This window comes from Streptomyces sp. NPDC026659 (assembly GCF_040638245.1).
Lineage (GTDB): Bacteria > Actinomycetota > Actinomycetes > Streptomycetales > Streptomycetaceae > Streptomyces.
This window is the reverse complement of record NZ_JBEZXY010000005.1, coordinates 1-57,671: the sequence shown is the minus strand read 5'-3', so window position 1 is coordinate 57,671 and position 57,671 is coordinate 1. Positions and strand designations below refer to the sequence as shown.

Here is a 57,671-nt window from a genome sequence, read left to right as displayed (position 1 = left end):
CCAGCAGCCGCGCATAGCGTGCGTGGCCGGGACCCGCCGCCTCCGAGGTGAAGTCCACCGACAGTCCGCCGCCGATGTCGACGGTGTCGATCTGCCGCCGCCCCGCCCGCGCGTTCACCTCCTCCGCGAGCGCGTACGCCTCCGCCACGCCCCGCGCGAGCAGCGGCAGCGGGATGCCCTGCGAGCCGGTGTGGGTGTGCAGCCGGGTCAGCCACGGCCGGTCCAGGAACGCCCGGACGACCCACTCCCGGGCCCCCTCGTCGCGCAGGCCCACGCCGAACTTGGAGGTCGCCGTCGCCGTCGAGGTCGCCCCGATGGAGCCCGCGCCGAGCTGCGGATTGACCCGGACGCCGAGCGGGGAACGGGTCGGCGCGGCCCGCACCAGCGCGTCCAGGCGGTCCAGCTCCTGCGGGCTGTCCGCGTTCACGGCGACACCGAGCGCCAGCGCCTCGCGCAGCTCGCCGGTGGTCTTGGCGGGGGAGTCCAGCACCGTGCGGGACGCGGGGATCCCGGCCGCGCGGACCAGCGCCAGTTCGCCGGGGCTCGCCGCCTCGGCGCCCAGGCCCTCCGCGTCCAGCAGGCTCAGCACCGGCACCAGCGGGGCGGCCTTCACAGCGAAGGCGTGCAGCACGGGGGTGCCCGGCGGCACCGCGGCGTCGAACGCGGCGCGCAGGGCGGCCGCCGAGGCGCGGATGCCGGTGACGTCCAGGAGGGCGACGAGCGGGGTGTCCGGGCCGAGGAGGCCCTGCGCCACGGCGGCGCGGACGGCGGTGTCGCGGCGGGCGGCGCGGGTCCGCGCGCCGTCGTCCTCGGGGTGGATGCGGTCCGGGAGATCCTGCTCGATGCCGTGCTCGATGCCGTGCTCGATGCCCTGCTTCACGGGGTGCCCCTCCTGCCGTCCTCGCTTCTGCCGTCGCTTCCAGCCAAACATCCGCGACGCGCGGACGCGGCCGCCCCACGCTATTGACTAGTCCTATTCACGACTGGAGGATGTGAATAGCCTTAGCTACAGGAGGAGCAGACGATGCCAGGACCCCGCCCCGTACGAGCACCGCGCGGCACGGAACTGAGCGCGCTGGGCTGGCAGCAGGAGGCCGCCCTGCGGATGCTCCAGAACAACCTCGACCCCGAGGTCGCCGAGCACCCCGACAAGCTCGTCGTCTACGGCGGCACGGGCAAGGCCGCCCGCGACTGGCGCTCCTTCGACGCCATGGTCCGCACGCTGCGCACCCTCAAGCAGGACGAGACCATGCTGGTCCAGTCCGGCCGCCCGGTCGGCGTCATGCAGACCCACGAGTGGGCCCCGCGCGTCCTCATCGCCAACTCCAACCTCGTCGGCGACTGGGCCAACTGGGAGGAGTTCCGCCGCCTGGAGGCCCTCGGCCTCACCATGTACGGCCAGATGACCGCCGGTTCCTGGATCTACATCGGCACCCAGGGCATCCTCCAGGGCACCTACGAGACCTTCGCCGCCGTCGCCGCGAAGAAGTTCGGCGGCACGCTCGCGGGCACCATCACCCTGACCGCGGGACTCGGCGGCATGGGCGGCGCCCAGCCGCTCGCCGTCACCATGAACGACGGCGTGGCGATCTGCATCGACGTCGACCCCCGCGCCATCGAGCGCCGCATCGAGCACAAGTACCTCGATGTGAAGGCCGACAGCCTGGAGCACGCCCTCCAGCTCGCCACCGAGGCCCGCGACGCCCGCCGCCCGCTCTCCATCGGCGTCCTCGGCAACGCGGCCGAGCTGGTCCCGCAGCTCCTCGCCATGAGCGCCCCGATCGACATCGTCACCGACCAGACCTCCGCGCACGACCCGCTGGCGTACCTCCCGGTCGGCGTCGACTTCGAGGACATGGCCGATGCCGCCGCGAAGGACCCGGCCGGGTTCACCACCCGGGCCCGCGAGTCCATGGCCCGGCACGTCGAGGCGATGGTCGGCTTCATGGACGCGGGCGCCGAGGTCTTCGACTACGGCAACTCCATCCGCGGCGAGGCCCGACTCGCCGGATACGACCGCGCCTTCGCCTTCCCCGGCTTCGTCCCCGCCTACATCCGGCCGCTCTTCTGCGAGGGCAAGGGCCCCTTCCGCTGGGCCGCCCTCTCCGGCGACCCGGCCGACATCGCCAAGACCGACAAGGCGATGCTGGAGCTGTTCCCCGAGAACGAGTCCCTCGCCCGCTGGATCAAGATGGCAGGCGAGCGGGTCCACTTCCAGGGGCTGCCCGCGCGGATCTGCTGGCTCGGCTACGGGGAGCGGGACAAGGCGGGGGAGCGGTTCAACGACATGGTGGCGAGCGGCGAGCTTGCCGCTCCGCTGGCCATCGGCCGCGACCACCTCGACTGCGGGTCCGTCGCCTCTCCCTACCGGGAGACCGAGGCGATGCTGGACGGCTCCGACGCGATCGCCGACTGGCCGTTGCTGAACGCGATGGTGAATGTGGCTTCCGGGGCGTCGTGGGTTTCCATCCACCATGGTGGCGGGGTTGGCATGGGGCGGTCGATCCATGCCGGGCAGGTGACCGTGGCGGACGGTACGGCGCTGGCGGGGGAGAAGATCCGGCGGGTTCTCACCAACGACCCCGGCATGGGTGTCATCCGGCATGTGGACGCGGGGTACGACATCGCGGAGTCCGTTGCCGAGGAGCGGGGTGTGCGGGTGCCTATGCGTGAGGGTGACGGGGCGTGAGGCAGGGCGGGGCTTCGCCTGGTCCTGCTGTGGGCAGTCGTTCCGCAGGGCGGAACGGGTGGGCACAGCCGGTGGGCGGCAGCGGTGCCGGGTCCTCCTTCCAGCAGATGTGGCGTGAGCTGCTCCCCATCGGGCGCAGCTCCGCCTCCGGCGGCTACCGGCGCTACGCCTGGACCGGCGCCGACGCCGACTGCCGGGCCTGGTTCAAGGAGCAGGCCGAAGCTCGCGGGCTGGCCTACGAGGTCGACAGGAACGGAAATCAGTGGGCCTGGCTCGGTGATCCCGCCGCCGGGGACGCCGTCGTCACCGGGTCGCATCTCGACTCCGTGCCCGACGGCGGGGCCTTCGACGGGCCGCTCGGGGTGGTGTCCTCCTTCGCCGCGCTCGATGAACTCCGGGCGCGAGGAGTCTCGTTGGACCGCCCCCTCGGCATCGTCAACTTCGGGGACGAGGAGGGGGCGCGGTTCGGGCTGGCCTGTGTGGGATCGCGGCTCAGCAGTGGGCAGTTGACCGTGGAGCAGGCCCACCGGCTCACCGACGGGGACGGTGTCACGCTGCCCCAGGCCATGGAGGCCGCCGGATACGACCCCGAGGCCATCGGGGCCGATCCCGAACGCCTCGCCCGCATCGGCGCCTTCGTCGAGCTGCACGTCGAGCAGGGCCGCGCGCTGGACCTGTCCGGCGACCAGGTCGGCGTCGCCAGTTCCATCTGGCCGCACGGGCGCTGGCGCTTCGACTTCCGGGGCGAGGCGAATCACGCGGGGACGACACGGCTCGCCGACCGGCGGGACCCGATGCCGGCCTACGCCGAGACCGTGCTCGCCGCGCGACGGGCCGCCGAACTCGCCGGTGCCGTCGCCACGTTCGGCAAGGTCGCCGTCGAGCCCAACGGGGTCAACGCCATCCCCTCCCTGGTGCGCGGGTGGCTCGACTCCCGGGCCGACGGGCAGGAGACCCTGGACACGGTCGTCACCGAGATCGAGCGGGCCGCCCGGGAGCACGCGCACGCGCACGGGATCGACCTGGAGGTCGTACGGGAGTCGTTCACGCCCGTCGTGGAGTTCGACCACGTGCTGCGGGATGAACTCGCCCGGATCCTGGGCCGGGAGGCCGAGTTGAAGGTGCCCGTGCTCGGTACCGGGGCCGGGCACGACGCCGGGATTCTCGCGACGAGCGTGCCGACCGCCATGCTGTTCGTGCGCAACCCCACCGGTGTCTCGCACTCCCCGGCCGAGTTCGCGGCCGAGGACGACTGCGTGGCCGGGGTGCGCGCGCTCGCCGACGTACTGGAAGGACTGGCCCGCAGGTGACCAAGGGGACCTATTGGCTGGAGCACGCCTGGCTCGGTGACTACGTCGAGCCTGGCGTGACCGTCGAGGTGGCGGACGGCCGCATCACCGCCGTCCGCACCGGTACGGACACCCCGCCGCCCGGCGCCGAGGTCCTGCGGGGCCTCACCCTGCCGGGGCTGGCCAACGCCCACAGCCACGCCTTCCACCGCGCCCTGCGCGGCACCGTCCAGGTCGGGTCCGGCACCTTCTGGACCTGGCGCGAGGTGATGTACTCCGTCGCGGACCGGCTGACCCCGGAGACGTACCACGCACTGGCCCGCGCGGTGTACGCCGAGATGGCCCTCGCCGGCATCACCTGTGTCGGCGAGTTCCACTATCTGCACCACGACCGGGGCGGCACCCGCTACGCCGACCCCAACGCCATGGGCGAGGCACTGATCGCGGCCGCCGCCGAGGCAGGCATCCGGATCACCCTCCTCGACACCGCCTATCTCTCCTCCGGCTTCGGCGAGCCGCCCACCGCCCACCAGCTCCGCTTCTCCGACGGCAGCGCGGACGCCTGGGCCGAACGCTGTTCAGTTCTCAAGGAACGGGATCACGCGCGGATCGGAGCGGCCGTCCACTCCGTACGGGCCGTGCCCGCCGAGGGGCTGGCCACCGTCGCCCGCTGGGCCGAGGAACGGCGGGCCCCGCTGCATGTGCACCTCTCGGAGCAGACCGCCGAGAACGACGCGTGCCTCGCCGCCCACGGCGTCACCCCGACCCGGCTGCTCGCGGACCACGGCGTGCTCGGGCCGCGCACCACCGGTGTGCACAACACCCACCTCACCGACGAGGACATCGCGCTCCTCGGCGGCTCCGGCACCGGCACCTGCATGTGCCCGACCACCGAACGCGACCTGGCGGACGGCATCGGCCCCGCCGTCGCCCTCCAGCGCGCGGGCTCACCGCTCTCCCTCGGCTCCGACAGCCACGCCGTCATCGACCTGCTCGAAGAGGCGCGCGCCATGGAGCTGGACGAGCGGCTGCGCACCCGCACCCGGGGCCACTGGACCGCCGCCGCGCTGCTGCGCGCCGCCACCGAGGACGGTCACGCCGCGCTCGGCTGGCCGGAGGCGGGCGCCATCGAACCCGGACGCGCGGCCGACCTCACGACCATCGCGCTCGACTCGGTCAGGACGGCCGGACCACCGCCCCGGCTCGGCGCCGAGACGGCCGTATTCGCGGCGAGCGCGGCGGACGTACGGCACACGGTCGTGGGCGGGCGGCACGTCGTACGCGACGGGGCGCACCTGCTCGTACCCGATGCGCCGCGCGCGCTCGCCGACGCGATCGCGGCCCTGAGCGGCTGACCCCCACCGGCACCCACGAGGACACCATGAGCAGCAGCACCGCCATCACCAACATCGCCACGCTGGTCACCAACGACCCCTCCCTCGGCGACGGGACTCCCCTCGGACTCATCACGGACGCGGCCCTGGTCATCGACGGCGAACGCGTCGTGTGGGCCGGTGAGTCGAGCAAAGCACCCGCCACTGACAATCGCGTCGACGCCGGTGGAAAGGCGGTCCTGCCGGGGTTCGTGGACTCCCACTCGCACCTGGTGTTCGCCGGGGACCGCACGGCCGAGTTCAACGCCCGCATGTCCGGCCGCTCCTACACGGCGGGCGGCATCCGCACCACCGTCGCGGCCACCCGCGCCGCGAGCGACGCGGAACTGGAGGCGGGCCTCACGCGGTATCTCGCCGAGGCGCTGCGCCAGGGCACGACCACGATGGAGACCAAGTCGGGCTACGGCCTGACCGTCGAGGACGAGGCCCGCGCCCTGCGCCTCGCGGCCCGGCACACCGACGAGGTGACGTACCTCGGCGCGCACATCGTCGCGCCGGAGCTGGCCGGTGACCCGGCCGCGTACGTCGCCCTGGTGACCGGCGAGATGCTGGACTCCTGCGCCCCGCACGCCCGTTGGATCGACGTGTTCTGCGAGAAGGGCGCCTTCGACGGCGACCAGGCCCGCGCGATCCTCACCGCGGGCCGGGCCAAGGGCCTGCACCCGCGCATCCACGCCAACCAGCTGTCCCACGGCCCCGGCGTCCAGCTGGCCGTCGAGCTGGACGCGGCCAGCGCCGACCACTGCACGCACCTGACCGACGCCGACGTGGACGCGCTCGCCCACAGCGACACGGTCGCCACGCTGCTGCCCGGCGCCGAGTTCTCCACCCGCGCCGAATGGCCGGACGCCAGGCGGCTGTTGGACGCGGGCGTCACGGTCGCGCTGTCCACGGACTGCAACCCCGGCTCGTCCTTCACCTCGTCCGTGCCGTTCTGTGTGGCGCTGGCCGTACGGGACATGGGCATGACCCCCGACGAGGCGGTCTGGTCCGCCACGGCGGGTGGCGCGGCGGCCCTGCGCCGCACCGACATCGGCCGCCTCGGCCCCGGCGCCCGCGCCGACCTGATCCTCCTGGACGCGCCCAGCCACGTCCACCTGGCCTACCGCCCCGGCGTTCCGCTGGTCGGCGAGGTGTGGCGGAACGGCGTCCGGGTGGCCTGACCGGCCCGGTGCCCTCCGCGCGCGGGCCCCGTCCTCGTCAGCGGGCCCCCGCCCGCCACCGCTGCCCCAGGCCGCCGTCCAGGGGCCGCAGTTCCACCCCGCCACCGCCGTCGGGGACCACGGCCGTCTCGATGGCGATCTCCGGCCTGATGGTGCCGTCCGGGTCGACCGTGAAGCGGAGGTTCTGGCCGTTGCCGCCGTTGACCGAGTCGCAGGTCCAGATGCCCACGCCCCGGTCGGTGTCGCCCCGGCTGTCCAGGCAGAAATCGGAGTCGGCGGCCGAGCGGACGACCCCCAGGTCGCTGTCGACGCTCCAGCGCTGGTCGGGTGAGGACGTGCAGGGGGCGGTGATGACGTCGGTGCCCTTGTCGAAGTCGCCGTCGCGTACCTCCAGGCACGTGCCGGTGGCCAGATTCACCACCTGGGCGCGGGCGGCGCCCGGGGGCGGGGGCGGGGGCGTGCGGGAGGGGCTGGGCGCGTCGTGGGTCGGCCGGGGCGTCGGAGGGTGCGAAGTCCTGTGCGGGGAAGGGGACTTTGCCGTGCGGGACGGGGTGGGAGAGACGACGGGCGAGGGGGAGAACGTCGTCGTGACCGTCACCTGCGGGGGCGCGGGCGCCGCCACCGGCTGTCCGGGGGAGTCCTCCGCGCGTACGAGCAGGTACACCAGGAGCGAGACGAGGGCCGCGCCCAGGGCCACCGAGGCCGGCAGACGGCGGCGCCGCGGCGGCCGGTTCCGGCGGGGTGCGGTCCCTTCGGGTGCCGGGGCCGGTGCGGGGCCGCCTCGGTGGGCGTATGCCGTGCCGCCCCAGGGGAGCAGCCCCTCCGCGAGGGCCTGCCGGGGGGTGTCCCGCAGTGCGCTCAGGTCCTCGAACGCGGCCGTGCAGCAAGGGCACCGGGCCTTGTGTGCGTCCAGGTCGACGCTGCGGCGGGGCCCCTCCGGCCGTACCGCCTCCTCGATCAGCCGGCGGAAGTCGGCGCAGCGCGGGTCGTCGGACGCGGCCAGCCGGTGTCGCAGACACGCCTGGGCCAGCGCCTTCAGGGCTTGCGGGGTGCCGTGGGCGACATCGGCGGGGCGGAGTCCGAGGTAGGCGGCGGTCCGCTCCTGGGGCTCCTCCTCCAGGACGCCGTACCAGACGAGGCCCTGGTCGCGGGAGGGCAGGGACTGGAACGCCGGGAGCAGGGGCGGGGTCGGACCGTCGGGCGCGGCACCGGAGTTGAGCACCAGCAGCAGGCCGGGGTCGAGGCCCGCCGCCCGCTCGTCACGGGCCCAGGAGGCCGTGGCCCGGCCCGTCAGGAGCAGCAGGTGGTGGCGCAGCGGCACGTTCGGCTCGATGCCGCGCGCCGTGTCCCGGGCGGCCGCGGTGAGGACCTCCGCCGCCAGTCGGCGGGCGGTCGACTCGCCGGTGGTGCACAGACGGGCGTAGGCGAGCACCGCCGGATGGTGGCGCCGACGCAACTCCTGGAGCGCCGGGTACGCCGTCGGGGTCGGGGTGCGCAGCAGTTCGGTGAGCCGTGCGTCCGGCGCGTCCTGGACGTCCTCGTCCGGCCCGGCCGGGTAGCCCTGAGCCATGCACCCTCCGTCCCCCCTGGGGTTCTGGCATACCAGCCAGTTCGGGTGGCCCATGGTGCTGGAGGGGCGCGGTCCGGGAAAGAGGTTACTTCGGGTAACCGATAACGGTTTGCGCACCGGCGGCACGGAGAGGCGGCCCGGCGCTGTCGGCCGGGCCGCCTCGGGCGCGCGGGAAAGGCCCGCCTTCCGGCGGCGCCCACCGTCACTCCTCCAGCGTGAGCCCCCTGCGCAGCCGTACCAGCGTGCGCGACAGCAGCCGGGAGACGTGCATCTGGGAGATGCCCAGCTCGTCGCCGATCTCCGACTGGGTCAGGCCCGCGACGAAGCGCAGGGACAGGATCTGCCGGTCGCGGGGCGCGAGTTCGGCGATCAGCGGCTTCAGCGACTCGACGTACTCGATGCCCTCGAGTCCGTGGTCCTCGTAGCCGATGCGGTCCGCGAGGGCGCCCTCGGAGTCGTCCTCCTCGGGCTGGGCGTCCAGCGAGGCGGCGGTGTAGGCGTTCGAGGCGGCCATGCCCTCGACCACCTCCTCGTGGGAGATGCCGAGCTTCGCGGCCAGTTCCGCGACGGTGGGGGAGCGGTCCAGGCGCTGGGCCAGCTCGTCCCCGGCCTTGGCCAGGTCCAGGCGCAGCTCCTGCAGCCGGCGCGGTACGCGCACGGACCACGAGGTGTCACGGAAGAAGCGCTTGATCTCGCCGATGATGGTCGGCATCGCGAAACTGGGGAACTCCACGCCGCGCGCCAGCTCGAAGCGGTCGATCGCCTTGATCAGGCCGATCGTGCCGACCTGGACGATGTCCTCCATCGGCTCGCTGCGGGAGCGGAAGCGGGACGCGGCGAACCTGACGAGCGCCAGGTTCAGTTCGACCAGGGTGTTGCGGACGTACGCGTATTCATGCGTGCCTTCCTCCAGCGACTCGAGGCGCTGGAAGAGGGTCTTGGAAAGGGCCCGCGCGTCCACCGGGCCGACCTCGTCGAAGGGCGGGATCTCCGGGAGACCCGCCAGGGGGTCGAGAGGATCGATGGCGTGATCCAGTTGGTCCGGTGGGGGTGTCGACGTCGCGATCCGGGTATGCGATGCGTCGAGCCGGGGTGACATGGGTGTCCTCCATCGTTCTCGGCATAAGGCTGCCGAAGCCGGATTACGTGCACTGCGGTGTGCGGCGCCTCCGTAGCCGGGGTGGGGGTGTGCTGTGTCCTTACTAGCCCTACCCGCTCCACCGAGCCGGTGGCAAGTTCCTTGTGCTGCGATATGCCCGATTTTGCGGGGTTGTTCAGGTGTCGGAGTGCGTGTGGAAGGCGTAGTGTTCGAGGGCATCAGCAGCCACGACCTCGGGAGAGAGACGGCATGGACCACGGGACGGTCGGCAGCGCACAGTCGGGCCGGCTTCTGGTGGAGGTGCGGGAAGAGGGCTCCAGCGCCGTAGTGACACCGGCGGGTGAACTCGATCACCACACCGCCGATCTGCTGCGCGAGCCGCTCGACGACCTCCTGGCGAAGGGCTTCTCGCGGCTCGTCGTGGACTGCTCGCGACTGGAGTTCTGCGACTCCACGGGCCTCAACGTTCTGCTCGGCGCGCGGCTCAAGGCCGATGCCGCGGGCGGTGGGGTCCATCTGGCGGGAATGCTGCCGGTGGTCGCACGCGTGTTCGAGATCACGGGGGCGGAGGCGGTCTTCACCGTCCATGACTCCCTGGACGCCGCGCTGGCCGGCGGGGACGGCTGACACCGCGCCCCTCGCACGCCCGCGCCCGCCCGGCGCACCGGTCACGCGGAACACGCGGGTGTTCCGCCGCCTCGGTCGGGCAGGAGACACTCTGAATCCGTCGGCCGGCGGCCGCCTCCCTTTCCGGGAACCGGCGGACGGCCGGACGCGACGTAGGGGTGGAGGCGGACGGGCGGCGGAAGCGGCGCGCACGGGCGCCCGGCGGACGGACCGCCCGCGATCCGAACGGAGTCGGACTTTTGAATCGTGAACTGGTGAATCGGTGAGGTGAAGCGCTGATGAGCACCACCCGGCCCTACTCGCCGGGCGACCGCGGCCCGGAGCCGAGCGGCGCTTCCGGGATGCCCGAGGGAAGCGCGCCGTCCGACGGCGCGTCCGCGGGGGCGGCCGCGCCGCCCGCGCCCGCCGAGGGTGTGCGGCAGGCCCAGGGGCAGCAGGCCCGCAGGCTGAGCCTGGACGGTGAGAGCGGGGTCGTGCCGCTCGCCCGGGACTTCACCCGCCAGGCGCTGTACGCCTGGGGCTGGCTGCCCGCCTCCGGCGCCGAGCAGCGTGCCGCCGCCGAGGACGTCCTGCTCGTCGTCTCCGAGCTGGTCACCAACGCCTGCCTGCACGCCGGGGGCCCCGACGAGCTGTACCTCACCTGCGACCGCAAGGTGATCCGCCTGGAAGTCTCCGACCGAGGCACCGGCCAGCCCGCCCCCCGCACCCCGCACCGCGCGGGCCGCCCCGGCGGCCACGGCATGTTCATCGTCCAGCGCCTCTGCCTGGACTGGGGTGTCGTCCGCACCCCCGACAGCCCCGGCAAAACGGTCTGGGCGGAACTGGGCGCCCCGGCGTGACGCCTGCGGCGCTCTGACGCCGACGGGGGCGCGGTTGCCCTGCGGACATGCCCTCCCTGTGGACGACCCCGCCGGGAGGGCGCCGCTCGTCACCGGGGCTGCGCGGAGCGCAAGCGGACCCAGGCATCACGCACCCCGCGCGAAGGGGCGCCGGACGCTGCGGTGGGCTCTCCTCGCGGACGACTCCGGCGGGGAAGGCGTCGCCCGGTATGCGCCGGGCCGGCGGGGGCTTCCCTGGGGAGTGCCGCCGCCCGAAGCGGACCGTGGCGCGGGCTCTCCCCACGGATGACTCCGGCCGGGAGGGTGTCGCTCGGTGTGTGCTCCCGCCGGTCGAGCACCCCCGGTCGAGTGCCGCCGCCCGGATCACGCGGATCGGCCGCCCGGTAACGAGCCTCGGCGCCGGGCCGGGGGGGGGCTTCCCCCGCGGTGTGCCGCTGCCCCGACGCGGAGCTCGGTACGTCGTGACCTGTACGAGGGGCGCCGCCGTGCCACGTGGTGCGCCCTCCCCGGGGGCGCCCCCGCCGGGAGGTCGTCACTTTCGCGGGCCCCGTCGGCCGAGGAATCCCCTGCGAGTGCCGCCTCCCCTTCCGGCCGTGAAGTGCCCCTTCTGGGCAGTGCCCCGCACGGCCGCTGTCGGGATGGATGTCCGCGCCCCGTCAGCCGAGGGGGTGCGGGAGGGGCCGTACCGGTCGGTGGGCGGTCCCGTACGGGACCTGCCCGCCTGTCGGAAGCCGCCCACGCGGCGCGGGCGTGATCGACGACGGCCTCGTCGCCCGCGCGCTGCCCCGGCCCCGGCCGCCCGCGCATGCGAAAGGGGCCCCGCATCCTCAGGATGCGGGGCCCCTTCGTGCGTATCAGGGCTAGTTGACCGAGCCCATCATCGCCTTGACCTTCTTGCGGTACATCCAGACCGCGATGCCGGCGACGACCGCGAGGACGGCCTCCAGGCCGACGAAGCCCATGCGGTCGAGGTTGACGCCGCCGACCGCCGGGTTGGACAGCAGGGCGGTGACCGAGTCGCCCGCGGTGACCGCGAGGAACCAGACGCCCATCATCTGCGAGGCGTACTTCTTCGGCGCCATCTTGGTCGTCACGGACAGACCCACCGGGGACAGCGTCAGCTCACCGACGGTCTGCACGAAGTAGATCGCGACCAGCCACAGCGCGGCGGCCTTGTGACCGCCCTCGGCGATGGACAGCGGAGCCAGGAAGAGGAAGAAGGACGCACCGACCAGCACGAGGCCGGAGGCGAACTTCACCATCGTGCTCGGCTCCTTGCCGCGCCGGTTCAGCCACAGCCACAGCCAGGCGAACACCGGGGCCAGGGCCATGATCATGACCGGGTTGACCGACTGGTACCAGGAGACCGGGAAGTTCCAGCCGGCGATCGTGTTCTTGGCCGAGGCGTCGGCGAAGATCGACAGGGTCGAACCACCCTGGTCGTAGATCATCCAGAACACGGCCGCGGCGACGAAGAACCAGATGTACGCCGACACCTTCGAACGCTCGGAGTCGTCCAGGTCCTTGTCCCGGCGGATACGGGCGATCACCAGGATCGGGACGATCAGGCCGATGATCGTCAGCGGGATCAGCGCCCAGTTCAGGGTGAAGTGACCGGTGCCGCCGACGATGCCGTAGAACACCACGGCGATGGCGAGCCAGATCAGGCCCTTGCGCAGCGTGGCGCGCTTCTCCTCGGCGGTGAGCGGCGTCGGGACGACGTTGCTCTGCTCGCTCAGGTGGCGGCCGCCCAGCAGGTACTGGCCCAGACCCAGCGCCATGCCGAGCGCGGCGAGGGCGAAGCCGAAGTGCCAGTTGACGTTCTCACCGACGGTGCCGATGACCAGCGGCGCGATGAAGGCGCCGAGGTTGATGCCGATGTAGAAGAGCGTGAAGCCACCGTCACGGCGCGCGTCGTCCGGCCCCTTGTACAGGTGGCCGACCATGGTGGAGATGTTGGCCTTCAGCAGACCCGAACCGATCGCGACCAGACCCAGGCCCACGAAGAAGCTCGCGGAGACCGGCAGCGCCAGGCACAGGTGGCCGAGCATGATGATCAGACCGGAAACGGCCACCGTCCGGCGAGGACCGAGCAGACGGTCCGCGACCCAGCCGCCGGGAAGGGCGAGCAGGTAGACGAGCGACACGTACACGGAGTAGATCGCGGTCGCCGTGCCCGCGTTCATGTGCAGGCCGCTGGGGGCGACCAGGTACAGCGGGAGCAGGGCCCTCATGCCGTAGTAGGAGAAACGCTCCCACATCTCGGTCATGAAAAGGGTGGCCAGTCCGCGGGGGTGGCCGAAGAAGGTCTTCTCGGCCCCGGTGTCCGGGCGGACCGAATCCTTCGTCAGGCTGGACGCCATGGTCGTTCCTTGCTGGTCGGGACGCGCGTTGGAGCGCGGCGCGCCCGGTGGGGGTGCGGCCGGCACCGGCGGGTCGGTCGTCCACCCCCACGCCCAGGGAGTCCCGCTTCCCGAGGGAGCGGTGGACGGCGACCACCGAGATCCACGCCCCGTACGCGTCACTGCGTCCGGAGCCCGGCCAGAGGTCATTCCTTTCGAGGCTGATCTTCGTCAGCCCGCACATCGAAGAAGAGACCCTCGGCGGCATGTGCCCGCCAAGAGGTCCCGGTGTGTGCTACAGGCGTTCAGATCACCATACGGCAGGAGACTGCCGGATATGGAAGGACTTGAGACGCGGATCACAGGAATTCGGGGAACCGCGCAAGGGGTTTCCAAGGCTCTTCCACGATCCCACGCCGCGAGCAATGGTTTGTACCAGCAGGGGACAAAGGTAAGAGCGCGGTGGCGGACCACACCCCGACTCCACGCGCGGGCGGTCTACCATCAGCTCATGACCCGTGTACTGCTCGCCGAGGACGACGCGTCCATCTCGGAGCCGCTGGCCCGCGCCCTGCGCCGGGAAGGTTACGAGGTCGAGGTCCGCGAGGACGGCCCCACCGCGCTCGACGCCGGAATGCAGGGCGGTGTCGACCTGGTCGTGCTGGACCTGGGCCTGCCCGGCATGGACGGCCTCGAGGTCGCCCGCCGACTGCGTGCCGACGGCCACACCGTGCCGATCCTCATCCTGACCGCGCGCGCCGACGAGGTGGACACCGTCGTCGGCCTCGACGCGGGCGCCGACGACTACGTCACCAAGCCCTTCCGGCTCGCCGAGCTGCTCGCCCGTGTCCGGGCCCTGCTGCGGCGTGGCGCGACCGAGCCGCAGCAGCCGCCGGCCACCCACGGCGTGCGGATCGACGTCGAGTCGCACCGCGCGTGGATGGGCGAGGAGGAACTCCAGCTCACGGCCAAGGAGTTCGACCTGCTGCGGGTGCTGGTGCGGGACGCCGGCCGCGTGGTCACGCGCGACCAGCTGATGCGGGAGGTGTGGGACACGACGTGGTGGTCGTCCACCAAGACGCTGGACATGCACATCTCGTGGCTGCGGAAGAAGCTCGGTGACGATGCGGCGAACCCGCGTTACATCGCCACGGTGCGGGGCGTCGGCTTCCGGTTCGAGAAGAGCTGAGTCGCTCCGCCGGGTTTCGGCGGTTCGCGGTTCGAGGAGGGGCTGCGGGTTCGTCGGCGGCTTTCCTCTCGTTGCGGCTCGTCGCGCAGTTCCCCGCGCCCCTTAGGGGGTGGCAGCTGGGCGGGGGAGACTGGTGGTCCTTAGTTCTTCCGGAGGGACCCCGTGCGTCGTCGTCTCATTCAGTCCACGCTTGCCGTCGTGCTGGTGGTGATCGCGGTCTTCGGGGTGTCCCTGGTGATCGTCGAGACCCGGACGATCAGCAACAGTGCCCAGGAACGCGTCGAGTCCGAGGCGGTCCGGCTGGCCAGCATCGTGGACAGCCGCATCCTCGCCTCCGAGCACGTCGACACCGACGCGCTGCGCAATCCGGTCAGCAAGGACCAGTACGCCGTCATCCGCGTCCCCGGCCGGGCCCCCATCGAGATCGGCACCCGGCCCAAGGGTGACGTCATCCACTCCACGCAGCACGGCGAGGAGGGCGAGACGGTCACCGTGCAGGAGCCCCGCTCCGCCGTGACCCGTGAGGTCGGCCGCACGCTGCTGATCATCGGCCTGGTCGCGCTGCTCGCCGTGATCGCCGCCGTCCTGCTCGCCGTACGCCAGGCCAACCGCCTTGCCTCCCCGCTCACCGACCTCGCCGAGACCGCCGAGCGCCTCGGCTCCGGCGACCCCCGCCCCCGGCACAAGCGCTACGGCGTCCCCGAGCTGGACCGGGTCGCCGACGTCCTCGACTCCTCCGCCGAGCGCATCGGCCGGATGCTCACCGCCGAGCGGCGCCTCGCGGCCGACGCCTCCCACCAGCTCCGTACGCCGCTGACCGCGCTGTCCATGCGCCTGGAGGAGATCACCCTCACCGACGACCCGGAGACGGTGAAGGAGGAGGCCACCATCGCGCTCACGCAGGTGGAGCGGCTGACGGACGTGGTGGAACGGCTGCTGACCAACTCGCGCGACCCGCGCACCGGCTCCGCCGTCTCCTTCGACCTCGACGAGGTCATCCAGCAGCAGCTCGCCGAGTGGCGCCCCGCCTACCGCAGCGTGGGCCGGGCCATCGTCAGCTCCGGCAAGCGGCATCTGAAGGCGGTCGGCACGCCCGGCGCGGTCGCCCAGGTGCTGGCCGCGCTGATCGAGAACTCGCTGATGCACGGCGGCGGCACCGTCGCCCTGCGCACCCGGGTCGTCGGCAACCAGGCCGTGATCGAGGTCACCGACGAGGGCTCCGGCATCCCCGCGGACCTCGGCGCGCGGATCTTCGAGCGGACCATCAGCGGCCGCAACTCCACCGGCATCGGACTCGCCGTCGCCCGCGACCTCGCCGAGGCCGACGGCGGCCGTCTGGAGCTGCTCCAGACACAGCCGGTGGTCTTCGGCCTCTTCCTGTCCCGTACGGCCCCACCGCCGAAGGCGGACGGCGAGGCGCAGCCGACGGTCCGCTGAGGACGGGCGCGGGCGGACCGGGAAGCGGCTAGCGCACCCGCTGCTTCTCGTCTGGCCGGGGGCCGCCCGAGTCCTTGACGACCGACTCGCCCTCGGCGGGCAGCGTCCGGAAGACCCAGGTGCGGTACGACCAGAAGCGGAACAGCGTGGCGACGCCGATGCCGACGAACTTGAAGACATTGCTCTGGAGCGGGCTGTCCCAGCCGAACCCGTAGGTGGCGAGATACAGCACGCCGTTCTCGATGACCAGGCCGACCGCGCTGAACACCAGGAACAGCACCAGCTCCCGGGTACGGCCGCCCTTGTCGCGGTCCCGGTACGTCCAGTAGCGGAAGCCCACGTAGTTGAAGACGATCGCGACGATGGTCGCGATGATGCTGGCGCGTACCACCGGCAGATCCGAGATGTGCCGGACCAGGTTGAACACGCCCAGATTGACCAGGACACCGGCACCGCCGACGGCCCCGAACTTGGCCAGCTCGCGCGCGAGCCGGTTCAGCCCCGAGGAACGGTGTTCCATGGCGGTGCAGCTCCTGTCCTTGGCTTCCATAAGCCCCGCCATGCTATCCACGAGCTCTTCACGATGCCCGCGCACCGGGCCACAGCCTGGAAACGGGTCGGCAAGAGGCGGGCAAGGGGCGGGTAAGAGATCGCGCGCGGGGGCGCGCGAACGCGCGCGAGCCGGGCCGGTCCGGGCGGCCGATACGCTAGGGGGGTGACGTTCCCGGTAGTCGGCATGGTCGGCGGGGGGCAGCTCGCGCGTATGACGCACGAGGCGGGCATCCCGTTGGGCATCAGGTTCAAGCTCCTCAGTGACACTCCCCAGGATTCCGCGGCGCAGGTCGTGAGCGATGTCGTCATCGGCGACTACCGCGACCTCGACACGCTGCGTGAGTTCGCGCGCGGCTGTGACGTGATCACCTTCGATCACGAGCACGTGCCGACCGAGCACCTACGGGCCCTGGAGGCGGACGGCATCCCCGTGCGCCCGGGGCCCGACGCGCTCGTGCACGCCCAGGACAAGGGCGTGATGCGCGCGAAGCTCACCGAGATCGGGGTGCCCTGTCCGCGCCACCGCATCGTGAGCGACCCGGCCGATGTGGCGGCGTTCGCGGCCGAGGGCGAGGGCTTCCCCGTCGTCCTCAAGACCGTGCGCGGCGGCTACGACGGCAAGGGCGTGTGGGTCGTGGACTCCGAGGCCGAGGCCGCCGAGCCTTTCCGGGCGGGCGTGCCGGTGCTGGCCGAGGAGAAGGTCGACTTCGTCCGCGAGCTGGCCGCCAACGTCGTGCGCTCCCCGCACGGCCAGGCCGTCGCCTACCCGGTCGTGGAGTCCCGCCAGGTCGCCGGGGTGTGCGACACCGTGATCGCGCCCGCGCCCGACCTGGACGAGGAGCTGGCGCTGAAGGCCGAGGCGATGGCGCTGACCATCGCCAAGGAACTGGGCGTCGTCGGCCACCTCGCCGTCGAGCTGTTCCAGACCCGCGACGGCCGCGTCCTCGTCAACGAGCTGGCCATGCGCCCGCACAACTCGGGCCACTGGTCCATGGACGGCGCGATCACCTCGCAGTTCGCCAACCACGTCCGCGCGGTCCTCGACCTCCCCCTCGGCGACCCGCGCCCGCGCGCCCCCTGGACGGTCATGGTGAACGTCCTCGGCGGCGACTACCCGGACATGTACTCCGCGTACCTCCACTGCATGGCGCGCGACCCCCAGCTGAAGATCCACATGTATGGCAAGGACGTAAAACCCGGCCGCAAGGTGGGTCACGTCAACACCTACGGCGACGACCTGGACGACGTTCTGGAACGCGCGCGTCACGCAGCCGGCTATCTGAAGGGCACGATCACCGAATGAGCCCCCTCGTTGGCATCGTCATGGGGTCGGACTCCGACTGGCCCGTCATGGAAGCCGCCGCCAAGGCACTGGACGAGTTCGAGATCCCCTATGAGGTCGATGTCGTCTCCGCGCACCGGATGCCGCGCGAGATGATCACCTACGGCGAGCAGGCCGCCGACCGCGGACTCAAGGCGATCATCGCGGGCGCGGGCGGCGCCGCCCACCTGCCGGGCATGCTGGCCTCCGTGACCCCGCTGCCGGTGATCGGCGTACCGGTCCCGCTGAAGTACCTGGACGGCATGGACTCCCTCCTGTCGATCGTCCAGATGCCGGCCGGTGTCCCGGTCGCCACCGTCTCCGTCGCCGGTGCCCGCAACGCCGGCCTCCTCGCGGCCCGGATGCTCGCCGCGTACGACGAGGACCTCCTGCAGAAGATGCGCGAGTTCCAGCAGGACCTCAACGACCAGGCCACCGAGAAGGGCAAGCGCCTGCGCTCGAAGGTCGAGGGCTCGAACGGCTTCGGGTTCGGAAAGTAGACGCGGATGACCTCCCTGGACGAAGCCCGCTCGCTGCTGCGCGAGTTCCCCGTGGTCGACGGCCACAACGACCTGCCGTGGGCGCTGCGCGAGCAGGTCGCCTACGATCTGGCCGCGCGGGACATCGCCGCGCACCAGAACGCCCATCTGCACACCGACCTGCCCCGCCTGCGCGAGGGCGGGGTCGGGGCGCAGTTCTGGTCGGTGTACGTGCGGTCCGATCTGCCGGGCGCGGTGACCGCGACCCTGGAGCAGATCGACTGTGTGCGGCGGCTGATCGAGCGGTACCCGGACGAGCTGGCGCCCGCGCTGACCGCCGCCGACATGGAGGCGGCGCGCGCCTCGGGCCGTATCGCCTCCCTGATGGGTGCCGAGGGCGGCCACTCCATCGACAACTCGCTGGGCACGCTGCGGGGCCTGTACGCACTCGGTGTGCGCTACATGACGCTCACCCACAACGACAACGTGGACTGGGCGGACTCCGCGACCGACGAGCCGAAGGCGGGCGGCCTGACGGCCTTCGGCCGCGAAGTCGTCCGCGAGATGAACCGCCTCGGCATGCTGGTCGACCTCTCCCACGTCGCCGCGACGACGATGCGGGACGCGCTGGACACCACGTCGGCGCCGGTGATCTTCTCCCACTCGTCCGCGCGCGCGGTGTGCGACCACCCGCGCAACATCCCGGACGACGTGCTGGAGCGGCTTCCCGCCAACGGCGGCGTGGCCATGGTGACCTTCGTGCCGAAGTTCGTCCTCCAGGCCGCCGTCGACTGGACGGTCGCCGCCGACGACAACATGCGCGCGCACGGCCTCCACCACCTCGACACCACCGAGGAGGGCATGAAGGTCCACCGCGCCTTCGAGGAGAGCCACCCGCGTCCCATCGCCACCGTCGCCACGGTCGCCGACCACCTCGACCACATGCGCGAGGTCGCCGGCGTCGACCACCTCGGCATCGGCGGCGACTACGACGGCACCGCCTTCACCCCCGACGGCCTGAACGACGTCTCCGGCTACCCCAACCTCATCGCCGAACTCCTCGGCCGGGGCTGGTCCAAGCCGGACCTCGCCAAGCTCACCTGGCAGAACGCGGTCCGCGTCCTGGGGGAGACGGAAGACGTCGCCCGCGCCCTCCAGGTCACGCGCCCGGCGTCCACGGCGACGATCGAGTCCCTGGACGGCTAGCCGACGAGGGCGGGGTAGTCGGTGTAGCCGTCGGCCCCGCCCACGTACATCAGATACCGCTCGCGCAGCGGGTTCAGCGGCGCGTTCCGGCGCAGCCGTGTGACCAGGTCCGGGTTGGCGAGGAACGGCCGCCCCAGCGCGACCAGATCGGCTCCGGCCGCCAGCATGTCCTGGGCGGCCCGGGAGACGGCCTCGGTGGTGAGGTCGGTCAGCACGGGGTTGCCGATCAGGACACCCGGCCAGTCGGCCCGCAGCCGCCGGTACAGCGTGCTCCCGGGATCGGCGTGCACGAGGTGCAGATAGGCGAGGCCCAGCCCGCGCAGTCGGTGCACGAGCGCGGGGTAGACGGCCTCGGTGTCGTCCTCCCGGATGCCGTTGACCGTGCCGCCGGGCGAGATCCGCACCCCCACCCGCTCGGCCCCGATCGCCTCGGCGACGGCCTCGGTCACCTCCACGGCGAACCGCACCCGCCGCTCGACGGAACCGCCGTACACGTCCGTGCGGAGGTTGGTGTTCCCGGCGAGGAACTGGTGCAGCAGATGCCCGTTGGCCGAGTGCACCTCGACCCCCTCGAACCCGGCGTCCATCGCCCTGCGCGCGGCCCCGGCGAAGTCCGCGACCGTGGCCCGGATGTCGCCCCCGCTCATCGCCCGGGGTATGGGGGCGGGCAGATGCCCCTCTCGCGTGAAGATCGTCTCGGGCAGCGGGACGGCGGATGGCGCCACGGGGGTCAGTCCGGTGGTCAGCGGATGGCTGACCCGCCCGCCGTGCTGGAGCTGCAGAAACATCCGCCCGCCCGCCGCCCGCACGGCCTCGGTCACCTTCCGCCAGCCCTCGGTGTGCCGGTCGGTGTGGAGGGCGGCGATGTCCGGGTACGTCTGTCCGACCGCGTTGGGTGTCGCGGCCTCAGCGATGATCAGACCGGCGGAGGCGCGCTGGGCGTAGTACTCCGCCATGAGCGGGGTCGGCGTGCCGTCGGGCTCCGCGCGGTTACGGGTGAGCGGGGCCATCACGAGGTGGTGGGGAAGTGCCAGCCGGCCGAGCCGGGCCGGGGCCAGGAAGTCCGTCGTGGGTGTCATGGCCGTACGGTAGAACCTGACACTGATGTCAGATTCAAGCGTGGAGGCTCTCATGCGGATCGGTGAACTGGCCCGGCTGACCGGAGTGAGCGAGCGGTCCCTGCGCTACTACGAGACCCAGGGCCTGCTCTCCGCCGACCGCACCCCCGGCGGCCACCGCGACTACCCGGCGACCGCCGTGGACCGCGTCGTCCGCATCCAGGAGCTCTACGCGGCGGGCCTCCACAGCACCAGGATCCGCGACCTCCTCCCCTGCATGCGCGACCAGGACGGCGGCCCCTCCGCGACCGCGACTCCCCGCCTCCTGGAAGACCTCACGGCCGAACGCGACCGGATCGACCGCCTGATCGGCGACTTGCAGCGGTCGCGGGCGACGCTGGAGGGGGTTATCGAGGCGGCGCGGGAAGGCTGACGCCATCAGGGAACGACGTCAGCACGCGCACAGACAGAACGGATGCCCCGCCGGGTCCGCGTAGACCCGCCACGTGCGGTCGGCGTCCTCCGCGTCCAGGGGCTTCGCGCCCAGCGACAGGGCGTGTTTCTCGGACGCGTCGAGGTCCTCCACCGTCAGGTCGAGGTGGAACTGCTGGGAGGCGTCCGGGTTGGGCCACGCCGGGGGGACGTGGCCGGGGGCCCGCTGGAAGGCGAGGGTGGGACCGGCGGGGGTCTTGAGGTCGATCCAGGTGTCGTCGCCCTCCGGGGTGCCGTCGAGCAGGCCCGCGTAGAAGGCGGACAGGGCGTGCGGGTCGGGGCAGTCCAGGACGATCGCGCCCAGTGTGGCGAGGGGCATGGCTTCCTCCTCGGAACATGGTTACCCATAGAGGTGGGCAACCGGTAACTGTTACCTCATACTCCCGCAGTGGGGGTAACGTCGCAAGCATGAGTGACAGATCGGCCGCCCCCGGGAACCTGGTCCTGGTGGAGTCCCTGGTCAACAGCCTGGACATCGAGAGCGGCCGCGACCTGCTCGACACCGAGGAGGGCCGCGCGAACCTCGGGATCGGCCCGGAGGACGTGGCCGACGCCCGTACGCTGCGCGAGTCCCTGCGCGCCGCCCTGCTCGCGCACGCCGGGCACCGGCCGCACCGTGCGGTGACTCCGCTGGGCGATCTGCTCGCCCACGCCCCGCTCCGCCTCGCCGTGGATGACACCGACGGCTCCGCCCGCCTCGCTCCCGCCGACCCCGCCCCGCTGCTCTCCCGCGTCGCCGCCGCCGTCGCCGAGGCGCTGGTCGCGGGCACCTGGCAGCGGCTCAAGGCGTGCGAGGCGCCCGACTGCCACTGGGCGTACTACGACCGCAGCCCCGCCGGACGCGGCCGCTGGTGCTCGATGCAGGTGTGCGGGGCCCGCGCGAAGATGCGGCGCTACCGGGCCAAGGACGCCGAGACCGCCGAGACCGCCAAAGATTCCAAGGGCGCCGGGGGCGCCGAAAAGGCCGTCGGCACCGCCCCGCACACCAAGGGCAGGTAAGGGCCCGGGGGTTGTGCGGTCACGTTCGCGCCCCGTGGTGCACAATGCGCACAGACGCCGGTTCGGCCGACTGAGCCTCGGCCGAACCGGCGTCCCCGGTGCGGCCGAACCGTCGTACCCCCGGAGGGTGTTACGCGGTCGGACGGCCCATCGCCCGGTACGTCCACCCGGCCCGCCGCCACAGCTCGGCGTCGAGCGCGTTGCGCCCGTCGAGCAGGACCCGGTCCGCCGCGACCCCGCCCAGCTCCGCCGGGTCCAGCTCGCGGAACTCCCGCCACTCCGTCAGATGCAGGACGACGTCCGCGCCGCGCACCGCGTCGAGCGCCGAGTCCGCGTAGCCGAGCGTCGGGAAGACCTTGCGGGCGTTGTCCATGCCCTTCGGGTCGTACACCGTGACCTGGCCGCCCTGGAGGTGTATCTGCCCGGCGACGTTCAGCGCGGGCGAGTCGCGTACGTCGTCGGAGTCGGGCTTGAAGGTGGCGCCGAGCACCGCGACCCGCTTGCCGAGGAACGAGCCGCCCCCGAGTGCCTCCCGCGTCATCTCGACCATCTGACCGCGACGCCGCATGTTGATGGAGTCGATCTCGCGCAGGAAGGTCAGCGCCTGGTCCGCGCCCAGCTCACCGGCGCGCGCCATGAAGGCGCGGATGTCCTTCGGCAGGCAGCCGCCGCCGAAGCCGATCCCGGCGCGCAGGAACTTGCTGCCGATCCGCTCGTCGTAGCCGATGGCCTCCGCGAGCTTCGCCACGTCGCCGTCGGCGGCCTCGCACACCTCCGCCATGGCGTTGATGAAGGAGATCTTGGTGGCGAGGAAGGAGTTCGCCGCCGTCTTGACCAGCTCGGCGGTCGGGAAGTCGGTCACCACGAACGGGGTGCCCTCGCCGATCGGCGTGGCGTACACCTCGCGCAGCAGCTTCTCCGCCCGCTCCCCGCGCACGCCGACCACGATCCGGTCCGGGTGCAGGGTGTCCTTGACGGCGAAGCCCTCGCGCAGGAACTCCGGGTTCCAGGCCAGCTCGGCGTCGGCGCCCGCGGGCGCGTGCTCGGCCAGGTAGGCGGCGAGGCGGCCCGCCGAGCCCACCGGCACGGTGGACTTGCCGACGACCAGCGCCGGGCGCTTCAGATGCGGGGCGAGCGAGGCGAGCGCGGCGTCGACGTAACTCATGTCGCAGGCGTACTCGCCGCGCTTCTGCGGGGTGTTCACGCAGAGGAAGTGCACATCGCCGAACTCCGCGACCTCCGCGAAGTCGGTCGTGAACCGCAGCCGGCCCGTGGACCCCTCGATGCCCGCGACATGGCGGCGCAGCAGCTCGTCGAGCCCCGGCTCGTACATCGGGGTCTCGCCGCGCTCCAGCAGGGCGATCTTCTCCGGCACCACGTCCAGGCCGAGCACCTCGAAGCCGAGTTCGGCCATGGCCGCGGCGTGCGTGGCGCCGAGATAGCCGGTGCCGATCACGGTGATCTTCAGGCTCATTGCTGCTCCAGCCGGGGGTACGTCGATGGTGCGGAGCCCGAGCATAGTCGTGCGCCGCTCCGGGCAGGTCTCCAGCTGTCGCCAAGCTCACGTATGCGGGCCCCGGGCAGCCCTCTAAACTGCAGTTACTTAACGGTAATTAGCGTCAGTACCACAGCGTCCTTGGAGCGTGAGAGACCGTGGCCGGATCGGCTGACTTCGACCTGTACCGCCCGTCCGAGGAGCACGACATGCTCCGCGACTCCGTCCGCTCGCTGGTCGAGGCGAAGATCGCGCCGTACGCCGCCGCCGTGGACGAGGAGGCCCGCTTCCCGCAGGAGGCGCTGGACGCCCTCGTGGCCGGCGACCTGCACGCCGTGCACGTCCCGGAGGAGTACGGCGGCGCCGGTGCCGACGCGCTCGCCACGGTGATCGTGATCGAGGAGGTGGCCCGCGCCTGCGTCTCCTCCTCCCTGATCCCGGCCGTGAACAAGCTGGGCTCGCTCCCGGTGATCCTCTCCGGCTCCGAGGAGCTGAAGAAGAAGTACCTGGGTCCGCTGGCCAAGGGCGACGCGATGTTCTCGTACTGCCTCTCCGAGCCGGACGCCGGTTCGGACGCGGCGGGCATGAAGACCAAGGCCGTCCGCGACGGCGACTTCTGGGTGCTCAACGGCGTGAAGCGCTGGATCACCAACGCGGGCGTCTCCGAGTACTACACGGTGATGGCCGTCACCGACCCCTCGAAGCGCTCGAAGGGCATCTCCGCCTTCGTGGTCGAGAAGTCGGACGAGGGTGTCTCCTTCGGCGCCCCGGAGAAGAAGCTCGGCATCAAGGGCTCCCCGACCCGCGAGGTCTACTTCGACAACGTCCGCATCCCCGCCGACCGCATGATCGGCGAGGAGGGCACGGGCTTCGCGACGGCCATGAAGACCCTGGACCACACCCGCATCACCATCGCCGCCCAGGCCCTCGGTGTCGCCCAGGGCGCCCTCGATTACGCCAAGGGCTACGTCCAGGAGCGCAAGCAGTTCGGCAAGCCGATCGCCGACTTCCAGGGCATCCAGTTCATGCTCGCCGACATGGCCATGAAGATCGCCGCCGCCCGCGCCCTGACCTACCAGGCCGCGGCCGCCTCCGAGCGCGGCGACAAGGACCTCACCTTCCAGGGCGCCGCCGCCAAGTGCTTCGCCTCGGACGTCGCCATGGAGGTCACCACCGACGCCGTCCAGCTCCTCGGCGGCTACGGCTACACCCGCGACTACCCGGTCGAGCGCATGATGCGCGACGCCAAGATCACCCAGATCTACGAGGGCACGAACCAGGTCCAGCGGATCGTGATGGCGCGGAACCTGCCGTAACGCGCGACGACGTGAACGACGGAAGGCGCCTCCCCCGTACGACCGGGGGAGGCGCCTTCCGTATGTCCGGGGTCGGGGCTCAACGTCCGGGAGCCGGAGCTCAGTTGCCCGTGACCGTCACCTTCTCGTCGTTCTTCAGCTCGTTCACCAGGGTCTGGACCTTCGCCTTGTCCCAGACGAGGTTGCCGCCGACCGAGCCGGAGATGGGCATGTTGAGGGAGGTGCCGTCACCGCCGCTGACGCCCTTCATGGCCCAGAACATGGAGGCGAGGTCCCACAGGCTCATGTCCTTGTCGACCGTGAGGGAGTCCAGGCCCGCGCCCATGGTCGGGTAGAGCTTGAAGGGGTTCAGGACGGTGGACGGGGTGGCCACCTGGTGGGACAGCGCGGCGAGGAACTTCTGCTGGTTCTTGGTGCGCTGGAGGTCGGAGGCCGCGAAGGCGTGCCGGGTGCGGACGAAGGCGAGGGCCTGCTCGCCGTTGAGGGTCTGCTCGCCGGCCTGGAAGTCGGCGCCGGAGTACTTGTCCTTGAAGCCCTGGTCGAGCTTCATGTCGACGCCACCGACGGCGTCCACGATGTTGGCGAAGCCCGCGAAGCCGATCTCCACGTAGTGGTCGATGTGCAGGCCGGTGTTGTACTCGACTGTGCGGACCAGGAGCGTGGGGCCGTCCTTGGCGTAGGCCGCGTTCAGCTTGGTGGTGCCGGAGGCCGGGTAGAGCTTGCCGGACTGCGAGCCCTTGAAGCTCGGGATCGTGACGTTCGAGTCGCGCGGCAGGGATATGAGCGTGTCGCCGTTCGAGCCGACGTGCAGGATCATCATCGAGTCGGTGCGCTGGCCCTCGGCGGAGCCGGTGTGCAGCTTCTTCTTCTCCTCGTCCGACATGCCCTTGCGGCTGTCGGAGCCGACGATCAGATAGTTGGTGCCCTCGCCCTCGGCGGGCCGGTCGATCACCTGGGCCAGGTCGACGTCCCGGTGCAGCTTGGAGTCGGCCCAGAAGTAGGTGGCGACCGACGTGACGATCAGCACACTGAGCACCGTGATCGTCGTCAGCTTGATCCGGCGGCCCCAGTTCGGGGCGGGGCGCGGAGCGCGGGTGCCGGGTGCGGCCGGGCCGCCGGGACCGCCGCCGTAGACCTGGCCCGTGTTGTAGCCGTTGTCGTAGCCGGTGCCGCCCCGGCCGTCGACGTACGACGGCTGCTGCGGCACCCCGGCGCCGTACGGGGGCGCGGAGGGGCCTTGGGGGCCGTACGAGCGCTGACCCGGGGGTACCGGGCCGCGCCCCACCTGACGCATCGAGCGTGCGCCTTCCGGCTGCGCGCCGGCGCTGCCGCGTCCGTAGCGGGGGCCGCGTTCGTCGTCGGACCATCCCTCGGGCCAGTCATTCATGGGCCCAAGTGTGCAGGGTGCGGGCAGGTGGCTTACAAGGGTTGTCGGAAAATCGGAGTGGGGCTGTTGCGAAGGTGACACAAATATCGCTAATGCCGCTTCCGCTTAAGGTGGGGGACATGACAGACCAGGTCCCGCCGAGCGAGCTTCCGGAGATCCCGGGCAAGCCGACCTCGGCTTCTCGCACCACCCTCAGCCACATCATGACCCACAACGACACCAACCTTCTGGGGTCGGTGCACGGCGGGGTGATCATGAAACTGGTCGACGACGCCGCGGGCGCGGTGGCCGGCCGGCACTCCGGGGGCCCCGCCGTCACCGCGTCCATGGACGAGATGGCCTTCCTGGAGCCGGTGCGCGTCGGCGACCTGGTCCATGTGAAGGCGCAGGTCAACTGGACCGGCCGGACCTCCATGGAGATCGGCGTCCGCGTGCTGGCCGAGCGCTGGAACGAATCGGCGCCGCCCACCCAGGTCGGCTCGGCCTACCTGGTCTTCACGGCCGTGGACGCCGACGGCAAGCCGCGCGCGGTCCCCCCGGTGATCCCGGAGACCGAACGCGACCGCCGCCGCCACCAGGAGGCCCAGATCCGCCGCAGCCACCGCCTGGCCCGCCGCCGCGCCATCCGCGAGCTCCGGGAACAGCGAGCGGCGGACGGCATCGAGGACTGACGGCATCGAGGACTGACGGTCCCCTCGGGGGGCGGCTCGGCCCCGAGACCTCTGCCGAAGCCGCCCCGCGCGGGCTACGCGTTGCCCGGACACACCACCTCGTCCCCGTGCACGACCGGGGAGTCCGGCTGGGCCGTGTCCGGGCCCTTCACCCTGTGTACGTCCTTGAAGTCGGGGCCCGCCGTCACCCGCAGGACCGGACCCTGGCCGGGGACCGGGCGGAGTTCGCTGCCGGGAAGGGCCACGGCGAGGGAGCGGGCGGAGCGGTCCCAGCGGGGGTCGTAGGTGATGACCGTGCGGGGGACCGGGTGGCCGGCGGTGACCGGTTGGCGGGTGGTCGCGAAGCCGGTCGAGGCGAGCGCGGCGTCCAGCTTCCTGCCGAGCCCCGCCGTGCCGGTGCCGTTCTCCACCCGGACCCGGATCGAGGAGGGCGCGACCTCGACGGTGGTCGCGGCGGGGGCGTGCTTCGCGCGGACCGGGGCCAGCGGCTTGTCCTCGCGCAGGGCGGCGAAGAGCCGGTCCGCCTTGGCCTTGTCCCACTTCAGGGTCGAGCCGATGCCGTTGACGACGTAGCCCATCTGCCCGATCGGCACGGTGGTGAACTCGGAGGACGACGGGGAGAAGTTCCGCATCGCCCGCCCGAGGTCCAGCAGCTCGTTCGTGCCGAACCCGGCGTCCGCCCGCACCGAGCCGAGCACCGCCCGCGCCACGTCCCGGAACCGCATCGGGTTGAGCAGCACCCCCGAGGAGGTCGCCCGCTCGATCAGCGCGGCCATGAACCGCTGCTGCCGCTGCATCCGCCCCAGGTCGCTCGCGCCGTCCACGTGCCGGGCGCGCACGTACTGCAGCGCCTGTCCGCCGGTGAGGTCGTGGTCGCCCGGCGCGAGGTCGAGCCCGGTGTACGAGTCCTTCAGCGAGGTCGGCGTGCAGACGGTGACCCCGCCGAGCACGTCCACGGTCCGCATGAAGCTGGCGAAGTCGACCTCCAGATAGTGGTCGATCTTCACGCGGGTCATCGCCTCCACCGTGCGCACGGTCAGCTGGGGCCCGCCCTCGGCGTAGGCCGCGTTCAGCTTGAGGGGGTGCGCGTGGTGCGGCTCACCGGTGTTCTGGTCGACGTGGTCGGGCACCTCGGCGTAGGAGTCGCGGGGCAGGCTCACCACGCTCGCCCGGTCCCGGTCCTGCGAGATGTGCACGATCATCATCGTGTCGGTGCAGTGACAGGGCGCCCCGCCCAGCCGGTACGCCTTCCGCTCCCGCTCGGTGATCTTGTCGCGGCCGTCGGTGCCGACCAGCAGGACGTTCATGCCGTGACCCGCGGCGGGCCGGTTCTTCATGTCCTTGAAGGCGTCCACCCGCGCGATCCCCGAGTCGAGCCCGGTGACGAGCGCGTGCCCGATCCCGGCGGAGGCGAGTACCACCACGGACAGCGCGGTCACCGCCCGCATGCCCCAGCGCGGCCGTCGGCGCCGTACGAGGGCCGCCCGCGGCGCCCGCCCGGGCGGCTGCGGACGGCGCCGCGGGCCGGGGGCGGCCGCACCGCCCTTGGCCGTGGGGGAGGGGGGCCGAGGCGGTCTGGGCAAGGGACACCTCCGGGCTGGGCCGTACGTGGGGTTTGTAGGAACCGTAGGCCGATACGATCTCCAGCCCGCGTCGCAGCCCCGGCGGCGCGCAACGGTGTCCCCCATTCGCGGTAACGCGAGGCCCCTGTGAACGCCAAGCCCGACGTGCGTCTCCCCACCCGACCGGCCGTACCCCCGCCGCGCTGAACGCGGCGATCAAGGAGTCCCGGCACCCCGTCGTGGTCCGGGTCGACGGGCACGGCATGCTCTCGCCCTCGGCGGCATCATGCACGCCGAGGGCGAGAACGACTGGGAGCACGCGGTCGCCGCCGCGATGACCTCGAAGATCGGTGCGCCGCCCGGCGGTGCTCGAAACCCGCTGACGACGCTTCGCGCGAAGGGGCCCCTCCTCTCGCGGGGAGGGGCCCCTTCGCGCGTCTCCTACCAGTGGCAGGGCTCGTGCACGTCTACCACTGGTACGGCTTGTACACGTCCATGCAGGCGGAGGTGTCCGAGCCGTTGATGGCGTCGGAACCGGCGGGGATGTCACCGGCCTTCGGGGCGGCCTTCTTCGGGTACGCGGTGCCGGTGCGCCAGTCCGCGCCGACGACCACCGTCACGCCCGAGACGTCCGTGGACCGTTCCACCTGTTTCAGCGGAATGCCGAGCGCCTTGGCGACACCCTGTGCGTCGCCCTCCAGGTCGGCGCTCGGGTAGCGGACGACGGTCTCGTCCTCGGACAGCGCGGCCGAGGTGTCCGTCGCCGCCCGGTCGTACCCGTCCTGGGCCAGGACCGCGCGGATGTCCGCCGCCCGGCCGCGCACAGCGGCCTGGGACGAGCTGCCGGTGCCGTTGACCACGGCCACCCCGAGCCGGGACGGCTGGAGCGAAGGGGTCTTGGCGGGCTGGGGCTTGGACGTGGACGTGGACGGCTTGCCGTTCTTGTCCAGCGGCACGTCGTCGCGCAGCATCTCCCACAGCTTGTCGGCCTCGGCCTTCTGCGGCACCACGTGCTCCTTGTTGAGCGAGTCCTCCACGTTGGGCATGGTGACCGAGGTGATGCGGTCGGCCGGGACGGCCTTCAGCTGCGTGCCGAGGTCGTAGAGCTTCTTGACCGTGCCGATCTCCTGGGAGACCTTCAGGGACTTGGTGGCCGCCTCGGCCAGGTCCATCAGCCGCCCGCTGTCGGTGAAGACGTTCTGGCCCTTGAGCGTGCGGATCATCGAGTTCAGGTACATGTGCTGGGCGCGGGCGCGCATCACGTCGCTGCCCCAGGCGTGCCGGGTGCGCAGCCACTGGAGGGCCTGCACGTGCTCGACCTTGTGCTTGCCCGCCGTCAGCTTCAGTCCCGAGCCGCCGCGCTGGGCGGGCGTCGAGTGGTCCCAGACGTTCTGGTTGACGCACACCTCGACACCGCCGATGGCGTCGGCCATCCGCACCACGCCGGTGAAGTCGATGGTCATCCAGTGGTCGATGAAGACGTCGGTCAGCTTCTCCCAGGTGGCCAGCGTGCAGCCCGCGCCGCCCCGGGCGAGTGTGGTGTTGATGATGTCCTCGGTGGGCGGGTAGACCCGCTTGGTCTTGGGGTCCACGCACTTGGGGATGGCCACGCGGGTGTCGCGCGGGATGCTCACCATGGCGGCGCTCTCGCGGTCCGCCGAGAGGTGGATGAGCATCTGCACGTCGCCGAGCGGGGGGTTGCCCCGGTTGTCCTTGCTGCCGCCGAGCTTCACGTTCTCGGCGGAGTTCCGGTCGTCGGAGCCGATGAGCAGGATGTTCAGCGGGGTACGGCCCGCCGCGTCGGGCTGGGTGCGGCGCACCTTGGAGTCGTCGCCGCTGGTTCGCTCGCCCTTGGTGATGTTGTCGTTGAGGTGCTGATAGTAGAGATAGCCGGCGCCAGCCGACCCGAGTATCGCCAGGGCCAGCACGATCGCCGCCCATCGCAGCCCCCGCCGCCCGCGTTTGGGCCCGCGCCGGGCACCTCGTCTGCCGCCCCCCGAAGGGCCCCGGCCGTCCGGTGCGGCCGTCGCCGCCTCCGCCGGACCGGCCTTCCCCCGTACCCCGCTCTGCGCCAACTCCCCGCCTCCTGTACCCCGCCAAGCAAACGGGCCCGTCCCGCGTCCTTATAGACGCACGACGGGCCCGAACCGTTACCTACGAGTTGAAACCTATGAAGCGCACTCGGCCTTGTCGGCCGTCGACTGGTTGGTGACCTTCGGCGCCTTCGCCGGAGCGGTCATCGAGACGCCCGCGCCCTTGAAGTCCTTGCCGAGGGTCAGGGTCATCGTGGGCAGCCCCTGGGAGTTGGTCACGCTCTCGCCCGGCTTGAGCGCGGAGCCCGACAGGCCCATGAGGGCGGCCAGTTCACGCGCCTGGGGCGCCTGGTCGGGCGCGTACTCCAGGGTTGTCTTGCTCTGCTCGGCATCGGCGTTGCCCGCGTTCTCCGACTTCAGGATGCCCTTCTCGGTCTGCATCCACAGCAGGGTCGCCGACGCGCTGCCGCCCTTCGCACCGCCGTTGAAGATGCGCACCCGGATCTCGGCGGGCGTGGAGCGGGTGCCCTTGAGACGGGCGGCTTGGGCGTCCTTGGCGGCCTTCTCCTTCTTCTTGACGTCCGTGAAGGAGACATCGTTGTTGATGGCGTCGAAGACCGGGGGAGCCTGGTTCTGGTCGACGATGACCGTCTTGTGCACGGCACCGTCCGCCGGGTTGTCCACCACCGGCACCGTCAGGAAGGTGATGTTCTTCGGCGGTACCTTCTTCAGCTCCAGCGCCACGTCCTTGAGCGTGCCCACCGAGCCGATGCCCTTGTCGACGGTGAGCGCCTTGGTGGCGGCCTCCGCCAGGCCCAGCAGCTTGCTCGGGTTGGAGAGGGTGTCGCCGGAGGACATCTTGCGCATCAGCGACCCCATGAACTGCTGCTGCGCCTTGATGCGGTCCAGGTCGCCGTGGTTGCCGAAGCTGTGCCGGGTACGGACGAACGCCAGCGCCTGCTCGCCCTCGATGTTCGACTTCCCCGCGGGCAGGTCGAGGTGCGACTTCGGGTCGTTCACGGAGTGCGCCAGGCACACCTCGACACCGCCCACCGCCGAGGTCAGCGTCTTGACCGCGTTGAAGTCGACCATCATGAAGTGGTCGGGCCTGATCCCGGTGGCGGCCTGCACGGTCTTCATGGTGCAGCCCGCGTCGCGGCCCTTCTGGCCGAGGCTCTCGTTGAAGCGCACCTGGTCGCTGCCGCTGATGATCTTCGTGGTGCCGTCCTTCTGGACGCTCTCGCAGTCCGGCACGTCCACGACGAGGTCGCGCGGGATGCTCATCGCGGTGGCGTTCGTGCGGTCCTTGGCGACGTGCAGCAGGATGTTGGTGTCCGCGTGGCCGACGCTGTTCTTGTCGCCGTAGCCCGCGTTGCCGCTGCCCGTCCGCTTGTCGGTGCCGATGATCAGGATGTTGAAGGCGTCGTCCTTGCTGAAGCCCTTCTTGGCCACGCTGCCGACGTCCGTCGTGGCGACGTTGCCCGCGAGGTGCTTCACATAGAAGTAGCCCGCCGAGCCCACGGCGACCAGCACGAGTGCCATGCCGCCGCCGGTCCACGCCAGGACCTTCTTCGCCTTCGACTTCTTCGGCTTCTGCGCGGGGCGTCGGCCACCGCGCCGTCCCTGGGGCTCCGGCTCGGGCTCGGCCCCCCGGCGGCGGCGCGGCTGCGGCACCTCCGCCTCGCTCTCGCGGGGCTCCCGGACCGGCGCGTCGCCCCGCCCGCGCGGGGGTGCGGCGCCGTTGTCACGGCGGGCCGACCTACGCGGACCGGGAACGGGCGATTGCGCTCCGGAAGGATTTAGTCGCAGTTCGTATTCGCCGGTGTTCGGATTGAGCACCCACTGGTCTGCGGGATCGATGTTGTCCGCCCGCCCACGGCTTTGCGCGTCCACGGTTGTCCAAATCCTCCGTCGGGGCCACGCGGCGCCTTCCCCCTCGTAGGCGCTCGGGTCTCGGTGAATCGACGCACGGCCTCAGGGCCTGAACCGCGGGGCCGGGTGCATCGGATCGCTCACACTATCCGCCCAGTTCAGCGTCGGGCGACGCGCGTGACAAATTCCACGTTCCTACAACCGGGCAATCCCGCCCATATTCCTGAACAAAGGTTCGCCGTTTTGGTGCGCGCATTACTCACAGGCTCGTTCGGCGGCCGTGTTCCCGTGAAAAGTCGGCACCGGGGAAGGGTCGTTCGTGGAGCCTTGCTGATGGGTATTACCGGTGTTTTCAGGTGAAGTGTCCTTGGTCACCGCGACGGGCAGGTCCGCCCGCAGCCGCGCGAAGAGGCGGTCGGCGTCCGGCTCCACGAGCTGGTCGCGATTGGAGTCGTAGACGTATGCCTTGCGAGGGACCGTCAGGAACTGCACATGTTCGGTGGGGATGTCGCGCAGCCCGCGCACCAACTGGTACAGACCCCGCAGATTGGCCAGTTCCGGGTCCGTGGTGAGCGCGGAGGTCGCCGCGTCCAGCACCGGATAGAGCTTCACCGGATTCAGCAGTACGTCGCTGCCGCGCACCTTCTCCACCAGCGCGCCGAGGAAACGCTGCTGGCGCTCCATCCGGTCGGTGTCGCTGCCGTCGCCGAGGGTCTTGCGGGCGCGCACGTAGCCGAGCGCCTGCTCCCCGTCGAGGGTCGTCGCGCCCGCGGGCAGCCTGAGCCCGGCCGCCTTGTCGTCGATGGGCTCCTTCAGGCACAGCCGCACCCCGTCGACCGCGTCCACCATCTCCTTGAACCCGCTGAAGTCCACGACCATGTGATGGTCCACGCGGATACCGGTCAGCTCCTCGACGGTACGGATCGTGCAGGCCGAACCGCCCAGCTGGAAGGCGTGGTTGAGCATCGCGAACGCCGGGTCGGTACGGCCGCCGTCCGCGCCCACGCACTCGGGGACGTGCACCATCAGGTCGCGGGGCAGCGAGACGGCGGTGGCGCTGCGCCGGTCGGCGGCCAGATGCAGCAGGATCGTGGTGTCGGAGCGCGCGCTGCCCGTGTCGCGCCCGTACGCGCCGTTGTCCCCGGCCCGGGTGTCGGACCCGATGAGCAGGATGTTCTGGGCGTCCTTCACCAGCGCGGTGGGCCGCTCGCGTTCGTAGCGGGCCAGCTCGCGGGCGGCCGCGTCGTCCGGGGTGATGTTGGAACTGAGCCGGGCGTAGACGGCCCAGCCCGCCCCGGCGGCCGCCAGCAGCAGCGCGGCCGAGCCCAGCGCCGTACCCCTGACCCACCGGCGCCTGCGCCGCCGGGCCAGCCCGTCCCCGGTGGCCGAGGACCCGGGGCCGGAAGCGGGTGGCCTGCCTGCGCTGTCGGGCACGTCAGGTCCACCCCGATCCATGGCGTACGAGCGTCACATCCCTCTTCTACGACCATGGCGGCGAAGCGGGCCCCGGGCCGCCCTTTGCTGCGCCGGACGGGTGAGGACGGAGCCGGTGGGGCGCGGTCGGGTCCGGCGGGTCAGTGCCGCGCGGCCGTGACCCGTTCGGCCTCGATGCGCTTGGCGAGCGCGTCCCCGTCCAGGCGGTCCAGGTTGCGGCACAGCACCACCGAGCCACCGGTGGCCAGCGGGGCGTACAGACCCGCGCTCAGCCCCGCCCAGGTGTCGTACCGCAGCCCCGACAGCAGCCGGGAGCCCGGGCCCGTCAGATCCAGCGCGGGCGCGTCCGCGCGGGCCCGCTCGACCACCTCGGCCGCGCTGGACTCCGCCCCGGCCACGATCAGCGCGGGCTCGTCCGGGTCCACGGGCGCGAACGGCGCGAACCGGTCTCCCTGGCCCGGCACTTCGGCCGCGTAGTCGAGGAAGCCGTCCGGAACCACGGGGAACCGGCCGCCCAGCGGGCGCAGCGCCATGGCCACCCGCTCGCCCCGGCACGCCCGCGCGGCCTCCAGCGAGTCCGGGCCGCTCACCACCACGTCGGCCGCCGCCGCGTCGCCGTCCACGTCGGCCACCGCGCCCACCGACGCGCAGGCCAGCAGCCACACGGCCGTCTGCCAGTGCGCGGGCAGCAGCAGCGCCACCCGGTCACCGGGTCCGGCGTTCAGCTCGCCCTGGAGCAGATTGGCGGTCTTGGCCACCCAGTTGGCGAAGGTGGCCACGGACAACTCGACACGTTCGCCCGTGGCGTCGTCGTAGTACGTCACCAGGGGGCGGCCCGCGTCCGCGGCGAGCGCGGAACGCAGCAGGTCGGCGGGGGTGCGATCGGTGGCAGTCACCCGCGCAAGAGTACGCCGCCCGGGACGGCCCGCGGGGCGCGCGGGGCCTTGGCAGGTGTCCCGGCGGGCGTGGCGCAAGGGTTGCCCGGCGGCCGGCGGTGGCAACCTCTATCCGAAGGAGAAGAGCGTGCCGTCGGGGGGCGGGTGGGGACGGCGGGTGCGGCCGGGGGAGGACCGCGCGCCGATCACGCGGTACACCGCGCGGCCACCCGGGGCGCCGTCGCACGGTCTGCATACACTGGCCGGCCGAAACGAGACGTTCCGCCGGTCCCGGCAGGAAGCAGAGACGACAGGTGACAGAAGCGATCCTCCTGGTCGGCGGCAAGGGCACGCGGCTGCGACCGCTCACGGTGCACACGCCCAAGCCCATGGTCCCGGCGGCCGGGGTGCCGTTCCTCACCCACCAGCTGGCCCGGGCCAGAGCGGCGGGCGTCGAGCACATCGTCCTCGCCACGAGCTACCTCGCCGAGGTCTTCGAGCCGTACTTCGGCGACGGCTCCGACCTCGGCCTGCACATCGAGTACGTCACCGAGCGGGAACCCCTCGGCACCGGCGGCGCGATCCGCAACGTCGCCGCCCGGCTGCGCTCGGGGCCCGACGACCCGGTGCTCGTCTTCAACGGCGACATCCTCACCGGCCTCGACATCCGCGCGCTGGTGGACACCCACGAGTCCACCGGCGCGGACGTCTCCCTGCACCTGACCAAGGTGACCGACCCCCGCGCGTACGGCCTGGTCCCCACCGACGGGAACGGGCGCGTGCTGGCCTTCCTGGAGAAGCCGCAGACCCCCGAGGAGATCGTCACCGACCAGATCAACGCGGGCGCCTACGTCTTCCGCCGCTCCGTCATCGACGCGATCCCGGCGGACCGCCCCGTCTCGGTCGAGCGCGAGACCTTCCCCGGGCTGCTGGCCGCCGGGGCCCACCTCCAGGGCATGGTCGACTCCACCTACTGGCTCGACCTCGGCACCCCGGCCGCCTTCGTCCGCGGCTCGGCCGACCTGGTCCTGGGCCGCGCGCCCTCCCCGGCCGTCCCCGGCCGACGCGGCGACCGCCTGATCCTGCCCACGGCCACCGTCGCGCCCGACGCCAAGCTGACCGGCGGCACGGTGGTCGGCGAGGGCGCGTACATCGCGGAGGGAGCCCGGATCTCGGGCTCGGCCATCCTGCCGGGAGCGGTCGTCGAGGCGGGCGCGGTCATCACCGACTCGCTCATCGGGACCCGGGCCCGGGTGGGGGAGCGGACCGTGCTCACCGGGGTGGTCGTCGGCGACGGGGCGACGGTCGGGGCGGACAACGAACTGCGGGACGGCGTCCGGGTGTGGTGCGGGGCGCAGCTCCCCGCGGGGGCGGTGCGGTTCTCGTCCGACATGTAGGGGACGGGTGCGGGTTCGTCGTGGCTTGTCGCGCGGTTCCCCGCGCCCCTTCGCAGCGTGCCCCTCGCTTCACAGGCGCCCGATGTCCACCCGCGGCATCTTCGGCTTCCGCCGCGCCGGCACGTTCCCGCTCAGCAGGATCAGCCGAGCCGCCCGATGCCGCTGCCCCTGAGGAGCGTACGGCTCGAGCAGGCGCAGCATCTCCGTGTCGTCGGCATCGCGGTCCCCCGCCAGCGCCCAGCCGACGATGCGCGGAAGGTGAAGGTCGCCGACGGTCACCTCGTCGGCGGCGCCGTGGCTGCGCTGGACCACCTCCGCCGAGGTCCAGGGACCGATGCCGGGGACGACCTCCAGGCGGGTCCGGGCCTCGGCGGGAGACAGGGCCGTCGTCTGCTCCAGGCGGGCGGCGAGCCGTACCGCGCGCAGGACCGTCGAGGCACGCTTGTCGTCGACACCCGCGCGGTGCCACTCCCAGGAGGGGATCAGCGCCCAGGTCCGGGGTGCGGGCATGACCCACATCGGGTGCTCACCCGTACCGGCGGGGCCCGGCGCGGGCTCCCCGAACCGGCGCACCAGCAGCCGCCAGGCCCGGTACGCCTCGTCGGTCGTGACCTTCTGCTCCAGGACCGAGGGGATCAGCGACTCCAGCACCAGACCGGTGCGGGTCAGCCGCAGCCCGGGGCGCCGGTGCCGGGCCAGGGCCACGATCCGGTGCCGGGGCTCGAACGCTCCGGGGTCGTCGGCGGCGCCCAGCAGCTCGGGCAGCCGGTCGAGCAGCCACTCGGCGCCGGGGCCCCACGCCTCACCGCACACCTCGCCGCCGCGCGCGGACACCCGCAGCGTGCCCGGACCGGCGGGCGTACGGCAGGCCCGCCACACCGAACCGTCGCGCGCCGCCCGGAACATCGGATCGGCGGGGCCGCGCCGCAGCGGCCCGAGCACAAGCCCGAGGTCCAGCGGCCCGTCCGGCACCCACGTACGGGTGCGGGGCGCGCTCGTCCGCCGGGGCACCGGGGCGGACACGGTGACCTCCCCGCCGCGCACGGTCGTGCGCGTGACGGGCCGGGGGGCGAAACGTCCTGCCACGGATGAGGTCCTAGGGATGCGGGGGGTGCGGGGGCTGCCCTACGAGACTAGGGCAGCCCCCGCACCCTTTCAGCGGACCTCGATGAATGTCCCCGCGTCCCGCGCCGGGCGCGCGGCCGGGTCCTGGGCCGGGTGGCCGACCGCCACCGCGCCCATCGGGGACCAGTCGGCGGGCAGGTCCAGGACCTCGCGCACGACATCGCGGCAGAACATGGTGGACGACACCCAGGCCGAGCCCAGCCGCTCCCCGGCCAGCGCGACCAGCAGGTTCTGCACGCCCGCGCCCATGGCGACCACGAACATCTCCCGCTCGGCACCGTCGCGCCGCGCGTCGCCGTAGGTGTGCGAGCCGTCCATGACGAGGCAGGGCACGACCAGGTACGGCGCGTTGCGCAGCACCTCGCCCCGGCGGACCCGCTTGGCGATGGACTCCTCGCTCTTGCCGTCCCGGCGCAGGTCCGCGATCCAGGCGTCCCGCATCGCGTCGAGCAGCCGCAGCCGGGACTCCGCCGACTCCAGCAGGACGAACCGCCACGGTGTGGTGTGGTGCGGCGCGGGCGCGGTCACGGCGGCGGCCACCGCGCGGCGGACGGCGCCCGGGTCCACCGGCTCGTCGGTGAAGGCCCGTACGGTGCGCCGCTGGGTCACCGCCTCGCGGACCGCCTCGGAGGTGCCGAGCCGGAACATGTCGTCCCGCGCGGAACGCACCAGCGCCCGCGCGCCCTCGCCGTCCTCGTCCGCCGCGGTCACCACGTGCGGCAGGCCGCGCAGTACGGCCACCGGACGCCCGGCGGCCTTGCCCTTGACCAGGTCGCCCGCCGCCGCGAGTTCGTCGGCGGTGGCGACGACGGTGGCGGAGAGCGGGTTGCCGTGCGCGTCGGTGCCGCCGCGCAGGTCGTCCAGGACCCGGACCCCGGCGGCGCCGATCGCCACGTCGGTCAGGCCCGCGCGCCACGGCCGCCCGAAGGTGTCGGTGACGACCACGCCCACCTCGACGCCGAGCGCCGCCCGCAGCCCCTCGCGGATCGCGCGCGCGGAGGCGTCCGGGTCCTCGGGGAGCAGCAGGACGGTGCCGCCGGGGGTGTTGGACGCGTCGACCCCGGCGGCGGCCATGACGAGGCCCTGCCGGTTCTCCACGATGCGCAGCGGTCCGCGCCGGGCCACCACCCGGACCGTCTCGGCGTCGATCGCGGCCTCGCGGTCGGACGCCTCCACGATCCGGCCCTCGGCCTTGGACACGATCTTGGAGGTGACGAGCAGTACGTCCCCGTCGGCAAGCCCCGGTTCGGCGGCCGCGATCAGCTTGGCCAGGTCGTCGCCGGGCGCCACCTCGGGCAGCCCCTCGGGGGCCCAGACCCGGTACTCACCGGTGGTCACGCGGCCCGCACCTCCTCGGCCAGCGCGAGCGCCTCGCGCGCCATGGCGGCGGTCGCGTCCACGTCGGTCATCATCAGCGGTACGGCCCGGCAGCGGATGCCGTCCGCCTCGACCCGCTCGACCGCGCCCGCGTCGACGGTGTCGACCAGCCAGCCGTCCAGCAGGCCCGAGCCGTAGTGCGCGGCCACGGCCGCGGCGGTGGACTCCACGCCGACCGCCGCGAGCACCTTGTCGGCCATCCCGCGCACGGGTGCGTCCCCGACGATGGGGGAGAGCCCCACCACCGGTACGCCCGCCTCCGCGATGGCCTCGCGGATGCCGGGCACGGCGAGGATCGTGCCCACGGACACGACCGGGTTGGACGGCGGGAAGAGGACGACGTCGGCCTCGGCGATGGCCTCCAGGACACCGGGCGCGGGCTTGGACTGCTCGGCGCCGACCGGCACGACGGCCTCGGCGGGCACCGAGGCGCGCAGCCGCACCCAGTACTCCTGGAAGTGGACGGCCTTGCGCTCGCCGTCGACCTCGACGGCCACGTGGGTCTCCACCCGGTCGTCGGTCATCGGGATCAGCTTCACGCCGGGCTGCCAGCGGGCGCACAGCGCCTCGGTGACGGCGCTCAGCGGGTACCCGGCGTCCAGCATCTGCGTCCGCACGATGTGGGTCGCGAAGTCCCGGTCGCCCAGGCCGAACCAGCCCGGTCCGGCGCCGTAGGCCGCCAGCTCCTCCTTGACCCGGAAGCTCTCGTCCTCCCGGCCCCAGCCCTGTTCCTCGTTGATGCCGCCGCCGAGCGTGTACATCACCGTGTCGAGGTCCGGACAGACCTTCAGACCGAAGAGATGGATGTCGTCGCCGGTGTTGCCGATGACCGTGATGTCCGCCTCCGGGGCGGCCTTCTTCAGGCCGCGCAGAAACCGGGCACCGCCGATGCCGCCTGCCAGAACCACAATGCGCATGGCCACAGTCTGTCAGCCGCCGTGAGCGCTCAGCGGGGGGAGTGGCTCACACCACGGCCGGGCACGGCTCGGCCCGCAGTTCGCCGTGCGTCTCGCCGTGCTCGGAGGTGTGCATGGGCATCGCCGTGAGGCCCGGGTAGTAGATGTGCAGGCTGACCGCGGGCTCCAGGGAGTCGTTGACCACCTCGTGCACGTACCCGGGTGCGAAGACCCGCTGGGCCCCCGCCGCGAGCGCACGCGTGCCGCGCTCGGTGCGTTCGGTCAGGCTCCCCTCCAGGACGGTGAGGACACCGGAGGAGCGGCCGTGGTCGTGGAGTCCGCTGCCCTGGCCCGGCACCCAGGACAGCAGCCAGACCTCGTAACCGGGTCCGGTGCGCAGCCGGTGGTACCAGCGGGTGGTGGCGTCGTAGCGGACCAGGTGGGCCCACTGGGCGCGGTCGGCGGCGACGGCGCGGGCCAGTCCGGCGAACTCGGCGACGGTCACCGGGTGTTCACGGGGCGGCTGGAGCAGATGGGGCACTTCGAGGATGTCGCCGGCGATCTGGAGGTCGTTGTCGCTGTTCATCGGGTGCTGTGGTCCCTCGGAAGAGGAGTGGGGGCGGAAGGTTCACGCGGGGCCGCCCGGATCGCGGGCGTGCGGGGTGTCCTGGAGCGGGGTTCAGGACGGGGAGAGGCGACCGGTCCGGGATGGGGCCGGTGTCAGCTGGAGCGCGGTGGGCTCAACAGCTGGGACAACAGCAACAGCTGCGGCGGACGAGGGCAGCACCGAGGAACCCGCGGGTGCGGGTCGGGGTGAGCGCCAAGTTCGCGAACATGCCCACTAGGAGAGCGGCTCACACCACCGGTGTCAACTCGATGCCCGGAATGTGGGACATGTTTCACCTCATCCGGTTCATCTCCGAGGTGAAAGGTTTGTTCATCCGACAGCCGGGACACATGGGGCACATCCGGTTGTCGAGCGCGGACCGTGTGCCCACGCCACGCGGAACGGGGACGAACACGAGGGCGTCTCTCCTCGTACAGAGGTGTGCGAGGTCCGCCGTCCCTCCGGGCCCGCACGCGTGTCAAGGTTTATGGCGATTTGAACACTTACCGCACGGCCTTGGTTCCGCAGAGTGAATAACGGGCTCAATAGCAGATCTCGGCTTGACTCGCCCGGAGCAGCACACTTGTAATTTCACTCGTGTCGTTCGGCCGGAGGGTTGCGGCCGACGCACGGGGACGCGAAAGACAGACGAGGGGCGCACATGACCGAGCTGGTGCAGCAACTGCTGGTCGACGACGCGGACGAGGAGCTCGGCTGGCAGGAGCGCGCGCTGTGCGCCCAGACCGACCCCGAGTCCTTCTTCCCCGAGAAGGGCGGCTCGACGAGAGAGGCCAAGAAGGTCTGCCTCGCGTGCGAGGTCCGCTCCGAATGCCTCGAGTACGCCCTCGCCAACGATGAACGTTTCGGCATCTGGGGCGGCCTGTCCGAGCGTGAACGGCGCCGCCTGAAGAAGGCCGCCGTCTGACCGACTCCCGATCACCATCCGGCCGTTGACGACTGAACGGCGGGAGAAGTTCCGTGCATAAGGTGCGAACGGCCCGTCGCCCGTGGGTTATCCACAGGCGGCGGGCCGTCGTCATGGCCAGCCGATAGTGTGGGCGCTCGTCCGAGACGCCCCGCCCCGCACCAGGGGCGCACGCGTCCACCGCAGTCCATCGAACCGGGGCCCGTACCTCGATGTCCGTGCACAGCCATACGGCAGCCCAACACGACGCTGCCACCCCTGAGTTCCCGCGTCATGTGGTGACCGCCGTCCTCGTCACCCACGACGGCGCCCGCTGGCTGCCCGACGCCCTCGCCGGGCTGATCGGCCAGGAGCGCCCCGTGCAGTACGCGGTGGCGGCCGACACCGGCAGCGAGGACGACTCCGCCCAGCTGGTCGCCGAGGCGCTCGGTGACGCCAACGTCCTGCATCTCGCCCGCCGCACCGGCTTCGGCGCGGCCGTCGAGGAGGCCGACCGGCACGCGCCCGTGCTCACCGCCGACGACCTGCCGTACCTCCGCGGCCTCGGCGGCTGGAACACGCCGGGCGGTGCCTGGGGCGACGACGCCTACGACCGGCCCGGCCCGTCGCAGGGCGAACCCGTCCAGTGGCTCTGGCTGCTGCACGACGACTGCGCCCCCGAGCCCGACGCGCTCGCCCAGCTGCTGCGCGTCGTCGACAACGAACTGGAGCTCGGCCGGGACGACGTGGCCGTCGTCGGCCCCAAGCTCCGCGGCTGGTACGACCGCAGGCAGCTCCTGGAGGTCGGCGTCTCCATCGCCAACTCCGGCCGCCGCTGGACCGGTCTGGACCGCCGAGAGCAGGACCAGGGCCAGCACGACCACGTGCGTCCCGTCCTGTCCGTCTCCACCGCGGGCATGCTCGTCCGCCGCGACGTCTTCGAGGAACTCGGCGGCTTCGACCGCCGGCTGCCCCTCATGCGCGACGACGTGGACCTGTGCTGGCGCGCCCATCTGGCCGGCCACCGCGTCCTGATCGCCCCCGACGCGGTCGTCCGGCACGCCGAGGCCGCCTCCCGCGAGCGCCGCGCGGTGGACTGCGCGGGCCGCACCGCCGCCTCCCCGCACAAGGTCGACAAGGCGGGCGCGGTCCACACCCTCCTCGTCAACACCCGGACCGCCGCGCTGCCCTGGGTGCTGCTGCGGCTCGTCCTCGGCACGCTCCTGCGCACCCTCGCCTACCTCGTCGGCAAGGTGCCGGGACAGGCCGTGGACGAGATCCGGGGTCTGCTCGGCACCCTGCTGCGCCCCGAGCGCATCCTCGCCGCCCGCAAGCGACGCGGGCGCCCGGCCGTCGACAAGGACGAACTCCGCCCGCTCTTCCCGCCGCCCGGCGCGACCATCCGGGTCACGATCGAGCAGGTCGCGGCCAACTTCTCCACCGGCTCCGAGTCCGACACCGCCCCCGTCGGACGGCACGGCGGCGGCGGGGACACCGGCAGCGACGACGAGTTCTTCGAGGTCGAGCGGTACGCGCGGCTCAAGCGCATCGCCCGCAACCCCGGCCCGGTGCTCTTCCTCGGCCTGCTGCTGATCTCCCTCCTCGCCTGCCGCGCCCTGCTCGGCGGCGGTGCCCTCGCGGGCGGCGCCCTGCTGCCCGTCCCGGCCGGCGCGAGCGACCTCTGGGCCACCTACGGCGCCGCCTGGCACCCGGCAGGAGCGGGCGGCACCGCCGCCGCGCCGCCGTACCTGGCCGTCGTCGCCTCGCTCGCCTCCCTGCTCCTCGGCTCCACCGGCCTCGCCGTCACGGTGCTGCTGGTCGGCTCGGTACCGCTCGCGGGCCTCACCGCCTACTTCGCCTCCCGGCCCCTGGTCGACTCCCGGCTGCTGCGCGCCTGGGCGGCCATCGCCTACGCCTTCCTGCCCGCCGTCACCGGCGCCCTCGCGGGCGGCCGCATCGGCACCGCCGTCCTCGCCGTGCTGCTGCCGCTCATCGCGCGCGCCGGTGTCGCCGCGAGCGGCCTCACCAACACCTCGGGCGGTCGTGGCAGTTGGCGCGCGACCTGGGCGTACGCGCTGCTGCTGACCATCACCACGGCGTTCACCCCGATCGTCTGGCCCGCCGCGCTGGTGCTCGGCATCGGCGTCCTGGTGCTGCGCCGCTCGGACCTGATCGCGTCCCTGCTGCGCCTCCTCGTCCAGCTCGGCACCCCCCTGCTGGTCCTCGCCCCCTGGTCGCTGACCCTGCTGCCGATGAACTTCTTCGGCGAGGCGGGACTGGACTTCGGCCCCTCCGCCGCCTCGGCGTCCGACCTGCTCGGCACGAGCCCCGGCGGCCCCGGCACCGTGCCCGGCCTGATGCTCATCGGCATCGTCCTGGCCGCGCTCGCCGCCCTGCTGCGCTCCGAGCGGCAGCTGGGCATCCGCACCGCGTGGGCCGTCGCGCTCGTCGGCTTCGTCCTCGCCGTCCTGTCCAACCGCTCCGCCTGGGCCGGACCCGCCACCCTCGTCTACGGCATCGCCCTGCTCGCCGCCGCCTCGCTCGGCGCCGACGGAGCACGCGCGCGGGTGGCCGAGCAGAGCTTCGGCTGGCGTCAGCCGGTCGCCGCCCTGATCGCCCTCGCCTCGGTGGTCGGCCCGCTGCTGGCCGCCGCGAGCTGGATGATCGGCGGCGCCGACGGCCCGCTGGAGCGCCGCGACCCGGCGCAGGTCCCCGCGTTCGTCGCCGAGGACGCCTCCACTCGCGACCGGGCCCGCACGCTCGTCCTGGACAGCGACTCCACCGCCCAGGTGCGCTACAGCCTGGTCCGGGGCGCGGGCGCCCGCCTCGGCGACGCCGAGTTCACCGCCTCCGACGGGGCGAACACCCGCCTGGACAAGATCGTCGCCAACCTGGTCGCGGGCTCCGGCGCCGACCAGGCCGGACAGCTCGGCGGCTTCGCCGTGCGCTACGTCCTCGTCCACCAGGGCGCGCCCCGCCAGATCAGCCGCGTCCTGGACGCCACCCCGGGCCTGAGCCGCCTCAGCCAGCAGAACGGCAGCGGCCTGTGGCGCGTCAACGCCGACGTCTCCCGCGCCGCCCTCGTGGGCCGCGACGGCTCCGGCACGCCCACGCCCGTCGCCGCGGGCCCGGTGGAGATCCACACCACCGTCCCCGGCGGCTCCGACGGCCGCGTCCTCAGGCTCGCCGACACCGCTGCCGAGGGCTGGACCGCCACCCTGGACGGCAAGCCGCTCACCCGCACCACGGTCGACGGCTGGGCCCAGGGCTTCGAACTCCCCGCGAGCGGCGGCAAGCTGGACGTCACCTACGACGCCCCCTTCACCCACACCCTGTGGCTGTGGGCGCAGGGCGCGCTCGCGGTCGTCCTGGTCGTCCTCGCCCTCCCCGGCCGCCGCCGCGACGTCGACGACGACCTCCCCGAGGAGGACCTGGTCACCGCCGACGACCTCGCGGGCGACGGCCGCCGCGCCCGCCGGCTGCGCGCCCAGGCCGAGGAACAGGCCGCGCGCGAAGCGGCACTGCGGGAACAGCAGGCCCCGGAGCCGGGCCCCGGCGACCCGGACTTCCCCGAGGTCCCGAACCCGGACTTCCCCGGCCCCGACAGCCCGCGCGAGGACTTCCCCGAGGGCGACTTCCCGCAGGAACTCCCCGACGGCGCCGTCCCGCACCAGCAGAACTACGCCGAGTGGGACGCCCCCGCCTACGCGGAGGCCGAGTACCGGGAGCCGGAGTACACCGAGGGCGAGTACGCGGCCTACCCGGCCGACCAGAACCCGTACCCGTACCAGGACCCCTATCAGGGCGGTTACGGCAACGCCCCGTACCAGCAGCCCGGCCAGGCGAACCCGTACGACCCGTACGGCTACGGCGACCCGGCCGGACAGCAACAGCCCTACGACCCGGCGGCCCACCCGCACGGCTACGACCCCGCCCAGCAGCCCTACGGCACCGGCGACGAGCGCCACGACGGGAGCCAGCAGTGAACCGCACCACCCTGTCCCTGATCGCCTGCGCGACCGCGCTGGCCGGTGTCACCGCCTACGCGGCGTTCGACCCGCCCCCGGCGTCCGGCGCGAGCCGGGCGAAGGCCGCCGCCGAACTGCCCGTGCAGCGCACCGGACTGCTCTGCCCGGCGCCCAGCTTCTCCGACATCGCCGAGACGTCGTACACGTCGTTCACGCCGGTCACCAAGGGCACCGACGCGGGCGGCAAGGCCACCCTCCAGGCGGCCACCGAGACGGACGCCGACGGCTCCGACGGCTCCGGCAGCAGCGGCAAGAGCAAGAAGGGCGGCAAGGACACCGAGCCGCCCCTCAAGCCCAAGGAGCCCGGCACCCCGGCCACCGGCGACGCCTCCGGCGCCGAGGCCCCCGCGCTCGTCGGCACCGCCGACGGCAAGTACGCGCCCGGCTGGACCGTCCAGCAGACCACCGAGGTCGCCGCGGGCACCGGCAGCGGCCTCCAGGGCGTCACCTGCGCCCCCGCCGACACCGAGTTCTGGTTCCCCGGCGCGAGCACCGCCGAGGGCCGCACCGACTACGTGCACCTGACCAACCCGGACGACTCCGCCGCCGTCGTGGACATCCGGCTCTACGGCAAGGACGGCGCGATCAAGTCGGAGGTCGCCGACGGCATCACCGTCCAGCCGCACGCGAGTGAACCGGTGCTGCTCTCCACCCTCACCGACGAGCGGGAGGCCGACCTGACCGTGCACGTCACCGTGCGCAGCGGCCGGGTCGGCGCCGCCGTCCAGGCCCAGGACGACACCGGGGGCGGCGACTGGCTCGCCCCGGCCGCCGACCCGGCGGGCAGCCTGGTCCTGCCCGGCATCCCCAAGGACGCCACCGACGTGCGCCTGGTCGCCTTCACCCCCGGCGACGACGACGCCGACCTGAAGATCCGCCTCGCCGCCCCGGACGGCACGATCACCCCGGCCGGGAACGAGACACTGCACGTCAAGTCCGGCATGACCACCGCCGCCGACCTCGGCGCCGTCACCCGGGACCAGGCGGGCTCGCTGATCCTCACCCCCTCCGGCGACTCGGTGCCCGTGGTGGCCGCGCTGCGCGTCGTACGCGGCACGGGCGCCAAGCGGGAGACGGCGTACATCCCCGCGACCGCCCCCGTCGGCCGCCGCGCGACCTCGGCCGACAACAGCGCCAAGGGCACCACCCTCGCCCTGACCGCCCCCAGCGCCACCGCCACCGTCAAGGTCACCGCCTCGGCGGGCAGCGAGGGCGGCAGCCCGGCCACCAAGACCTTCACCATCAAGGCGGGCACCACCCAGAACGTGGAGGCCCCGGTCCCCTCGGGCCTGCGCGGCACCTACGCGCTCACGGTGGAGTCCGTCTCCGGAGGCCCGGCGTACGGCGCGCGCACCCTGTCGGCGACGGAGGAGGGCGTCCCCGGTTTCACGGTCCAGACCCTGCCGAGCGACCGCGGACTGGTGTCCGTACCGCAGGCGGACCAGGACCTGGCGATCCTTCAGAAGTAGCCTTCCGGGAGGAAGTTCACGCAGACAGGCCGGGTCACACGCGCGTGACCCGGCCTGTCCTCGCGGAACCGGCCTGTCCTCGCCGTACCGGTCGGTCCTCGCCGTACCGGTCAGTCCTCGCCGTACCGGGGATCGACCGTCTCCGGGGTGAGCCCCAGCAGCTCGGCCACCTGCTCCACCACGACCTCGTGCACCAGCGTGGCCCGCTCCTCGCGGCCCTTGGTGCGGATCTCCACCGGCCGCCGGTACACCACGACCCGCGCCCGCCGGCCCTCCCGCGCGGGGATGATCCCGCCGAGCGGCACGGCCTCGTCGGCCCACGTGTCGCCCGCGCCCTCCAGCCGGGGCACCTCCAGGACCAGGAAGTCGACTTCGGACAGCTGCGGCCACCGCCGCTCCAGCCGGTCCACGGAGTCCTGCACCAGATCCGCGAACACCTCGCCACGACTGGCGGCCAGCGGCACCTGGGGAGGCGCGATGGGCCCCCGCATGCCCCGCCCGTGACGATCACGGCGGCGGGGCCCGGGGCCTGCGGCACGGGGCGGTACACGGTTGTCCATCACCGGTGAAGCCTAGTCCCCGCCCGCCCGGCGCGCCCGGCTCCACGCGGCGCCCCGCGCCGGACGCCGATGTCCGCGGATGACCGGTCCGGCCGGTCCAAGGCTCGTTTCCGTAACGCTCCAAGACCGCCACGCACAACGCAATTGACGATGTTTGTGCCGAATCATGGCCGCTCGCACCCCGCCGGGGAATTGTGCGAACACCCGTCGCAGCAGGTCAACTGGGCTTGTCCAGAAGGGCGTGTGGGGCGATTCACAGCACGACACGGTGGAGTGACCTGGTGGAGAGTCGTCGCGGCCCGCTCAAGAGTGCGGTACCGTCCAACGTCGTGAGCCCTGTACGTCGCTGTTCGCGCACCGCCTGCGGCCGACCCGCCGTCGCGACGCTGACGTACGTCTACGCCGACTCGACCGCGGTCCTCGGCCCCCTCGCCACCTACGCCGAGCCCCACTGCTACGACCTGTGCGCCGAGCACTCCGAGCGCCTCACCGCCCCGCGCGGCTGGGAGGTCGTCCGCCTGCTCGACAGCTCGGCCCCCGCCCGCCCCAGCGGTGACGACCTGGAGGCCCTCGCCAACGCCGTGCGCGAGGCGGCCCGCCCCCAGGAGCGGGCGGCCGGAGCGGGCGGCGCCCGCACCGCGGACCCCATGGAGGTGGCCCGCCGGGGTCATCTGCGGGTCCTGCGCTCCCCGGACAACTGACGCGCCGTCTCTCCCTTTGCGGTGTCCGGGCCCCGACCGTTCGCCCGGGGCGGGTAGTTTTGGGCATCCACAGGACTTTCGGGAGGCTGGGCCGTGACTGCTGATCTGTCGCAGATCGTGAAGGCGTACGACGTGCGCGGAGTGGTCCCGGACCAGTGGGACGAGTCCCTCGCCGTGCTCTTCGGCGCCGCCTTCGCCGAGGTGACCGACGCCCGCGCGATCGTCGTCGGCCACGACATGCGCCCCTCCTCGCCCGGCCTGTCCCGCGCCTTCGCGCGCGGCGCGGCCGACCGGGGCGTGGACGTCACCGAGATCGGACTCTGCTCCACCGACCAGCTCTACTACGCCTCGGGCGCCCTCGGCCTGCCCGGCGCGATGTTCACGGCCTCCCACAACCCCGCCCAGTACAACGGGATCAAGATGTGCCGCGCGGGCGCCGCCCCGGTCGGCCAGGACACCGGGCTCGCCGAGATCCGCGAACTGGTCGAGGGCTGGCTGGAGTCGGGCGCCCCGGAACCGGCCGCCGTACCGGGCACGCTCACCACGCGCGACACCCTGGACGACTACGCGGCCCATCTGCGCTCCCTGGTCGACCTGAGCGCCATCCGCCCGCTGAAGGTCGTCGTGGACGCGGGCAACGGCATGGGCGGCCACACCGTGCCCACCGTCCTGGCTGGGCTGCCCCTGACCGTCGTCCCGATGTACTTCGAGCTGGACGGCACCTTCCCCAACCACGAGGCCAACCCGCTGGACCCGGCCAACATCGTGGACCTGTGCAAGCGGGTCGTGCAGGAGGGCGCCGACCTCGGCCTCGCCTTCGACGGTGACGCCGACCGCTGCTTCGTCGTGGACGAGAACGGCGACCCCGTCTCCCCGTCCGCGATCACGGCGCTGGTCGCCGTGCGCGAGCTGGCCCGCAACGGCGGCTCGGGCACCGTCATCCACAACCTGATCACCTCGCGCACGGTCCCCGAGGTCGTGCGGGAGCACGGCGGCACCCCGGTCCGCACCCGCGTCGGCCACTCCTTCATCAAGGCCGAGATGGCCCGCTCCGGCGCGATCTTCGGCGGCGAGCACTCCGCGCACTACTACTTCAAGGACTTCTGGAACGCCGACACGGGCATGCTGGCCGCCCTGCACACCCTCGCCGCCCTCGGCGGCCAGGACGGCCCGCTGTCCGCCCTCGTCGCCGCGTACGACCGCTACGCGGGCTCCGGCGAGATCAACTCCACCGTCGCCGACCAGGCGGGCCGCCTCGCCGCGATCCGCGCCGCCCACGAGGGCCGCCCCGGCGTCACCCTGGACGACCTCGACGGCCTCACCGTCTCCGCCGACGACTGGTGGTTCAACGTCCGCCCCTCCAACACCGAGCCCCTGCTCCGCCTGAACGCGGAGGCCAAGGACGAGGCCACCATGGAGAAGATCCGCGACGAGGCACTGGCGATCATCCGCGCCTGAACCGGCGTCGACAGTCGGGGCCGACCGTCCGGCCCCGGCCGTGCCGCCGTACGGCGGTAACCTGACCAGCACATCCGTACATCCCGTACCGCCGCCCGAAGGGACACCCCATGGCGCTCGAATCCGGCCTCCTGGAGATCCTGGCCTGCCCGGCCTGCCACTCCGCGCTCAAGGAGCAGGACGGCGAACAGGACACCGAGGGCACCGAGCTCGTCTGCACCGGCCAGGACTGCGGACTGGCGTACCCGGTCCGCGACGGCATCCCCGTCCTGCTCGTCGACGAGGCCCGCCGCCCGCTGTAGCCGGAGCCGCATCACGACCCGGCCCGCGCCCGACCACACCGACAGGATTCCCGGCGACCGGAGGCTGCCGCCCATGCTCGACGAATCGCTCCTGGACACCCCGGAGGGCCTCGCCGAGGCCGACCGCCGAGGGCTCCTGCGCGGCGCGGCGGAAGCCGGCGCCCGGGTCCGTACGGCCGCCCGGCACGCCGTCGAGGCGGGCGTCGGCGCCCTCAGGCCGGACGGCCGCCCCCGCGCCGTCCTGATCGCCGGTCCCGGAGCCGCCGCCACCCACGCCGCCGACCTGCTCGGCACCCTTGCCGGACCCGGCAGCCCCGTCATCCGCCTCGCCCCGACCGGTGTGGCCCCCGCCCCCGGCGCCCTGCGCTGGGAACTGCCGGGCTGGGCCGGTTCCGTGGACCTGCTGCTGATCGCCACCCCGGACGGCGGCGAACCGGGCCTGTCCCTCCTGGCCGAGCAGGCCTACCGCCGAGGCTGCTCCGTCGTCGCCGTGGCCCCCGCCGGCACCCCGCTCACCGAGGCGGTCGCCGGGGCACACGGCCTCTTCGTCCCCATGGCCACGGCCCCCTACGACCAGGGGGAGCCCGTCGCCGGTGCCTCCTCCGGCGTCTTCTGGGCCCTGCTCACCCCGCTGCTCGCCCTGCTCGACCGCGTCGGCCTGCTCGCGGCGGACCCGGAGGCCCTGGAGAAGGTCGCGGACCGCCTGGACCGCGTGGCCGAGCGCTGCGGCCCCGCCATCGTGACCTACAGCAACCCGGCGAAGACCCTGGCCGCCGAACTGGCCGACGCGCTCCCGGTCGTCTGGACCGAGGGCACCTCCGCGGGTCCGGCGGGCCGCCGCTTCGCCGACGCCCTCGCCGAACTCGCCGGGCGCCCCGCCCTGGTCGCGGAACTCCCCGAGGCCCTCGCCGCGCACAGCGCGCTCCTCGCGGGCCCGCTCGCCGCGAGCGCCGACCCCGACGACTTCTTCCGCGACCGTGTGGAGGAGGCGCCCGCCCTGCACGCGCGCGTGGTGCTGCTCCGCGACCGCCCCCTCGGCGGTCTCACCGCCGCCCCCGCCGCCCGTGACCTGGCCCTCAGCCACGACACGCCGATCAGTGAACTGGAGCCGGAGGAGGGCGCCGATCTGGAGACCCTCGCGGAACTGATCGCCGTCACGGATTTCGCCGCCGTTTACCTGGCGCTCGCCTCCGCCACCTGACCTTGCTCCCGGACCGCCCGCCCACACACCCGGGGGGCGGCCCGGCCCGCGCCCACCCCCGGGCACCGGCCGCGCAGCGCACGTACGGAGACAGAGAGACACATGGACCGCCTCGACAACACCGTCCGCCCCTACGCGTGGGGCTCGCCCACCGCCATCCCGCACCTCCTCGGCACCGAGCCGACCGGTCAGCCGCAGGCCGAGATGTGGATGGGCGCCCACCCCGGCGCCCCCTCGCGCACCCCGCGCGGCCCGCTCACCGAGGTCGTCGCCGCCGACCCCGAGCGCGAACTCGGCGGGGCCGCGGTCGCGAAGTTCGGCCCCCGGCTGCCGTTCCTGCTCAAGATCCTCGCCGCGGGCGCCCCGCTCTCCCTCCAGGTCCACCCCGACCTCGCCCAGGCCCGGGAGGGCTACGCCGACGAGGAGCGCCGGGGCATCCCGGTGGACGCCCCGGACCGCAACTACAAGGACGCCAACCACAAGCCCGAGCTGATCTGCGCGCTCACCGAGTTCGACGGCCTGTGCGGCTTCCGCCCCGCCGCCGAGGCGGCCGCGCTGCTCGAAGGGCTCGGCGTCGACTCCCTCAAGCCCTACGCCGACATACTGCGCGCCCGCCCCGAGGACGCCGCCCTGCGCGAGGCCCTCACCGCGATCCTCACCGCCGGCCCCGAGGACATGGCCCGCACCGTCGCCGAGGCGACCGCCGCCTTCATCCGCCTCGGCGGCCCCTACGCCCCCTACACCGGAATGGCCCGGCACTACCCGGGCGACCCCGGCGTCATCGCCGCCCTGCTGCTCAACCACGTCCGGCTCCAGCCCGGCGAGGCCCTGTTCCTCGGCGCGGGCATCCCACACGCCTACCTCGACGGCCTGGGCGTGGAGATCATGGCCAACTCGGACAACGTCCTGCGCTGCGGCCTGACCCCCAAGCACGTCGACGTCCCCGAACTCCTGCGGATCGTCCGCTTCGAGCCGGGCGACCCGGGCGTGCTGCGCCCGGAGGTGTCGCCCGAGGGGGAGGAGGTCTACGAGACCCCGATCGACGAGTTCCGGCTCTCCCGCCTCGTCCTGCCCGAGGGCGGCGCCGTCCGCGACCTCAGCCGCGACACCCCGCAGATCCTGCTGTGCACGGCGGGCACCGTCCGCGCGGGCGAGCACGAGCTGTCCCCGGGCCACTCGGTCTACGTCCCCGCAGGTGAGCGCGTCGAGGTGGCCGGAACCGGCACCGTCTTCCGTGCCACCGTGATCGTATGACCGGGCCTGTGGACAGCTGACGCCCCGCCACCCGATGGGCTGCAACAATGGCCCCCCGGCAAAGCACCGGCAAAGACGGGTACACGCCGAGACGGCGTAGACGTACGACAGTGAAGGGACACGCGGACACATGAGCGCGTCAGGCGGTACGAAGGCGATCGTGGCGGCACTCGGTGCCAACCTCGCGATCGCGGTCGCGAAATTCGTGGCGTTCGCGTTCAGCGGCTCCTCGTCCATGCTCGCGGAAGGCGTGCACTCGCTCGCCGACTCCGGCAACCAGTTCCTGCTGCTCATCGGCGGCAAGCGCGCCCAGCGCGAGGCCACCCCGCAGCACCCCTTCGGCTACGGCCGCGAGCGCTACATCTACGCCTTCCTCGTCTCGATCGTCCTCTTCTCCATCGGTGGCATGTTCGCCATCTACGAGGGCTACGAGAAGATCAGCCACCCCCACCCGGTGGAGCACTGGTACTGGCCGGTGGGCGTCCTGGTCTTCGCGATCATTGCCGAGGGCTTCTCCTTCCGCACCGCCATCAAGGAGTCCAACGAGCTGCGCGGCAAGCTCTCCTGGGCGCAGTTCATCCGCCGCGCCAAGGCCCCCGAACTGCCGGTCGTCCTCCTTGAGGACTTCGGCGCACTCATCGGCCTGGTCCTCGCCCTCGTCGGCGTCGGCATCGCCATCCTCACGGGCGACGGCATCTGGGACGGCATCGGCACCGTCTGCATCGGTGTCCTGCTCGTCCTGATCGCCCTCGTCCTCGCCGCCGAGACCAAGTCCCTGCTGCTCGGTGAGGCCGCGGGCCTGGAGGACGTCAAGAAGATCGAGGCCGCCATCGTCGACGGCGACACGGTCACCGGCGTCATCCACATGCGCACCCTCCACCTCGGCCCTGAGGAACTGCTCGTCGCCGCCAAGATCGCCGTCGAGCACGACGACACGGCCACCGAGGTCGCGCACGCCATCAACGCCGCCGAGGCCCGCATCCGCGAGGCCGTCCCGATCGCCCGCGTCATCTACCTCGAGCCCGACATCTACAGCGAGGCCGAGGCCGCCAAGGGCCCGGACCCCAAGGCCACCCCGGGCGGCCCCAACCCCCACCCGGCCGATCACTGAGCCACCGCTCCGGCCACCCGGTCACCTCGTCCGACGGGGCCCGCCCACACCCGGGCGGGCCCCGTCCGCCGTACCGGACACCCCGCCGGCCCGAGAGGCGGACTGGGGCAGCCCGGTTCTCCGGTGTTAGCTTGGGACGGAGCCAGACGTCGCTGCTGATGGCGGTCGGGCGGTCCCGAGCGGACCGTCCGAGGGAGAGAGGGCCTCCGACGGACTGCGCTGCGCGCCCGGGCACGGCCGTGCCCTCTTTTCGGGCACCCCTGTGTCCGCCGCCGCGCAGACCAGCCCCACCCACCTCGCCCCAACTCCGAGGAGCAGCCCGCAATGACGACTGTCGACAACCGACAGGACTTCAAGGTCGCCGACCTCTCCCTGGCCGAGTTCGGCCGCAAGGAGATCACCCTCGCCGAGCACGAGATGCCCGGCCTGATGTCGATCCGCAAGGAGTACGCCGAGGCGCAGCCGCTGGCCGGCGCCCGCGTCACCGGCTCCCTGCACATGACCGTGCAGACCGCCGTGCTCATCGAGACCCTGGTCGCCCTCGGCGCCGACGTCCGCTGGGCCTCCTGCAACATCTTCTCCACCCAGGACCACGCGGCCGCCGCCATCGCCGTCGGCCCGAACGGCACGCCCGACAACCCGCAGGGCGTCCCGGTCTTCGCCTGGAAGGGCGAGACCCTGGAGGAGTACTGGTGGTGCACCGAGCAGGCGCTGACCTGGCCGAACAGCCCCACCGGCGGCCCGAACATGATCCTGGACGACGGCGGTGACGCCACCCTCCTCGTCCACAAGGGCGTCGAGTACGAGAAGGACGGCAAGGTCCCCGGCGTCGAGACCGCCGAGTCCGACGAGCACCGCGTCATCCTCGAGCTGCTCCACCGCACCATCAGCGAGGGCTCCCAGAAGTGGACCCAGCTGGCCTCCGAGATCCGCGGTGTCACCGAGGAGACCACCACCGGCGTCCACCGCCTGTACGAGATGCAGCGCGACGGCGACCTGCTCTTCCCGGCGATCAACGTGAACGACGCCGTCACCAAGTCGAAGTTCGACAACAAGTACGGCTGCCGCCACTCCCTGATCGACGGCATCAACCGCGCCACCGACGTCCTCATCGGCGGCAAGACCGCCGTCGTCTGCGGCTACGGCGACGTCGGCAAGGGCTGCGCCGAGTCCCTGCGCGGCCAGGGCGCCCGCGTGATCATCACCGAGATCGACCCGATCTGCGCGCTCCAGGCGGCCATGGACGGCTACCAGGTCACGACCCTCGACGAGGTCGTCGACAAGGCCGACATCTTCGTCACCACGACGGGCAACAAGGACATCATCATGGCCGACGACATGGCCAAGATGAAGCACCAGGCCATCGTCGGCAACATCGGCCACTTCGACAACGAGATCGACATGGCCGGCCTCGCCAAGATCCCCGGCATCGTCAAGGACGAGGTCAAGCCGCAGGTCCACACCTGGACCTTCCCCGACGGCAAGGTGATCATCGTCCTGTCCGAGGGCCGCCTGCTGAACCTGGGCAACGCCACCGGTCACCCGTCGTTCGTCATGTCCAACTCCTTCGCGGACCAGACCCTGGCCCAGATCGAGCTGTTCACCAAGCCCGACGAGTACCCGACCGGCGTCTACGTGCTGCCCAAGCACCTGGACGAGAAGGTCGCCCGCCTCCACCTGGACTCGCTCGGCGTCAAGCTGACTAAGCTGCGCCCGGAGCAGGCCTCGTACATCGGCGTCGAGGTCGACGGCCCCTTCAAGTCGGACCACTACCGCTACTGAGCGATCCGGGCAGGCCCCCGCACCCCCGTGTCGGGGGCCTGCCCCGCTCCGGCCGACCGCCGGCTCTCACGGCCGCACCGTCAGCCCGCCAGACCCCGGGACCCGTCATGCCGCGTGGCCGCTATTCGCTTCACGATCCGCACGATCACACCCCTCTCGCGGAAGAACACTTCCACTGCGCCCCCGGCCCTTCCGGCTGGCGCTACGTCTCGCAGCTGACCACCCCCACCAGCGACCACACCGGCTCCGTCGACCTCGCCCTGGACGACCTCGGCCGCCCCCTCCGCCTCGAAATCCACGCGGGCGACTGGCAGGTACGCGGCGCCGCCCTCGACGGCATCTCCTGGGTCCGCACGGACCCCACCGGGACCGAGGCCACCGAAGGCAACGTGCGCGCCCACGCCTTCACCGGCACGTCCCCAGCGTTCCTCGTCGCCACCGCCCGTCTGCTCCGCCTCACCCCCTCGTCCTCCGCCACCCGCGTACGCCTCGTCGCCCTCACCGACCCGGTGCTCGCCCCACGCACCCTGGACCAGTCCTGGGCCCTGGTCGACAGAGAAACACACGCCACTGACAACGGCCCCCTGATCGTGGACGCGTACCAGGTCACAGCCCTGGACACCGGCGAACAGCACACCGTGCACCTCGCCGGGGACGTGGTCCTGTCCGCCCCCGGGATCGAGCTGGAAGACCTGCAGACCCCACCGTCGACGTTCGACTGAGAACCAGGGGTCGTGGACCGGACCGCCACTCACGCCGGAGGAACGAACCCGGTAGGACGGGAACCGGAATCCTGCGGCCGCACCGTGGCCGACCGCTCCACCGGAGCCTCGTACACCTGCGCCGCTCCCGGCGCGGCCCAGCCCCCACCACTCGGCACGTCTCCACCGGGCACGGGCCCGTGGTGCGCGCCGTCCGCCCGCACCGGGGCCTGCCGGGCCTGCCGCTCCTGGACCACAGCGGCCAGAAAGAGCGCCGGAGGCAGTTCCTGCGGCACCGTCGTCCCCGTACGCCCCGCGATGTCGGCCGCGAGCCGCCCGGCCATCGCCGCGGAGACCTGTGGATCGAGCTGACGCATCCGCCCCAGGTACTGCCGCACGGCGAGCCAGAGCCCGTCCGGCACCGCCGACAGATCCAGCTCGGCGAACCGCCCCGCGACCCACGGCGGCGGAGCCGGCATCGGCCAGGACCGTCCCACCGGAACCCGCTCCCGCACCACCAGCGTGCCCGCGAACACATCCCCGAGCCGCCGCCCACGCGCCGACACCAGCGACGCGATGCACGCCACCACCCCGAACGTCATCAGGATCTCGACCACCCCGACGGCACCGCGCACCAACGCGTGCCGGAACCGGATCGGCCCCCCGTCGTCCCGCACCACCCGCAGCCCGAACATCAGCTTCCCCAGCGAGCGCCCGTGGCTGAGCGTCTCCACCGCGATGGGAGCACCGATCAGGACCAGCAGGAAAACGGCTATGGACAGCGCCATCTGCGCCGCGTCGTCGAGCGACGCGGTCGCCAGCAGGACCACGACGGAGACACCGATGTAGACGCACATGGCCACGACCAGATCCACGAACACGGCCAGCGCCCTGCTCGGCAGCTTGGCGGGCCGCAGTTCGAGCGCCACCGCCTCCCCGGTCACCAGCTCACTCATGTCCCGCCGCCCTTCCCCTCGTCCGCCCCTTGAGGCAAGTCTGCCAAGCTGAGCACACATCGCGTCGCGGTAGGACAAGCTGACAGCAGCACGCGCAACGACGACCGGCCGAGGAGCAGGCAGACCCGATGGACCTGGACGTGTTCGTCTACGCACACCGAGCCGAGTGGGACCGCCTCGACGCCCTGACGAGCCGCAGGCGTCGGCTCAACGGCGCCGAGACCGACGAGCTGATCACTCTCTACCAGCGCACGGCCACCCACCTCTCGCTGATCCAGTCCAGCGCCCCGGACCCCCAGCTGACCGGCCGGCTGAGCAGGCTCGTCGCCCGTGCCCGCAGCGCCGTCACCGGAACCCGCCGCGCCTCCTGGCGCGACGCGGTCCGCTTCCTGACCCAGGGCTTCCCGGCCGCGGTCTACCGGGCCCGCCACTGGTGGGTGCCCACCGCACTCGTCTCGACGGCCGTCGCGATCCTTCTGGGCTGGTGGATCGGCACGCACCCCGAGGTACGCGCCACCATCGCGGCCCCCGACCACCTCCGCGAGCTGACCCGCCCCGGTGGCGAGTACGAGACCTACTACTCGAGCCACCCGGCCGCCTCCTTCGCCGCGCAGGTGTGGACGAACAACGCCCAGGCGGCCGCGATGTGCCTGGTCCTGGGCATCTTCCTGGGGCTCCCCGTGCTCTGGATCCTCTTCGAGAACATGCTCAACCTCGGTGTCGGCTTCGGCCTCATGTCCTCCGCCGGCCGCCTCGACACCTTCCTCGGCCTCGTCCTCCCGCACGGCCTGCTCGAACTGACCGCGGTCTTCGTCGCCGCCGGTACGGGCCTCCGCCTCGGCTGGACCGTCATCGACCCCGGCCCGCGAAGCCGTCGTACGGCACTGGCGGAAGAAGGGCGCGCGGCTGTCGGCATGGCCATCGGTCTCGCCCTGGTCCTTTTCGTCTCCGGCGCCATCGAAGGCTTCGTCACCCCGTCCGGACTTCCCACCTGGGCCCGCATCGGCATCGGCATCGTGGCCGAGCTGGCATTCCTGGCCTACGTCTATGTCCTCGGCGGCCGCGCGGCCCGTGCCGGAGAGACGGGCGACCTCATGGCGTCCGAGCGCAGCTCGACCGTCCCCACCGCCGCCTGAGGTGCGTATACGGCCTGTGAGCTGCTAGTCTTCCGATCGCCCCAAGAAACCCGTTGACACGGGTGGACCGGGGAGGTAGAGTCAAACAGTTGCCTGGAGCTGGACAAGCTCAAGGTTGACCGCTAGAATCTATCTGCTCCTCGAAGAAGTCGCTCAGGCGATTCCGAGAAGCAAACTCCGATTACTCAGAAATGAGCGGCCGGTAAGACCGGCCAAAAGCTTCTGATAGAGTCGGAACCGCCGGAAAGGGAAACGCGAAAGCGAGAACCTGGAAAGCACCGAGGAAATCGGATCGGAAAACGATCTGATAGAGTCG

Annotated in this window: 47 protein-coding genes and 2 pseudogenes (1 of these 49 running past the window's edge); 29 read left to right on the top strand and 20 right to left on the bottom strand. The window is 72.4% G+C overall.

Annotated elements, in window-relative coordinates; genetic code table 11:
- Positions 1-820, bottom strand: the 5' portion of a protein-coding gene (locus tag AB0E91_RS14405; protein ID WP_361781293.1) for a diaminopimelate decarboxylase. The gene continues 551 nt to the left of window position 1, outside the view; 820 of the gene's 1,371 nt are visible here — the first part of the coding sequence; it begins with the start codon at positions 818-820; the stop codon falls past the left edge of the window.
- Positions 821-1,024: 204 nt separating this feature from the next.
- On the opposite strand from AB0E91_RS14405, the gene hutU reads away from it, so the two are divergent.
- The 4 genes from hutU to hutI all read left to right on the top strand — a co-directional run bounded on the left by hutU (position 1,025) and on the right by hutI (position 6,535).
- Positions 1,025-2,689: a urocanate hydratase gene (gene hutU / locus AB0E91_RS14400; protein WP_361780277.1), complete on the top strand. Its 1,665-nt coding sequence runs from the start codon at positions 1,025-1,027 to the stop codon at positions 2,687-2,689.
- A gap of 107 nt (positions 2,690-2,796) precedes the next feature.
- Positions 2,797-3,999: an allantoate amidohydrolase gene (locus tag AB0E91_RS14395; RefSeq protein WP_361781290.1), complete on the top strand. Its 1,203-nt coding sequence runs from the start codon at positions 2,797-2,799 to the stop codon at positions 3,997-3,999.
- A complete protein-coding gene (locus AB0E91_RS14390) occupies positions 3,996-5,333 on the top strand; it encodes a formimidoylglutamate deiminase (RefSeq protein WP_361780274.1) in 1,338 nt (445 codons plus the stop codon). The genes AB0E91_RS14395 and AB0E91_RS14390 overlap by 4 nt, the downstream gene beginning before the upstream one ends.
- A 26-nt stretch (positions 5,334-5,359) precedes the next feature.
- Positions 5,360-6,535 carry an imidazolonepropionase gene (hutI, locus tag AB0E91_RS14385; protein ID WP_361780271.1) on the top strand — a complete coding sequence of 392 codons (1,176 nt, stop codon included), beginning with the start codon at positions 5,360-5,362 and terminating at the stop codon, positions 6,533-6,535.
- 37 nt (positions 6,536-6,572) lie between these two features.
- On the opposite strand, the gene AB0E91_RS14380 is transcribed toward hutI, so the two are convergent.
- Positions 6,573-8,105, bottom strand: a complete 1,533-nt coding sequence (locus tag AB0E91_RS14380) for a ricin-type beta-trefoil lectin domain protein (RefSeq protein WP_361780268.1) — start codon at positions 8,103-8,105, stop codon at positions 6,573-6,575.
- A gap of 202 nt (positions 8,106-8,307) precedes the next feature.
- Positions 8,308-9,204, bottom strand: coding sequence for an RNA polymerase sigma factor SigF (locus AB0E91_RS14375; protein ID WP_361780265.1), 897 nt, complete (start codon positions 9,202-9,204; stop codon positions 8,308-8,310).
- Positions 9,205-9,453: 249 nt separating this feature from the next.
- On the opposite strand from AB0E91_RS14375, the gene AB0E91_RS14370 reads away from it, so the two are divergent.
- Positions 9,454-9,831, top strand: coding sequence for an STAS domain-containing protein (locus AB0E91_RS14370; protein WP_161179833.1), 378 nt, complete (start codon positions 9,454-9,456; stop codon positions 9,829-9,831).
- A gap of 278 nt (positions 9,832-10,109) precedes the next feature.
- The gene (locus AB0E91_RS14365; RefSeq protein WP_361780261.1) at positions 10,110-10,670 is read left to right on the top strand and encodes an ATP-binding protein; all 561 of its coding nucleotides are present in this window, start codon (positions 10,110-10,112) and stop codon (positions 10,668-10,670) included.
- A gap of 860 nt (positions 10,671-11,530) precedes the next feature.
- Here the strand turns inward: AB0E91_RS14365 and AB0E91_RS14360 are convergent.
- The gene (locus tag AB0E91_RS14360; RefSeq protein WP_361780258.1) at positions 11,531-13,033 is read right to left on the bottom strand and encodes an oligopeptide:H+ symporter; all 1,503 of its coding nucleotides are present in this window, start codon (positions 13,031-13,033) and stop codon (positions 11,531-11,533) included.
- Positions 13,034-13,523: 490 nt separating this feature from the next.
- On the opposite strand from AB0E91_RS14360, the gene AB0E91_RS14355 reads away from it, so the two are divergent.
- Both AB0E91_RS14355 and AB0E91_RS14350 read left to right on the top strand, forming a co-directional pair.
- On the top strand, positions 13,524-14,201 hold the full coding sequence (locus AB0E91_RS14355; protein WP_018548088.1) for a response regulator transcription factor: 678 nt from the start codon (positions 13,524-13,526) through the stop codon (positions 14,199-14,201).
- 162 nt (positions 14,202-14,363) lie between these two features.
- Positions 14,364-15,638: an ATP-binding protein gene (locus AB0E91_RS14350; protein WP_361780255.1), complete on the top strand. Its 1,275-nt coding sequence runs from the start codon at positions 14,364-14,366 to the stop codon at positions 15,636-15,638.
- Positions 15,639-15,666: 28 nt separating this feature from the next.
- On the opposite strand, the gene AB0E91_RS14345 is transcribed toward AB0E91_RS14350, so the two are convergent.
- Positions 15,667-16,158 carry a GtrA family protein gene (locus AB0E91_RS14345; RefSeq protein WP_361780252.1) on the bottom strand — a complete coding sequence of 164 codons (492 nt, stop codon included), beginning with the start codon at positions 16,156-16,158 and terminating at the stop codon, positions 15,667-15,669.
- 195 nt (positions 16,159-16,353) lie between these two features.
- On the opposite strand from AB0E91_RS14345, the gene AB0E91_RS14340 reads away from it, so the two are divergent.
- The 3 genes from AB0E91_RS14340 to AB0E91_RS14330 are packed head-to-tail and all read left to right on the top strand — an operon-like array spanning position 16,354 to position 19,196.
- Complete coding sequence (locus tag AB0E91_RS14340; RefSeq protein ID WP_361780249.1) at positions 16,354-17,493, top strand: 5-(carboxyamino)imidazole ribonucleotide synthase; 1,140 nt, start codon at positions 16,354-16,356, stop codon at positions 17,491-17,493.
- Positions 17,490-18,011: a 5-(carboxyamino)imidazole ribonucleotide mutase gene (gene purE / locus AB0E91_RS14335; RefSeq protein WP_361780246.1), complete on the top strand. Its 522-nt coding sequence runs from the start codon at positions 17,490-17,492 to the stop codon at positions 18,009-18,011. Before AB0E91_RS14340 ends, purE begins: the two co-directional genes overlap by 4 nt.
- A gap of 6 nt (positions 18,012-18,017) precedes the next feature.
- A complete protein-coding gene (locus AB0E91_RS14330; protein ID WP_361780243.1) occupies positions 18,018-19,196 on the top strand; it encodes a dipeptidase in 1,179 nt (392 codons plus the stop codon).
- Here AB0E91_RS14330 and AB0E91_RS14325 read toward each other — a convergent pair.
- Positions 19,193-20,275 carry an alkene reductase gene (locus AB0E91_RS14325; protein WP_361780240.1) on the bottom strand — a complete coding sequence of 361 codons (1,083 nt, stop codon included), beginning with the start codon at positions 20,273-20,275 and terminating at the stop codon, positions 19,193-19,195. The genes AB0E91_RS14330 and AB0E91_RS14325 overlap by 4 nt on opposite strands.
- A gap of 52 nt (positions 20,276-20,327) precedes the next feature.
- Between AB0E91_RS14325 and AB0E91_RS14320 the strand changes: the two genes are divergently transcribed.
- Complete coding sequence (locus AB0E91_RS14320) at positions 20,328-20,687, top strand: MerR family transcriptional regulator (RefSeq protein WP_361781287.1); 360 nt, start codon at positions 20,328-20,330, stop codon at positions 20,685-20,687.
- An 18-nt stretch (positions 20,688-20,705) separates the two neighbouring features.
- On the opposite strand, the gene AB0E91_RS14315 is transcribed toward AB0E91_RS14320, so the two are convergent.
- Positions 20,706-21,065, bottom strand: coding sequence for a VOC family protein (locus AB0E91_RS14315; RefSeq protein WP_361780237.1), 360 nt, complete (start codon positions 21,063-21,065; stop codon positions 20,706-20,708).
- A gap of 89 nt (positions 21,066-21,154) precedes the next feature.
- Between AB0E91_RS14315 and AB0E91_RS14310 the strand changes: the two are divergent.
- Positions 21,155-21,658: pseudogene (locus AB0E91_RS14310) on the top strand (CGNR zinc finger domain-containing protein); the annotation flags it as partial.
- 217 nt (positions 21,659-21,875) lie between these two features.
- Here the strand turns inward: AB0E91_RS14310 and AB0E91_RS14305 are convergent.
- Positions 21,876-23,219: a UDP-glucose/GDP-mannose dehydrogenase family protein gene (locus AB0E91_RS14305; RefSeq protein WP_361780234.1), complete on the bottom strand. Its 1,344-nt coding sequence runs from the start codon at positions 23,217-23,219 to the stop codon at positions 21,876-21,878.
- A gap of 179 nt (positions 23,220-23,398) precedes the next feature.
- On the opposite strand from AB0E91_RS14305, the gene AB0E91_RS14300 reads away from it, so the two are divergent.
- Positions 23,399-24,556, top strand: coding sequence for an acyl-CoA dehydrogenase (locus AB0E91_RS14300; RefSeq protein WP_361780231.1), 1,158 nt, complete (start codon positions 23,399-23,401; stop codon positions 24,554-24,556).
- A gap of 100 nt (positions 24,557-24,656) precedes the next feature.
- On the opposite strand, the gene AB0E91_RS14295 is transcribed toward AB0E91_RS14300, so the two are convergent.
- A complete protein-coding gene (locus tag AB0E91_RS14295; RefSeq protein WP_361780228.1) occupies positions 24,657-25,943 on the bottom strand; it encodes an LCP family protein in 1,287 nt (428 codons plus the stop codon).
- Positions 25,944-26,062: 119 nt separating this feature from the next.
- Here AB0E91_RS14295 and AB0E91_RS14290 point away from each other — a divergent pair, with 119 nt between their 5' ends.
- Positions 26,063-26,614, top strand: coding sequence for an acyl-CoA thioesterase (locus AB0E91_RS14290; RefSeq protein ID WP_361112067.1), 552 nt, complete (start codon positions 26,063-26,065; stop codon positions 26,612-26,614).
- A 74-nt stretch (positions 26,615-26,688) separates the two neighbouring features.
- On the opposite strand, the gene AB0E91_RS14285 is transcribed toward AB0E91_RS14290, so the two are convergent.
- On the bottom strand, positions 26,689-28,062 hold the full coding sequence (locus AB0E91_RS14285) for an LCP family protein (protein WP_361781284.1): 1,374 nt from the start codon (positions 28,060-28,062) through the stop codon (positions 26,689-26,691).
- Between the two features lie 287 nt (positions 28,063-28,349).
- Here AB0E91_RS14285 and AB0E91_RS14280 point away from each other — a divergent pair.
- Positions 28,350-28,528: pseudogene (locus AB0E91_RS14280) on the top strand (glycosyltransferase family 2 protein); the annotation flags it as partial.
- A 115-nt stretch (positions 28,529-28,643) separates the two neighbouring features.
- On the opposite strand, the gene AB0E91_RS14275 reads toward AB0E91_RS14280, so the two are convergent.
- From AB0E91_RS14275 to AB0E91_RS14260, 4 genes are all read right to left on the bottom strand, one after another.
- A complete protein-coding gene (locus AB0E91_RS14275) occupies positions 28,644-30,122 on the bottom strand; it encodes an LCP family protein (RefSeq protein WP_361781281.1) in 1,479 nt (492 codons plus the stop codon).
- Between the two features lie 222 nt (positions 30,123-30,344).
- A complete protein-coding gene (locus AB0E91_RS14270; RefSeq protein ID WP_361780224.1) occupies positions 30,345-32,102 on the bottom strand; it encodes an LCP family protein in 1,758 nt (585 codons plus the stop codon).
- Positions 32,103-32,336: 234 nt separating this feature from the next.
- Positions 32,337-33,536: an LCP family protein gene (locus tag AB0E91_RS14265; RefSeq protein ID WP_361780221.1), complete on the bottom strand. Its 1,200-nt coding sequence runs from the start codon at positions 33,534-33,536 to the stop codon at positions 32,337-32,339.
- Between the two features lie 119 nt (positions 33,537-33,655).
- Entirely contained in the window at positions 33,656-34,411 is a 756-nt protein-coding gene (locus tag AB0E91_RS14260; protein WP_361780218.1) for a TIGR03089 family protein, read from the bottom strand.
- A 293-nt stretch (positions 34,412-34,704) separates the two neighbouring features.
- Here AB0E91_RS14260 and AB0E91_RS14255 point away from each other — a divergent pair, with 293 nt between their 5' ends.
- On the top strand, positions 34,705-35,787 hold the full coding sequence (locus AB0E91_RS14255; RefSeq protein ID WP_361780215.1) for an NDP-sugar synthase: 1,083 nt from the start codon (positions 34,705-34,707) through the stop codon (positions 35,785-35,787).
- 69 nt (positions 35,788-35,856) lie between these two features.
- On the opposite strand, the gene AB0E91_RS14250 is transcribed toward AB0E91_RS14255, so the two are convergent.
- The 4 genes from AB0E91_RS14250 to AB0E91_RS14235 form a co-directional block, all read right to left on the bottom strand.
- On the bottom strand, positions 35,857-36,873 hold the full coding sequence (locus AB0E91_RS14250; RefSeq protein ID WP_361780212.1) for a DNA-3-methyladenine glycosylase 2 family protein: 1,017 nt from the start codon (positions 36,871-36,873) through the stop codon (positions 35,857-35,859).
- A 69-nt stretch (positions 36,874-36,942) separates the two neighbouring features.
- Positions 36,943-38,250, bottom strand: a complete 1,308-nt coding sequence (locus tag AB0E91_RS14245; RefSeq protein WP_361780209.1) for a coenzyme F420-0:L-glutamate ligase — start codon at positions 38,248-38,250, stop codon at positions 36,943-36,945.
- Complete coding sequence (gene cofD / locus AB0E91_RS14240) at positions 38,247-39,206, bottom strand: 2-phospho-L-lactate transferase (protein WP_361780206.1); 960 nt, start codon at positions 39,204-39,206, stop codon at positions 38,247-38,249. Before cofD ends, AB0E91_RS14245 begins: the two co-directional genes overlap by 4 nt.
- A 46-nt stretch (positions 39,207-39,252) precedes the next feature.
- Entirely contained in the window at positions 39,253-39,771 is a 519-nt protein-coding gene (locus tag AB0E91_RS14235) for a cysteine dioxygenase family protein (RefSeq protein ID WP_361780203.1), read from the bottom strand.
- Positions 39,772-40,453: 682 nt separating this feature from the next.
- Here AB0E91_RS14235 and AB0E91_RS14230 point away from each other — a divergent pair.
- The 3 genes from AB0E91_RS14230 (at position 40,454) to AB0E91_RS14220 (ending at position 46,193) form a co-directional block, all read left to right on the top strand.
- The gene (locus AB0E91_RS14230) at positions 40,454-40,717 is read left to right on the top strand and encodes a WhiB family transcriptional regulator (RefSeq protein ID WP_003975777.1); all 264 of its coding nucleotides are present in this window, start codon (positions 40,454-40,456) and stop codon (positions 40,715-40,717) included.
- Between the two features lie 212 nt (positions 40,718-40,929).
- The gene (locus tag AB0E91_RS14225) at positions 40,930-44,682 is read left to right on the top strand and encodes a glycosyltransferase (protein WP_361780200.1); all 3,753 of its coding nucleotides are present in this window, start codon (positions 40,930-40,932) and stop codon (positions 44,680-44,682) included.
- Entirely contained in the window at positions 44,679-46,193 is a 1,515-nt protein-coding gene (locus AB0E91_RS14220; RefSeq protein WP_361780197.1) for a DUF5719 family protein, read from the top strand. Before AB0E91_RS14225 ends, AB0E91_RS14220 begins: the two co-directional genes overlap by 4 nt.
- Positions 46,194-46,303: 110 nt before the next feature.
- Here the strand turns inward: AB0E91_RS14220 and AB0E91_RS14215 are convergent, their stop codons facing one another.
- Positions 46,304-46,753: a metallopeptidase family protein gene (locus AB0E91_RS14215; RefSeq protein ID WP_361781278.1), complete on the bottom strand. Its 450-nt coding sequence runs from the start codon at positions 46,751-46,753 to the stop codon at positions 46,304-46,306.
- 281 nt (positions 46,754-47,034) lie between these two features.
- Between AB0E91_RS14215 and AB0E91_RS14210 the strand changes: the two genes are divergently transcribed.
- The 8 genes from AB0E91_RS14210 to AB0E91_RS14175 all read left to right on the top strand — a co-directional run bounded on the left by AB0E91_RS14210 (position 47,035) and on the right by AB0E91_RS14175 (position 55,284).
- Positions 47,035-47,454 (top strand): DUF3499 domain-containing protein, encoded by a 420-nt coding sequence (locus tag AB0E91_RS14210; RefSeq protein ID WP_361112100.1) that lies wholly within the window; start codon positions 47,035-47,037, stop codon positions 47,452-47,454.
- Positions 47,455-47,547: 93 nt separating this feature from the next.
- Positions 47,548-48,912, top strand: a complete 1,365-nt coding sequence (locus AB0E91_RS14205; protein ID WP_361780193.1) for a phosphomannomutase/phosphoglucomutase — start codon at positions 47,548-47,550, stop codon at positions 48,910-48,912.
- Between the two features lie 110 nt (positions 48,913-49,022).
- Positions 49,023-49,214, top strand: coding sequence for a Trm112 family protein (locus tag AB0E91_RS14200; RefSeq protein WP_361780190.1), 192 nt, complete (start codon positions 49,023-49,025; stop codon positions 49,212-49,214).
- Between the two features lie 73 nt (positions 49,215-49,287).
- Positions 49,288-50,415 carry an SIS domain-containing protein gene (locus tag AB0E91_RS14195; RefSeq protein ID WP_361780187.1) on the top strand — a complete coding sequence of 376 codons (1,128 nt, stop codon included), beginning with the start codon at positions 49,288-49,290 and terminating at the stop codon, positions 50,413-50,415.
- Positions 50,416-50,517: 102 nt separating this feature from the next.
- Positions 50,518-51,669, top strand: coding sequence for a mannose-6-phosphate isomerase, class I (manA, locus tag AB0E91_RS14190; RefSeq protein WP_361780184.1), 1,152 nt, complete (start codon positions 50,518-50,520; stop codon positions 51,667-51,669).
- Positions 51,670-51,799: 130 nt separating this feature from the next.
- Entirely contained in the window at positions 51,800-52,780 is a 981-nt protein-coding gene (locus AB0E91_RS14185; protein WP_361780181.1) for a cation diffusion facilitator family transporter, read from the top strand.
- A gap of 324 nt (positions 52,781-53,104) precedes the next feature.
- On the top strand, positions 53,105-54,562 hold the full coding sequence (ahcY, locus tag AB0E91_RS14180; protein WP_161178852.1) for an adenosylhomocysteinase: 1,458 nt from the start codon (positions 53,105-53,107) through the stop codon (positions 54,560-54,562).
- A gap of 107 nt (positions 54,563-54,669) precedes the next feature.
- Entirely contained in the window at positions 54,670-55,284 is a 615-nt protein-coding gene (locus AB0E91_RS14175; RefSeq protein ID WP_361780177.1) for a hypothetical protein, read from the top strand.
- Between the two features lie 29 nt (positions 55,285-55,313).
- Here AB0E91_RS14175 and AB0E91_RS14170 read toward each other — a convergent pair whose 3' ends face one another.
- On the bottom strand, positions 55,314-56,219 hold the full coding sequence (locus AB0E91_RS14170; RefSeq protein WP_361780174.1) for an RDD family protein: 906 nt from the start codon (positions 56,217-56,219) through the stop codon (positions 55,314-55,316).
- A 128-nt stretch (positions 56,220-56,347) separates the two neighbouring features.
- Between AB0E91_RS14170 and AB0E91_RS14165 the strand changes: the two genes are divergently transcribed.
- The gene (locus AB0E91_RS14165; protein ID WP_361780171.1) at positions 56,348-57,355 is read left to right on the top strand and encodes a stage II sporulation protein M; all 1,008 of its coding nucleotides are present in this window, start codon (positions 56,348-56,350) and stop codon (positions 57,353-57,355) included.
- Positions 57,356-57,671 lie beyond the last annotated feature (316 nt).

Coding starts and splice junctions, on each gene's coding strand:
- AB0E91_RS14230 (WP_003975777.1), top strand. CDS start 40,454: ATGACCGAGCTGGTGCAGCAACTGCTGGTCGACGACGCGGACGAGGAG.
- AB0E91_RS14305 (WP_361780234.1), bottom strand. CDS start 23,219: ATGAGCCTGAAGATCACCGTGATCGGCACCGGCTATCTCGGCGCCACG.
- AB0E91_RS14330 (WP_361780243.1), top strand. CDS start 18,018: ATGACCTCCCTGGACGAAGCCCGCTCGCTGCTGCGCGAGTTCCCCGTG.
- AB0E91_RS14365 (WP_361780261.1), top strand. CDS start 10,110: ATGAGCACCACCCGGCCCTACTCGCCGGGCGACCGCGGCCCGGAGCCG.
- AB0E91_RS14290 (WP_361112067.1), top strand. CDS start 26,063: ATGACAGACCAGGTCCCGCCGAGCGAGCTTCCGGAGATCCCGGGCAAG.
- AB0E91_RS14200 (WP_361780190.1), top strand. CDS start 49,023: ATGGCGCTCGAATCCGGCCTCCTGGAGATCCTGGCCTGCCCGGCCTGC.
- AB0E91_RS14320 (WP_361781287.1), top strand. CDS start 20,328: ATGCGGATCGGTGAACTGGCCCGGCTGACCGGAGTGAGCGAGCGGTCC.
- AB0E91_RS14380 (WP_361780268.1), bottom strand. CDS start 8,105: ATGGCTCAGGGCTACCCGGCCGGGCCGGACGAGGACGTCCAGGACGCG.
- purE (WP_361780246.1), top strand. CDS start 17,490: ATGAGCCCCCTCGTTGGCATCGTCATGGGGTCGGACTCCGACTGGCCC.
- AB0E91_RS14325 (WP_361780240.1), bottom strand. CDS start 20,275: ATGACACCCACGACGGACTTCCTGGCCCCGGCCCGGCTCGGCCGGCTG.
- AB0E91_RS14185 (WP_361780181.1), top strand. CDS start 51,800: ATGAGCGCGTCAGGCGGTACGAAGGCGATCGTGGCGGCACTCGGTGCC.
- AB0E91_RS14360 (WP_361780258.1), bottom strand. CDS start 13,033: ATGGCGTCCAGCCTGACGAAGGATTCGGTCCGCCCGGACACCGGGGCC.
- AB0E91_RS14170 (WP_361780174.1), bottom strand. CDS start 56,219: ATGAGTGAGCTGGTGACCGGGGAGGCGGTGGCGCTCGAACTGCGGCCC.
- hutU (WP_361780277.1), top strand. CDS start 1,025: ATGCCAGGACCCCGCCCCGTACGAGCACCGCGCGGCACGGAACTGAGC.
- cofD (WP_361780206.1), bottom strand. CDS start 39,206: ATGCGCATTGTGGTTCTGGCAGGCGGCATCGGCGGTGCCCGGTTTCTG.
- manA (WP_361780184.1), top strand. CDS start 50,518: ATGGACCGCCTCGACAACACCGTCCGCCCCTACGCGTGGGGCTCGCCC.
- AB0E91_RS14375 (WP_361780265.1), bottom strand. CDS start 9,204: ATGTCACCCCGGCTCGACGCATCGCATACCCGGATCGCGACGTCGACA.
- AB0E91_RS14265 (WP_361780221.1), bottom strand. CDS start 33,536: ATGGATCGGGGTGGACCTGACGTGCCCGACAGCGCAGGCAGGCCACCC.
- AB0E91_RS14285 (WP_361781284.1), bottom strand. CDS start 28,062: ATGCGGGCGGTGACCGCGCTGTCCGTGGTGGTACTCGCCTCCGCCGGG.
- AB0E91_RS14235 (WP_361780203.1), bottom strand. CDS start 39,771: ATGAACAGCGACAACGACCTCCAGATCGCCGGCGACATCCTCGAAGTG.
- ahcY (WP_161178852.1), top strand. CDS start 53,105: ATGACGACTGTCGACAACCGACAGGACTTCAAGGTCGCCGACCTCTCC.
- AB0E91_RS14165 (WP_361780171.1), top strand. CDS start 56,348: ATGGACCTGGACGTGTTCGTCTACGCACACCGAGCCGAGTGGGACCGC.
- AB0E91_RS14195 (WP_361780187.1), top strand. CDS start 49,288: ATGCTCGACGAATCGCTCCTGGACACCCCGGAGGGCCTCGCCGAGGCC.
- AB0E91_RS14215 (WP_361781278.1), bottom strand. CDS start 46,753: ATGGACAACCGTGTACCGCCCCGTGCCGCAGGCCCCGGGCCCCGCCGC.
- AB0E91_RS14295 (WP_361780228.1), bottom strand. CDS start 25,943: ATGAATGACTGGCCCGAGGGATGGTCCGACGACGAACGCGGCCCCCGC.
- AB0E91_RS14370 (WP_161179833.1), top strand. CDS start 9,454: ATGGACCACGGGACGGTCGGCAGCGCACAGTCGGGCCGGCTTCTGGTG.
- hutI (WP_361780271.1), top strand. CDS start 5,360: ATGAGCAGCAGCACCGCCATCACCAACATCGCCACGCTGGTCACCAAC.
- AB0E91_RS14315 (WP_361780237.1), bottom strand. CDS start 21,065: ATGCCCCTCGCCACACTGGGCGCGATCGTCCTGGACTGCCCCGACCCG.
- AB0E91_RS14345 (WP_361780252.1), bottom strand. CDS start 16,158: ATGGAACACCGTTCCTCGGGGCTGAACCGGCTCGCGCGCGAGCTGGCC.
- AB0E91_RS14225 (WP_361780200.1), top strand. CDS start 40,930: ATGTCCGTGCACAGCCATACGGCAGCCCAACACGACGCTGCCACCCCT.
- AB0E91_RS14175 (WP_361780177.1), top strand. CDS start 54,670: ATGCCGCGTGGCCGCTATTCGCTTCACGATCCGCACGATCACACCCCT.
- AB0E91_RS14355 (WP_018548088.1), top strand. CDS start 13,524: ATGACCCGTGTACTGCTCGCCGAGGACGACGCGTCCATCTCGGAGCCG.
- AB0E91_RS14395 (WP_361781290.1), top strand. CDS start 2,797: ATGTGGCGTGAGCTGCTCCCCATCGGGCGCAGCTCCGCCTCCGGCGGC.